Source organism: Methylophilus sp. 42, assembly GCF_000384155.1.
Taxonomy (GTDB): Bacteria; Pseudomonadota; Gammaproteobacteria; order Burkholderiales; family Methylophilaceae; genus Methylophilus.
In genome coordinates this window covers 2,895,475-2,953,145 of record NZ_KB913031.1, presented here as the reverse complement: position 1 = coordinate 2,953,145, position 57,671 = coordinate 2,895,475, and the positions used below count along the sequence as shown (strand labels likewise).

Annotated in this window: 51 protein-coding genes and 1 tRNA gene (2 of these 52 only partly in view); 25 read left to right on the top strand and 27 right to left on the bottom strand. The window is 50.6% G+C overall.

The window, feature by feature from the left end; translation table 11 throughout:
* A protein-coding gene (locus MET42_RS0114215; protein ID WP_029512467.1) for a glutaminyl-peptide cyclotransferase crosses the window boundary here: on the top strand, positions 1-256 show its end. Its footprint begins 866 nt before the window's first position; the window shows 256 of its 1,122 coding nt (coding positions 867-1,122); the start codon falls outside the window, past its left edge; its stop codon occupies positions 254-256.
* 78 nt (positions 257-334) lie between these two features.
* On the opposite strand, the gene MET42_RS0114210 is transcribed toward MET42_RS0114215, so the two are convergent.
* The 3 genes from MET42_RS0114210 to MET42_RS0114200 form a co-directional block, all read right to left on the bottom strand.
* Complete coding sequence (locus tag MET42_RS0114210; protein WP_019883780.1) at positions 335-568, bottom strand: sulfurtransferase TusA family protein; 234 nt, start codon at positions 566-568, stop codon at positions 335-337.
* A gap of 19 nt (positions 569-587) precedes the next feature.
* Entirely contained in the window at positions 588-905 is a 318-nt protein-coding gene (locus MET42_RS0114205) for a rhodanese-like domain-containing protein (RefSeq protein ID WP_033425686.1), read from the bottom strand.
* Between the two features lie 45 nt (positions 906-950).
* Positions 951-1,026 (bottom strand) — tRNA-Phe (locus MET42_RS0114200).
* A gap of 249 nt (positions 1,027-1,275) precedes the next feature.
* Between MET42_RS0114200 and MET42_RS0114195 the strand changes: the two genes are divergently transcribed.
* The 8 genes from MET42_RS0114195 (at position 1,276) to MET42_RS0114160 (ending at position 12,003) form a co-directional block, all read left to right on the top strand.
* Positions 1,276-2,166 carry a PfkB family carbohydrate kinase gene (locus tag MET42_RS0114195; RefSeq protein WP_019883779.1) on the top strand — a complete coding sequence of 297 codons (891 nt, stop codon included), beginning with the start codon at positions 1,276-1,278 and terminating at the stop codon, positions 2,164-2,166.
* A gap of 182 nt (positions 2,167-2,348) precedes the next feature.
* Complete coding sequence (gene rpsO, locus MET42_RS0114190; protein ID WP_019883778.1) at positions 2,349-2,618, top strand: 30S ribosomal protein S15; 270 nt, start codon at positions 2,349-2,351, stop codon at positions 2,616-2,618.
* Positions 2,619-2,920: 302 nt separating this feature from the next.
* Positions 2,921-5,041 (top strand): polyribonucleotide nucleotidyltransferase, encoded by a 2,121-nt coding sequence (gene pnp / locus MET42_RS0114185; protein ID WP_019883777.1) that lies wholly within the window; start codon positions 2,921-2,923, stop codon positions 5,039-5,041.
* 178 nt (positions 5,042-5,219) lie between these two features.
* Positions 5,220-7,265 carry a TonB-dependent receptor gene (locus MET42_RS0114180; protein ID WP_019883776.1) on the top strand — a complete coding sequence of 682 codons (2,046 nt, stop codon included), beginning with the start codon at positions 5,220-5,222 and terminating at the stop codon, positions 7,263-7,265.
* A 14-nt stretch (positions 7,266-7,279) separates the two neighbouring features.
* Positions 7,280-7,684 carry a nickel-responsive transcriptional regulator NikR gene (nikR, locus tag MET42_RS0114175; protein WP_019883774.1) on the top strand — a complete coding sequence of 135 codons (405 nt, stop codon included), beginning with the start codon at positions 7,280-7,282 and terminating at the stop codon, positions 7,682-7,684.
* A 147-nt stretch (positions 7,685-7,831) separates the two neighbouring features.
* A complete protein-coding gene (locus MET42_RS0114170; protein WP_019883773.1) occupies positions 7,832-9,478 on the top strand; it encodes an ATP-dependent endonuclease in 1,647 nt (548 codons plus the stop codon).
* A complete protein-coding gene (locus MET42_RS0114165; RefSeq protein ID WP_019883772.1) occupies positions 9,468-10,595 on the top strand; it encodes a UvrD-helicase domain-containing protein in 1,128 nt (375 codons plus the stop codon). The genes MET42_RS0114170 and MET42_RS0114165 overlap by 11 nt, the downstream gene beginning before the upstream one ends.
* Before the next feature lie 19 nt (positions 10,596-10,614).
* Positions 10,615-12,003 carry a DUF2130 domain-containing protein gene (locus MET42_RS0114160; RefSeq protein ID WP_019883771.1) on the top strand — a complete coding sequence of 463 codons (1,389 nt, stop codon included), beginning with the start codon at positions 10,615-10,617 and terminating at the stop codon, positions 12,001-12,003.
* A 52-nt stretch (positions 12,004-12,055) separates the two neighbouring features.
* On the opposite strand, the gene MET42_RS0114155 is transcribed toward MET42_RS0114160, so the two are convergent.
* From MET42_RS0114155 to MET42_RS0114120, 7 genes are all read right to left on the bottom strand, one after another.
* Positions 12,056-12,394, bottom strand: coding sequence for a tRNA-binding protein (locus MET42_RS0114155; RefSeq protein ID WP_019883770.1), 339 nt, complete (start codon positions 12,392-12,394; stop codon positions 12,056-12,058).
* A 205-nt stretch (positions 12,395-12,599) separates the two neighbouring features.
* Positions 12,600-13,154, bottom strand: coding sequence for an isochorismatase family protein (locus tag MET42_RS0114145; protein WP_019883767.1), 555 nt, complete (start codon positions 13,152-13,154; stop codon positions 12,600-12,602).
* 2 nt (positions 13,155-13,156) lie between these two features.
* A complete protein-coding gene (locus tag MET42_RS0114140) occupies positions 13,157-14,503 on the bottom strand; it encodes a TolC family outer membrane protein (protein WP_019883765.1) in 1,347 nt (448 codons plus the stop codon).
* A gap of 29 nt (positions 14,504-14,532) precedes the next feature.
* The gene (locus tag MET42_RS0114135; RefSeq protein ID WP_019883764.1) at positions 14,533-15,189 is read right to left on the bottom strand and encodes a protein-L-isoaspartate O-methyltransferase; all 657 of its coding nucleotides are present in this window, start codon (positions 15,187-15,189) and stop codon (positions 14,533-14,535) included.
* Positions 15,190-15,370: 181 nt separating this feature from the next.
* Positions 15,371-18,508: an efflux RND transporter permease subunit gene (locus tag MET42_RS0114130; RefSeq protein WP_019883763.1), complete on the bottom strand. Its 3,138-nt coding sequence runs from the start codon at positions 18,506-18,508 to the stop codon at positions 15,371-15,373.
* Positions 18,508-19,593: an efflux RND transporter periplasmic adaptor subunit gene (locus MET42_RS0114125; protein ID WP_019883762.1), complete on the bottom strand. Its 1,086-nt coding sequence runs from the start codon at positions 19,591-19,593 to the stop codon at positions 18,508-18,510. The genes MET42_RS0114130 and MET42_RS0114125 overlap by 1 nt, the downstream gene beginning before the upstream one ends.
* The gene (locus MET42_RS0114120; protein WP_019883761.1) at positions 19,586-20,224 is read right to left on the bottom strand and encodes a TetR/AcrR family transcriptional regulator; all 639 of its coding nucleotides are present in this window, start codon (positions 20,222-20,224) and stop codon (positions 19,586-19,588) included. The genes MET42_RS0114125 and MET42_RS0114120 overlap by 8 nt, the downstream gene beginning before the upstream one ends.
* Before the next feature lie 249 nt (positions 20,225-20,473).
* On the opposite strand from MET42_RS0114120, the gene MET42_RS0114110 reads away from it, so the two are divergent.
* A complete protein-coding gene (locus MET42_RS0114110) occupies positions 20,474-20,878 on the top strand; it encodes a DoxX family protein (protein WP_019883760.1) in 405 nt (134 codons plus the stop codon).
* Between the two features lie 27 nt (positions 20,879-20,905).
* Here MET42_RS0114110 and MET42_RS0114105 read toward each other — a convergent pair whose 3' ends face one another.
* Entirely contained in the window at positions 20,906-21,787 is an 882-nt protein-coding gene (locus MET42_RS0114105) for a LysR family transcriptional regulator (protein ID WP_029512465.1), read from the bottom strand.
* A 172-nt stretch (positions 21,788-21,959) separates the two neighbouring features.
* On the opposite strand from MET42_RS0114105, the gene MET42_RS0114100 reads away from it, so the two are divergent.
* Positions 21,960-22,349: a DoxX family protein gene (locus MET42_RS0114100; protein WP_024930945.1), complete on the top strand. Its 390-nt coding sequence runs from the start codon at positions 21,960-21,962 to the stop codon at positions 22,347-22,349.
* A gap of 20 nt (positions 22,350-22,369) precedes the next feature.
* Complete coding sequence (locus MET42_RS0114095) at positions 22,370-23,170, top strand: class III extradiol ring-cleavage dioxygenase (protein ID WP_019883757.1); 801 nt, start codon at positions 22,370-22,372, stop codon at positions 23,168-23,170.
* On the opposite strand, the gene MET42_RS0114090 is transcribed toward MET42_RS0114095, so the two are convergent.
* Complete coding sequence (locus MET42_RS0114090) at positions 23,162-24,520, bottom strand: sigma-54 dependent transcriptional regulator (protein WP_019883755.1); 1,359 nt, start codon at positions 24,518-24,520, stop codon at positions 23,162-23,164. The two genes, MET42_RS0114095 and MET42_RS0114090, sit on opposite strands and share 9 nt — an antisense overlap.
* Before the next feature lie 2 nt (positions 24,521-24,522).
* A complete protein-coding gene (locus MET42_RS0114085; protein ID WP_019883754.1) occupies positions 24,523-26,151 on the bottom strand; it encodes a sensor histidine kinase in 1,629 nt (542 codons plus the stop codon).
* A 94-nt stretch (positions 26,152-26,245) separates the two neighbouring features.
* Between MET42_RS0114085 and MET42_RS0114080 the strand changes: the two genes are divergently transcribed.
* Complete coding sequence (locus MET42_RS0114080) at positions 26,246-27,268, top strand: hypothetical protein (protein WP_019883753.1); 1,023 nt, start codon at positions 26,246-26,248, stop codon at positions 27,266-27,268.
* Positions 27,268-27,753 (top strand): hypothetical protein, encoded by a 486-nt coding sequence (locus MET42_RS0114075; protein ID WP_019883752.1) that lies wholly within the window; start codon positions 27,268-27,270, stop codon positions 27,751-27,753. Before MET42_RS0114080 ends, MET42_RS0114075 begins: the two co-directional genes overlap by 1 nt.
* Here the strand turns inward: MET42_RS0114075 and MET42_RS0114070 are convergent.
* Genes MET42_RS0114070 through cptA form a run of 3 tightly spaced genes read right to left on the bottom strand, consistent with a single transcriptional unit; the run spans position 27,750 to position 31,794 of the window.
* Positions 27,750-29,429, bottom strand: coding sequence for a phosphoethanolamine transferase (locus tag MET42_RS0114070; protein ID WP_019883751.1), 1,680 nt, complete (start codon positions 29,427-29,429; stop codon positions 27,750-27,752). The genes MET42_RS0114075 and MET42_RS0114070 overlap by 4 nt on opposite strands.
* Positions 29,426-30,121 carry a phosphatase PAP2 family protein gene (locus tag MET42_RS0114065; protein WP_019883750.1) on the bottom strand — a complete coding sequence of 232 codons (696 nt, stop codon included), beginning with the start codon at positions 30,119-30,121 and terminating at the stop codon, positions 29,426-29,428. The genes MET42_RS0114070 and MET42_RS0114065 overlap by 4 nt, the downstream gene beginning before the upstream one ends.
* Positions 30,091-31,794 carry a phosphoethanolamine transferase CptA gene (gene cptA / locus MET42_RS0114060; protein WP_019883749.1) on the bottom strand — a complete coding sequence of 568 codons (1,704 nt, stop codon included), beginning with the start codon at positions 31,792-31,794 and terminating at the stop codon, positions 30,091-30,093. Before cptA ends, MET42_RS0114065 begins: the two co-directional genes overlap by 31 nt.
* Positions 31,795-32,228: 434 nt before the next feature.
* On the opposite strand from cptA, the gene MET42_RS0114055 reads away from it, so the two are divergent.
* The 4 genes from MET42_RS0114055 to MET42_RS0114040 are packed head-to-tail and all read left to right on the top strand — an operon-like array spanning position 32,229 to position 35,774.
* The gene (locus MET42_RS0114055) at positions 32,229-32,783 is read left to right on the top strand and encodes a thermostable hemolysin (protein ID WP_232411637.1); all 555 of its coding nucleotides are present in this window, start codon (positions 32,229-32,231) and stop codon (positions 32,781-32,783) included.
* A gap of 12 nt (positions 32,784-32,795) precedes the next feature.
* Positions 32,796-34,286, top strand: coding sequence for an AMP-binding protein (locus MET42_RS0114050; RefSeq protein WP_019883747.1), 1,491 nt, complete (start codon positions 32,796-32,798; stop codon positions 34,284-34,286).
* A complete protein-coding gene (locus MET42_RS0114045) occupies positions 34,287-34,973 on the top strand; it encodes a TenA family transcriptional regulator (protein ID WP_019883746.1) in 687 nt (228 codons plus the stop codon).
* 9 nt (positions 34,974-34,982) lie between these two features.
* Positions 34,983-35,774 carry an SDR family oxidoreductase gene (locus MET42_RS0114040; RefSeq protein ID WP_019883745.1) on the top strand — a complete coding sequence of 264 codons (792 nt, stop codon included), beginning with the start codon at positions 34,983-34,985 and terminating at the stop codon, positions 35,772-35,774.
* Here MET42_RS0114040 and MET42_RS0114035 read toward each other — a convergent pair.
* From MET42_RS0114035 to MET42_RS0114015, 5 genes are all read right to left on the bottom strand, one after another.
* Positions 35,769-36,287, bottom strand: a complete 519-nt coding sequence (locus MET42_RS0114035) for a M23 family metallopeptidase (RefSeq protein WP_019883743.1) — start codon at positions 36,285-36,287, stop codon at positions 35,769-35,771. The genes MET42_RS0114040 and MET42_RS0114035 overlap by 6 nt on opposite strands.
* A 42-nt stretch (positions 36,288-36,329) precedes the next feature.
* Positions 36,330-37,658, bottom strand: coding sequence for a cell envelope integrity protein CreD (gene creD / locus MET42_RS0114030; RefSeq protein WP_029512464.1), 1,329 nt, complete (start codon positions 37,656-37,658; stop codon positions 36,330-36,332).
* Positions 37,659-37,753: 95 nt separating this feature from the next.
* Positions 37,754-39,193, bottom strand: coding sequence for a two-component system sensor histidine kinase CreC (gene creC, locus MET42_RS0114025; RefSeq protein WP_019883741.1), 1,440 nt, complete (start codon positions 39,191-39,193; stop codon positions 37,754-37,756).
* A gap of 9 nt (positions 39,194-39,202) precedes the next feature.
* A complete protein-coding gene (creB, locus tag MET42_RS0114020; RefSeq protein WP_019883740.1) occupies positions 39,203-39,886 on the bottom strand; it encodes a two-component system response regulator CreB in 684 nt (227 codons plus the stop codon).
* 120 nt (positions 39,887-40,006) lie between these two features.
* A complete protein-coding gene (locus MET42_RS0114015; RefSeq protein ID WP_051089057.1) occupies positions 40,007-40,936 on the bottom strand; it encodes a quinoprotein relay system zinc metallohydrolase 2 in 930 nt (309 codons plus the stop codon).
* 91 nt (positions 40,937-41,027) lie between these two features.
* Here MET42_RS0114015 and MET42_RS0114010 point away from each other — a divergent pair, with 91 nt between their 5' ends.
* Positions 41,028-41,624, top strand: a complete 597-nt coding sequence (locus MET42_RS0114010; protein ID WP_019883737.1) for a cytochrome b — start codon at positions 41,028-41,030, stop codon at positions 41,622-41,624.
* 65 nt (positions 41,625-41,689) lie between these two features.
* On the opposite strand, the gene hemE is transcribed toward MET42_RS0114010, so the two are convergent.
* The 5 genes from hemE to MET42_RS0113985 form a co-directional block, all read right to left on the bottom strand.
* Complete coding sequence (hemE, locus tag MET42_RS0114005) at positions 41,690-42,754, bottom strand: uroporphyrinogen decarboxylase (protein ID WP_019883736.1); 1,065 nt, start codon at positions 42,752-42,754, stop codon at positions 41,690-41,692.
* A gap of 169 nt (positions 42,755-42,923) precedes the next feature.
* On the bottom strand, positions 42,924-44,351 hold the full coding sequence (locus tag MET42_RS0114000) for a glutamate synthase subunit beta (protein ID WP_019883735.1): 1,428 nt from the start codon (positions 44,349-44,351) through the stop codon (positions 42,924-42,926).
* Between the two features lie 87 nt (positions 44,352-44,438).
* The gene (gene gltB, locus MET42_RS0113995; protein ID WP_369751527.1) at positions 44,439-49,088 is read right to left on the bottom strand and encodes a glutamate synthase large subunit; all 4,650 of its coding nucleotides are present in this window, start codon (positions 49,086-49,088) and stop codon (positions 44,439-44,441) included.
* 418 nt (positions 49,089-49,506) lie between these two features.
* Positions 49,507-50,787 (bottom strand): glutamate-1-semialdehyde 2,1-aminomutase, encoded by a 1,281-nt coding sequence (hemL, locus tag MET42_RS0113990; protein WP_019883733.1) that lies wholly within the window; start codon positions 50,785-50,787, stop codon positions 49,507-49,509.
* A 100-nt stretch (positions 50,788-50,887) separates the two neighbouring features.
* On the bottom strand, positions 50,888-51,904 hold the full coding sequence (locus MET42_RS0113985) for a serine protease (protein WP_232411635.1): 1,017 nt from the start codon (positions 51,902-51,904) through the stop codon (positions 50,888-50,890).
* Positions 51,905-52,057: 153 nt separating this feature from the next.
* Here MET42_RS0113985 and MET42_RS0113980 point away from each other — a divergent pair, with 153 nt between their 5' ends.
* Both MET42_RS0113980 and gndA read left to right on the top strand, forming a co-directional pair.
* The gene (locus tag MET42_RS0113980) at positions 52,058-52,798 is read left to right on the top strand and encodes a dienelactone hydrolase family protein (protein WP_019883731.1); all 741 of its coding nucleotides are present in this window, start codon (positions 52,058-52,060) and stop codon (positions 52,796-52,798) included.
* A gap of 170 nt (positions 52,799-52,968) precedes the next feature.
* Positions 52,969-54,483 (top strand): NADP-dependent phosphogluconate dehydrogenase, encoded by a 1,515-nt coding sequence (gene gndA / locus MET42_RS0113975; RefSeq protein ID WP_019883730.1) that lies wholly within the window; start codon positions 52,969-52,971, stop codon positions 54,481-54,483.
* A 288-nt stretch (positions 54,484-54,771) separates the two neighbouring features.
* Here gndA and MET42_RS0113965 read toward each other — a convergent pair whose 3' ends face one another.
* Positions 54,772-54,960: a hypothetical protein gene (locus MET42_RS0113965; RefSeq protein ID WP_019883729.1), complete on the bottom strand. Its 189-nt coding sequence runs from the start codon at positions 54,958-54,960 to the stop codon at positions 54,772-54,774.
* Positions 54,961-55,295: 335 nt separating this feature from the next.
* Between MET42_RS0113965 and thiS the strand changes: the two genes are divergently transcribed.
* The 4 genes from thiS to MET42_RS0113940 all read left to right on the top strand — a co-directional run.
* Positions 55,296-55,499 (top strand): sulfur carrier protein ThiS, encoded by a 204-nt coding sequence (thiS, locus tag MET42_RS0113960; protein WP_019883728.1) that lies wholly within the window; start codon positions 55,296-55,298, stop codon positions 55,497-55,499.
* Between the two features lie 58 nt (positions 55,500-55,557).
* Entirely contained in the window at positions 55,558-56,340 is a 783-nt protein-coding gene (locus MET42_RS0113955; protein ID WP_029512462.1) for a thiazole synthase, read from the top strand.
* 2 nt (positions 56,341-56,342) lie between these two features.
* Entirely contained in the window at positions 56,343-56,726 is a 384-nt protein-coding gene (apaG, locus tag MET42_RS0113950; RefSeq protein WP_019883725.1) for a Co2+/Mg2+ efflux protein ApaG, read from the top strand.
* Positions 56,727-56,851: 125 nt separating this feature from the next.
* A protein-coding gene (locus tag MET42_RS0113940; RefSeq protein ID WP_019883724.1) for a murein transglycosylase A crosses the window boundary here: on the top strand, positions 56,852-57,671 show its 5' portion. Its footprint extends 380 nt past the window's final position; 820 of the gene's 1,200 nt are visible here — the first part of the coding sequence; the start codon lies at positions 56,852-56,854; its stop codon lies off the right edge, out of view.

Here is a 57,671-nt window from a genome sequence, read left to right as displayed (position 1 = left end):
TAAAGCCAAATTGCTGCAAGTGTTTGATGCCAAAACCTTTGAGAAGGTAAAAGAGGTGCCGACCGGTAACCGCTGCTGGCATTTCAGCTTCACGCCAGACAACAAAAATATCCTGTTAGCGTGTGGCAAGTCTGACGCCGTATTTGTGATTGATGCGGACAAGCTGGAAGTAACTAAGCAAGTGGAAGTGAAAAACATGCCCTGGGGCGTGGTCACTTTCCCGAAAGCGATGGGTAGCCTTGAGCAAGCCAAATAAGCTAATCGCTTTGCCGTGAAAAAGCCCGCAATTGCGGGCTTTTTATTTAAACGTTTTGATTTTAAGCGAGGCGCTGGCTTAAGCGCTGCGTTTACGGATCCAGAAGGTGAACACGCCTTCGGCTTCTTGTGTGTCCAGCAAGGTATGGCCAGTTTGGCGGCAAAAGGCGTCAAAGTCTTTTTTTGAGCCAGGATCTGTGGCAGTAATTTTGAGTACCTGTTCAGCGGTCAACTCATTCAGGGCCTTTTTGCAGCGCAGGATGGGCAATGGGCAGTTCAAGTTGCGGGCATCAAGATCTTTATCAAATTGCATGAGCGTTCCTGAAAATAAATTAAGCCGCTTGTATGGGTAGGCCTGCACGCGCCCAAGCCAGAATGCCGCCTGCAAGATGTGAAACATCGGTGCGGCCTTGTGCCAGCGCAAATTCGCCTGCGGACACCGAGCGCACGCCGCTACGGCAATAAAACACAATTTTTTTGTCTTGGGGAAACTGGTCGAATACTGCCGTCAGATTGCCTAAAGGTACATGCAGTGCGCCGGGCAAAATACCGGAAACCAGCTCGTGATCATTGCGGATATCAACAAGCAGCAATGATGGATCGTTCAGTAATGGGTGTAACTCATCCGGTGTTAAGTGTTTTAATGACATCAACAAACCCAGAAAAAGAAGTGCGCCGAGAGGCAGGTAAGGAAGTGGTGGCCAGAGGCAGAATCGAACTGCCGACACGAGGATTTTCAATCCTCTGCTCTACCGACTGAGCTATCTGGCCAACAGCAATTTGGGCATGTCCCGAATCGCAAGACGCGCATTATAGCAAAGATCGCCAAGAATGCACACAAAAGATAAAAAAAATCCTGATATGCTGCACATAGGTTATTTTATGCCGCTTGCGAGCCGGTTGAATCATGCTCAGTGTGACCGGTTTGGCAGTTTATTGAAACAATCTGCGTCAGTGCGAGTCACAAAAGTGAGGGTTAGTTAATGGTATTGGGTGGGTGTGGAAAATAGGATGGAGCGTATGTCGAATGCCATCATGATTTTGGGTGAAGTGTTGGGAGATGTGTTTCCCGAGCAAACCATTATTGGCGGCGCGCCTTATAACGTCGCCAGGCATTGCCATGCCTTTGGGCTGGAGGTGCATTTGCTGACGGCGGTGGGCAAAGATGCGCTCGGCGAGCGTATTGTTGCTGAGATGCAGGATTGCGGCTTGTCGATTGCAGGCGTGCAACAGTCTGATACTTTGCCCAGCGGGCAGGTCATGGTGCATTTGGACGCACACGGTCACCGCTTTGAAATTCTCGATCAGCAAGCCTACGATGACTTGCAGTGGCCGCCGGTACAAGTCTTAACCAAGCAGCATCCGCCACGCCTGGTGTATATCGGCTCACTGGCATTGCGGCATGCGCCCATGCAGGCGCTGGCTGACCAATGGCTAAAAATGTGTACAGCCACGGTTTTTTGCGACATTAACTTGCGTGCGCCATGGTATGACGCGCACAGCCTGCGCCAGGTATTGCAGGCCGCAGATATCCTGAAGATTAATCATGAAGAGTTACCGGAGGTATGCGCGCTGGTGGGCTTGCCTGTGTCGTCAGATATTAACGACCTGGCGCGGCAGTTGCTAATGGTGTTCGGTTTGAGTGAGGTGTTTGTTACCTGTGGCGAGCAGGGCAGTTTCTGGCTGGATGCTTATGGCAATGGTTTTAGAGCGCCACCGATGAAATTGCAATCGCCTTTTGTCGATAGCGTGGGGGCGGGGGATGCGTATACGGCAGTGGTTATTCGCGGGTTGCTGGCTGGCTGGTCGCGGCAAACCATGCTGACACGTGCTGCCTGGTTTGCTGCCTCAATTTGCGGCATTCGTGGCGCGGTGCCAGCCCAGGCAGGTTTTTATGATGATTTCTTATAGCTTGTATCTAGGCCATGAGTCGGAAATTAATTCATAAAAACAGAAGCTTAATCCTATAAAAGACTATGCAAGGCAGGGACTTGCCGATATAATGCGCGGTTCGTGTAATTTGAATGTCGGCGTGGTAAGGCAAATAGGTTGCTTGGCTGCCGCGACATTGACGCTAACTCAAAGGAAAAAAGATGGCTGTTACCGCAGAACAATCCGCAAAAATCATTAAAGAATACCAACGCAGTGAAGGTGATACCGCAAGCCCGGAAGTACAAGTGGCTTTGTTGACTAACCGTATCACTTACCTGACTGAGCACTTCAAATCCAACAAAAAAGACAACCACTCACGTCGTGGTCTGTTGGCCATGGTTAGCCAGCGTCGTCGTTTGCTGGACTACCTCAAAGGTAAAGACGTTAGCCGCTATCAAACGCTGATCGAGCGCTTGAACCTGCGTAAATAATTTGGTTGAAGTGTGACACTTAACACTGTTCACTTTTAACGAAATAAAAGCCGATGGCATGGTGATTGCCTCGGCTTTTTTGCTTTAAAAAATCACCAAAACGCGGTGGCTTCTGTGAGTGCGTTGCAACTGGATAAGCAGGTGCAGCGTGTTGATGGAAGTCACCACAAATCGGGAAATACAGCCGTCGCGCGTCGGGCAACCCAATGAAGAGCGCCCAAACGCAGTAAGCGAATGCTGTATTTTCATTATTGAGATTGGCTATTAGGTAGTGAATAGCCATGGTAGAGAAAAGGAAAAATATGTTTGAAATTACTAAAAGAAGCATCCCGTTTGGTGCGCATACCCTGACATTGGAAACAGGTGAAATTGCACGCCAATCTGATGCGGCAGTGATCGTCAGCTACGGGGATACCGTTGTGCTGGTGGCTGTGACTGCCAAGCGAGAAGTGAAAGAGGGTCAGGATTTCTTTCCATTGACCGTGGATTACCAAGAGAAGACCTATGCGGCTGGCCGTATTCCTGGTGGTTTCTTCAAGCGCGAAGGCCGTCCTTCTGAAAAAGAAACGCTGACTGCACGTTTGATCGACCGTCCATTGCGTCCGCTGTTCCCAGATGCCTTCTATAACGAAGTGCAGGTCGTGGCCACTGTATTGTCACTGGATCCGGAAATTGATTCCGATATCCCTGCGGTGATTGGTGCTTCTGCTGCGCTGGCATTGTCTGGTATTCCATTCTACGGCCCATTAGGTGCGGCACGAGTGGGTTATATCAATGGCGAATATGTATTGAACCCTGATGTTTCATTGCTGAAAGACTCTGCATTGGATCTGGTGGTTGGTGCAACTGAATCTGCGGTGATGATGGTTGAATCTGAAGCCAAAGAGCTGTCTGAAGAAGTGATGTTGGGCGCCGTTGTATTTGGTCACGAGCAAATGCAACCAGTGATCAAAGCGATCAACGAAATGGCTGCAGAAGCCGGTAAAGATGCCTGGGATTGGACACCGCCAGAGCCAGACACTGCGTTGATCGAAAAAGTGGCTGCGATTGCTGCCGACGACATCAATGCTGCGTTCAAGATCAAATCTAAAGGTGAGCGCTCTTCCACACTGGATGAAATCATGTCACGTGTCATGGGCACCTTGATTACGGAAGAAACTTCTACACTGGAAGCCAACAAGATTAAAGACGAGTTCTTTAAACTGGAAGCCAAAACCGTACGTAGCCAGATCCTGAACGGCGAGCCACGCATTGACGGCCGCGACACACGCACTGTGCGCCCGATCACCATTCGCTCAGGCGTATTGCCACGTACACACGGTTCTGCCCTGTTTACACGCGGTGAAACACAAGCGCTGGTAGTTGCTACATTGGGCACTGGCCGCGATGAGCAAATCATTGACGCACTGTCTGGTGAGTACACTGACCGCTTTATGTTGCACTACAACATGCCTCCGTATGCGACTGGTGAAACAGGCCGTGTGGGTACGCCTAAGCGCCGCGAAATCGGCCACGGTAACCTGGCTAAACGTGCTTTGAAAGCAGTACTGCCTAAAAAAGAAGACTTTGACTACACCATGCGTGTGGTGTCAGAGATCACTGAGTCTAACGGTTCCAGCTCCATGGCGTCTGTCTGTGGTGGTTGCTTGTCCCTGCTGGATGCTGGTGTGCCATTGACTGCACACGTCGCTGGCGTGGCAATGGGCCTGATCAAAGAAGGCAACCGCGTGGCTGTACTGACCGACATTCTGGGTGACGAAGACCACCTGGGTGATATGGACTTTAAAGTAGCCGGTACCGACAAAGGCGTGACCGCCCTGCAAATGGATATCAAAATCACCGGTATCACAGCACAAATCATGCAAGTGGCACTGGCACAAGCCAAAGAAGGTCGCGCGCACATCCTGGGCCTGATGAAAGAAGCTGTGTCAGGTGTTAACACCGAAATGTCACAGTTTGCACCACGCATCATCAGCATGAAGATCAATCCGGACAAAATCCGTGACGTGATCGGTAAAGGTGGCGCAGTGATTCAGGCACTGACCAAAGAAACCAACACCAGCATCGACATCGAAGATGACGGTACCGTGAAAATTGCATGTACCAATGCGGATGAAGGTGCTGAAGCCCAACGTCGTATTGCACAGATCACCGCTGAAGTTGAAGTCGGCCAGATCTACGAAGGCCCAGTGGTCAAGATTCTTGATTTCGGTGCTGTCGTGACTTTGTTGCCAGGTAAAGATGGCCTGGTACACATTTCACAAATCGCCCACGAGCGCGTCAAAGCAGTGAGCGATTACCTCAAAGAAGGTGACATCGTGAAAGTGAAAGTGGTTGAGCTGGATGACAAAGGTAAAGTGCGTTTGAGCATGAAAGCGTTGATCGATCCACCTGCAAGAGAAGAAGCGCCAGCGGCTGAATAAGGCGTCTGTTGTTAAAAAAAGCCCGCGTCAGCGGGCTTTTTTGTGCCTGTCTCTCATGAAGTAGCGGGTAAAAGTATGTTTGCGTCAATATACGTATAGGTCATTGTGGCCTACTGCTTCATAATGCCGTCGTATGAATAATAAAAAAAAGATCATACGATAGAGGGTAAGTACACCGATGACAAAATATTCAAAGATTGCCATGGCGCTGGCAGGGTTGTTTGCCAGCGTACCCACACTGGCTAATGAGTCTATAGACTTGGAGGAAATCCAGGTGCGCGCGCATTACGACAACGCTGTTGGTTCATCAGATGCGGCCAGTGAAGGTAAAGTCAACGCTAGCCTGATTAAGAACCGGCCAATTGCGCGTATTGGCGAGATACTTGAATTCGTGCCCGGCATGATCGTGACCCAGCATAGCGGCAGCGGTAAAGCCAACCAGTTTTACCTGCGTGGTTTTAACCTCGACCACGGCACAGACTTTGCCACCTATGTGGACGAAATGCCGGTCAATATGCGCACCCATGCGCACGGCCAGGGCTATACCGATTTGAATTTCCTGATCCCCGAGCTGGTCAGCCATTTGCATTACAAAAAAGGCCCTTACTCGGCAGAAGAGGGCGACTTTTCATCGGCGGGCGCGGCGCATTTGCATTTGCTGAATCAGTTGCCACAGGGCATCGCCAGCCTGACGGTGGGGAGCTACGATTACCAGCGCATGCTGCTGGCAAACTCTGTGGCTTTGCAACAAGGCCATTTACTCTATGCGCTGGATGTCAATCACTATGATGGCCCCTGGCAGGTGGCAGAAGGCGTCAGGAAATACAATGGTTTGCTGCGTTACCGCGAAGGTGATGCACGCGATGGCATGACGCTGACTGCAATGGCGTATAAGAACCGCTGGAATTCGACCGACCAGATTCCATTGCGTGCTGTACGCAGCGGTCAAATCGGGCGTTTTGACGCGATTGACCCGAGTGATGGCGGCGACTCGTCACGTTACAGCCTGTCGTTTGCCAAGCACCACCGTGATCAGCATGGTGGCTGGCAAATCAATGCCTATGCCGTCCGCTCCAAGCTCGATTTATTCGGCAACTTTACCTATTTTCTAAGTGATCCCGTCAATGGTGACCAGACTGACCAAAGTGAGCAACGCATCATGCTGGGCCTCAATCTCAGCAAGTCGTGGCTAGGTGAAATTGCCGGCATGGTGATGGACAATAAAGTGGGCTTGCAAACACGGTATGACAAGTTGTCACCAGTGGCGCTCTACAAGACAGCGCAAACGCAGCGCTTGTCACAAATACGGTCAGATAAGGTAGAGGAAAGCAGTGCCGGTGTTTATGCTGAAAACACGCTATGGTGGCATGAGAAGCTACGCACGGTGGCAGGCTTACGTTATGATCGCTACCAGTTCGATGTCAAAAGCAGCCTGGCAGGTAACGCTGGCCATGTCGGCGATGGCATTACCTCACCCAAGTTTTCGGTCATTTTTGGGCCGTGGGCGAATACTGAGTTTTTCTACAATATTGGCAAAGGCTTTCATAGCAACGATGCACGCGCTGCCACACAAACCCGCCTGCTAGATGGTTCTGCTGCTTTGCCTGTTACCCCCTTGGTGAGCACTCGCGGCAGCGAGATCGGCGTCAGAAGCGAGTGGGTGCCTGGTTTGCAAAGCTCTTTGGCCATCTGGCAACTGGATATGGACTCCGAGCTGTTATTTGTTGGTGATGCCGGTGAAACCGAACCCAGCCACGCCAGCCGCCGCTATGGTGTTGAGTGGAATAACCATTATGTCGTCAACGACTGGCTATTGCTCGATATGGATATTGCACTCTCCAAAGCCCGCTTCAGAGACCACGACCCAGCAGGACAATACATCCCCGGCGCAATCAACAAAGTGGCCTCCCTGGGGGCAACGGTGACAAATTGGGGCAACTGGTTTGGCAGCATGCAGTTACGCTACTTTGGCCCCAGGGCGCTGATAGAAGATAATTCTGTGCGCTCAAACGCCACGTTCCTTACCTATGCCCGCATCGGCTACCGGTATAATCAACGCACCAGCCTGACACTGGATGTGTTTAACCTGTTTGACCGCAAGGCCAGCGATATCGACTATTACTATGAGTCGCAACTCAAAGGCGAGGCTGCACCGGTCAACGATATTCACTTTCACCCGGTAGAGCCGAGAGCTGCACGACTCACATTGACCTATCAGTTTTAGCGAGGACTTAGCCCATGCGACGCATCACGATTTCAGTTGAGGACGACCTGGCCGACGCCTTTGACCAACTGGTGGCCGTCAAAGCCTACGTGAATCGCTCAGAAGCCTTTCGTGACCTGGTGCGCAAAGCCCTTGATGAGGACGTGATGCAAAACAATAATCACACCCAGGCCGATTGCGTCGCGTCGCTCAGTTATGTTTACAACCATCACGAGCGGCAACTCGCCAGCCGCGTGAACCAGTTACAGCATGCACACCACCATGTGATTATTACCGCACAGCATGTGCATTTAGACCATGATAACTGTATGGAAACGGTGATACTGAAAGGCAAGATCGCCGAAGTGGAGGAGTGCGTGAATGCTATCTCGTCACAAACAGGTGTGACGCATGCGAAGGTGCATATTATTCCGAGGTAGTTGAGATGCGCCACTTATTAAGTCAACCGAGTCTGACCTATGATTTTACGTGATGCAAAACGGTAGAGCTTGAACTCCGATATGTGCTACATAACTTTATCAATCAGACATTGAGTACAAGTGAAATTTAATTTAAAGGACTAAACCTTGTTAATTGAAAAGATTGTCATTGAGAATTTTAAGTGCTTTAAAGATCGTTTTACATTATCCCTCAACAGCGGTCTAAACATAATCGTAGGAGATAACGCGGCTGGTAAATCAACGATTCTTGAGGCGATAAACTTGGCACTTACAGGCCTGTACAATGGCCGTTATTTACACAATGAGTTAACTCAGTATTTGTTCAATGATATTGCGGTAAAAGAATATTTAGACAGTCTACAAAATCAGGACAAGCTGCCTCCTCCATCGATTTTGATTGAATTATATTTTGACAAAGAAGAAAGGCCTTTTTTAAAAGGCAATAAAAACACATCCGGGGAGGATTATAGTGGTGTTTTTCTGAAGGTTGAGTTTGACGACGCATACCAGTCTGTTTATCAAGAACTTATACAATCTGGCAATTTAAGAACCATTCCGATTGAGTATTACCATGTTGTTTGGAAAGGGTTTTCAAGAGATACGATTACGGCAAGAAATATACCATTGAAATCGGCGCTTATTGATTCATCAAATACGCGGTTTTCTAATGGCTCTGATTTGTATATTAGTCGAATCGTAAAAGAATTATTGACTACTGAAGAAGTTATCAATATTTCTCAATCGCATCGAGAAATGAAAGAGTCTTTTATTGGTAATGAGTCAATACAAAAAATCAATGAAAAGTTAACCTCCGCCGCAAAGGTTACAGAAAAAAGGGTGTCGATTTCAGTTGAGCTATCATCAAAGAATGCGTGGGAAAGTAGTTTGACGACCTATGTGGACAATATACCTTTTCATAATATAGGAAAGGGTGAGCAAAGCGTCATTAAAACTAACCTTGCCTTAGCACACAATAAAGCTCAAGAGGCCAATGTCGTTTTGGTAGAAGAACCTGAAAATCATCTCTCACATACTAAATTGAATGAGTTAATCAAGGCTATCAAAGGTAGTTGTGAGGGTAAACAAATCATCATCACTACTCATAGTAGCTTTGTTGCAAATAAGCTTGGACTAGACTCACTGATTTTATTGAACGACAGAAAATCAACCAAAATGAGTGGGCTGTCTCCTGATACAAAAGCCTTTTTTGAAAAATTACAAGGATATGACACGCTAAGACTTATATTGTGTGACAGAGCAATTTTAGTTGAGGGTGACTCAGACGAGTTGGTCGTTCAAAAAGCATACATGTCGGCTAATCAGGGCAGGCTTCCGATTGAAGATCGGATAGATGTTATTTCTGTTGGAGTTTCGTTTTTGAGATTTCTTGAGATAGCAGAGAGGATTTCTCAACGTGTTAGCGTCATTACTGACAACGATGGCGATATTGAAGCACTAGGAAAGAAGTATCAAAACTATTTAGGCGAAAATGCGAGGCCAAACATCAAGATTTATTTTGACCAAGAAGTTGATGTAGGAGGCTTGGTGATCGGTGAAAGTAAATTTAATTACAATACGCTGGAGCCAAAATTTCTTAAAGCGAATGGGTTTGATAAAACCAAAAAAATTCTTGGCGTCCAATATGATGACATCGATAACCTACATAAATATATGAGAGCCAATAAAACAGAATGCGCCTTAAAAATATTTGAATTTGATGAAGAGATTATCTTTCCATCCTACATCTCAGATGCAATTAGTAATGTCGAATAATTTAATCATTGCTGCTGCTGGCTCTGGTAAGACAACTGAGCTTATCAAGCGAGCAATTAATAAAGCAGAACACGGTGAAACCGTTTTAATTACAACCTTCACCGAAGCTTGTGAAGAGGAAATAAAGACAAAGTTATTAATGGAGTCTAAAGGTGTAGTTAATAACCTTATCACTGTTCAAACATGGTTTTCATTTTTAATCAAACATGGCGCCAAGCCATATCAGAGCTGTGTTGTTGATATTGAAATTAATGGCTTAATACTCGAAAGTGGACGGTCGGGTATCAAATATCAAACGAAAGCAGGTCAGCCAGTTTATTGGGGTGAAGAAGAGAATATTGAAAAGTTTTACTTCTCAAGTGAAGGTAAGGTTTACTCAGATAAGTTAGCGAAATTTGTAATGCGCTGTAATGAGAAGTCGCACGGCAAAGTTATAAAGCGCATTTCAGAATGCTTCGATAATATTTTTATTGATGAAGTACAAGATTTAGCTGGTTACGACTTAGAGTTTCTTAAGCTGCTCTTTGATAGTCCATCGAATGTACTACTTGTTGGTGATCCAAGACAAGCAACATACTCTACTAACAACGCAGCAAAAAATAAGAGGTTTCAAAAGTCAGAAATTCTTAATTTTTTTTCTGACAGATCAATCAATATAAATATTGATGACCTGTCACTAAATGTGAATTATCGTTGCTTATCAGACATATGTGACTTTTCAAATACCTTGTATCCGAACTTTTCTGGTACTACATCTGGTAACAGCGAGTCTACAAATCATGATGGTGTCTTTCTTGTTGAAGAATGTTTGCGCGATAATTATCTCTATGAATATAAGCCCATGCAGCTGAGGTATTCGGTAAGGACGATGGTTAATAACAATTATTACGTACTGACATTCGGTAAGTCCAAAGGACTAACATTTAACAGAGTGCTTATTTACCCCACTGGGCCAATGGTAGATTGGCTTATTAATAGACAAAGTGAATTGAAACCAGAACCAAAAGCAAAGTTTTATGTAGCACTCACGAGAGCAAAATATAGTGTTGGAATCGTTTTAAAAAGAGAGATTTTAAAAAAATTAGATGGATTTAATATATATGAACCAGCTATTTGAGCATGAATTGGAAAAGTAAATGCATGAAATCATCTGCCCCCATTGCAGCAAGGCCTTTAAGATTGATGAGGCTGGCTATGCTGACATCCTCAAACAAGTCCGCGATAGTGACTTTGAGCATCAACTTCATGAGCGTCTTGAGTTGGCTGAAAAAGAAAAGCAAAGTGCAATTGAGTTAGCTACCACTAAAGTGGCCAGTGACTTGCAGCAAGCTGCCGCGGCCAAAGATAGTGAGATTAAAGAGCTTAAGTCTAAGCTAGAGTCTGAGGCCGTGGCTAGGCAGTTGGCTGTAACTCAGGCGTTGAGTCAGGTTGAAAAAGAGCGCGATGCTTTGGTGAACCAACTTGCTCAAGCAAAACAAGAGGTTGCTAATGTGGCTAATTTGGCAGAAGCAAAGCTCTCGCATGAGATTCAAAAAACAGCTTCGACGAAAGACAGTGAAATCCAAGGCTTAAAAGCAAAGTTGGACGCCATTGAAACCGAAAAGAAACTGGCGATTAATCAAGCGGTGGGCCAGGTGGAAAAAGAGCGTGATGAACTTAAGGGTAGCTTGGTACGCGCGGCCCTTGAGAAAGAGTTGGCTGAGAAGTCACTTAAAGATAAATACGAAACGCAGATTAAAGACCGCGATGATGCTATTGAGCGTTTGAAGGACTTGAAGGCTAAGCTTTCGACAAAGATGATCGGCGAAACGCTAGAGCAGCATTGCGAAACCGAGTTTAACCGTATTCGTGCCACTGCATTTCCTAAAGCGTATTTCGAGAAAGACAACGATGCACGCTCGGGCAGTAAAGGCGACTATATCTTTAAAGACCAGGATGACGGTGGCACTGAAATCGTCTCAATTATGTTTGAGATGAAAAACGAAAATGACACTACCGCTACTAAAAGCAAAAATGAGGACTTTTTAAAAGAGCTGGATAAAGACCGCAATGAAAAGGGTTGCGAGTATGCGGTGCTGGTTTCACTATTAGAGCCTGAAAGTGAGCTTTATAACACTGGCATCGTCGATGTGTTCCACCGCTATCCCAAAATGTATGTGGTACGCCCGCAGTTTTTTATCCCTATGATTACGCTGCTGCGTAATGCAGCTTTAAACTCGATGAAATATAAAACTGAGTTGGCTACCGTAAGAGCACAAAATATAGATATCACGAATTTTGAGAGCGAGCTAGATGCCTTTAAAAACGCGTTTTCACGTAACTATGAACTCGCCTCGAATCACTTTCAAAAAGCAATAGATGAGATTGATAAGTCTATCGATCATCTGCAAAAAACCAAAGATGCATTGCTCAGTACCAGCCGCAACCTTCGTTTAGCCAATGACAAGGCACAAGATGTGACTATTAAGAAGCTGACTAAGGGTAATCCGACGATGGCTGATAAGTTTGAAGAGCTAAAGCGATAATGAACAGTCGCTTTAACTTGATGAATTATATTACTTTCTAATCGGTGAGTATTTAGAGTAGTTTTGTACCAAGTGGTACTTCATGCTCGGGTACGCACAGGGTGACGCGCCCTTCGGTATCATGAAAACCGGTGACCAGGCATTCTGACATCAAGGGCCCGATTTGTTTGGGCGGGAAATTCACCACGGCGACCACTTGTTTGCCGATTAAACTTTCCGGACTGTAAAGCGCTGTGATTTGAGCACTGGATTTGCGTACGCCAATCTCTGGGCCAAAGTCGATCTGCAGTTTGTAAGCGGGTTTGCGAGCCTCGGCAAATACTTCGGCCGCAATCACTCGCCCAACGCGCAACTCCACTTTGGTGAAGTCGTTCCATTCGATTTGAGTCATATCACCATATCCTTAAAGATCATCTGGCGATGATCTCCGAAGTTTTAAATCAACGTTAATGATCATACTCTGCAAGTATTTATCCAAAGGTCAGGGCAATAGCGCGCAGAGTGCTAAAAGAGGTGTCTATCATTACCGCATTTTTTGCGGTGATTGAAAGGGCTTATTACCGCACGTTGAAGCATTTAGTAATCAATGGCGCGCATTAACGAATCAGCGCAGAGAGCGCTTTGAATTGTGCATGTGTGGCGGCCTGCATGGGTTCAAACAGCATGGATTCAGTATTGGTGATGATGCAACCGGCCGCGCGCAGGCGTTCGATGGCATTGTTGCGATTGGCGATATCGCGTGAAATAACGGCATCTTCAACAATAAACACCTGTTTGCCAGCAGCCAGGGCATCGAGTGCGGTTTGTAGCACGCAAATGTGTGCTTCCAGGCCAAATAATACGACTTGTGGCGCAACGCTGATGGAGGATTCCTGCAAGGCGGGTTCATGCCAGGCGGAGAAGGCGAGTTTAGCTGTGCGCGGGGTGTATTCAGGCAGTAATGATTGCAGCTCTGGCAAGGTCTCGCCAAGTTTTTCCGGGTATTGCTCGGTGACCCACAGCGGAATATTGAGTAATTGCGCTGCTTGCAGCAAGCGTTGAATATTCTTGATCACCGTTGCCATGGCGGCTTCTGGCATCACAGAGCATAGCCGCGTTTGTACATCAATCAACATCCAAACAGCATCTGTGCTGGCTATGGCAGATTTCATGGCTATCTCTTGGTGAGTTGCTGGTCTATGTCCTGCAGGTCGGCTTCTGACACAATCCCGCTCGCGGTTTTCAGGCGGATAATATTGACCAGGTAGTTATAGCGGGCCTGTAGTAAATCGCGTTTGGCGCTAAAGTGTTGTTGTCTGGCATTAAGTAGGTCTACGCTGGTGCGGATGCCGACTTCATAGCCGAGCTTGGTGGCGTCTAACTGGCTTTGGCTGCTTTGCAAGGCCTGCTCCAGTGCCTTGATTTGTGCAATGCTGCTACTCAAGCCCAGGTAAGCACGTTGTGTTTCCAAGATGGTCTGGCGGTGGACGTTTTCGAGGTCATCTTGTGCTTTCTGCTTGTTGTAAGCCGCCTGCCTGATGCGAGAGTCTACCGCGCCACCCAGATAAATCGGCACGTTGAGCTCTACGCCGATCACTGCATTTTGCAGGTCTGTCCCAAAACGGTTCTGGCTACCGTTGTAGTGGCTATCGGTGTAGCTGGCGACCGCATCCAGGGTCGGATAGTGTCCGGATTGGGCGATGCTGATATTGCGGTCACTGATTTCAATCTGTGCCTGCTGGATCTGAATATTCAGGTTGCTGGCGGCAGTTACTGTTTGCCAGTCTTGCATGGGCTTGATGGCAGGTGTGATTTGCAGGTCGTCACGCACTTTTGCCAGCGTTTGTGGCGGGCTGCCTATGATGGCTTGCAGGCTATGCTGCGCTACAGCTTGCTCATTTTCTGCCGCAATTTCCTGGGCCACGATCAGATCGTAGCGTGCCTGCGCTTCGTGTAGGTCAGTGACGGTCGTGATCCCGGCCTCAAAGCTGGCTTTGGCCTGTTGCAGCTGTTGCTGGATGGCCTGTTTTTGCGCGGCCAGCAATTCTATGCGGTCCTGTGCCTGCAGCACATCAAAATAGGCCTGTGTGGTGCGCAGCATCAGTTGTTGCTGGGTCAGGTGTAGCTGCTTGTCGGTGACGCTGACCTGCACCTTGCTTAAGTCTATGCGCTCAAGATTTTCTTTTCGGTAGATGGGCTGTCGCGCTTCCACTTTGGCGGCATAGCCTTCAAAACGGTTGACGCCTGCTGGCAGCGGTACATTGGCGGTGTTGTACTTTAGGTCGGTGTGATTGGCAGAGGTGCTGGCACTGAGCGCCACGTTGGGGCGGTAGCCTGCCTTGGCTTGCTCAATCAGCTCTTGTGCCGCCAGGTTGCCATGACCAGCCGCAGCCAGTTGCGGGTCGTTTTGCTTGGCTTGCAGATAAACATCAAATAGGCTTTGCGGGGCTGCTGCTGCCCATGGCCCCAGCCAAAGGCTGCTTAGGAGCAATATCCAGTGAGCAGGGCGGCTGAAGGTCATCGGCGTCTTGGGTGTAATGGCTAAGCGGTTTAAAAGCTGAATGCCTGTGCCTGTGGCGCATTTTGCATTTCTGCCAGGCTGGTTTCAAACAGCACATCCTGTTTGTAACTATGCTCTGCCAGGCGCTGAATCAGGGTGGCTTGCATCACTGGTGCCTGACCCAATACGATCAGCAAGCGGCCGCCGATGCTGAGCTGGTAGCGTACACCTTCTGGCTCGACCGGGCTGGACGCCGTAAACACAATCGCGTCGTAAGGGGCTTGTGATTCGTAACCGTTGTGGCCGTCTAACTCAATCACCTGCGCGTTTTGAATGCCTTGTTTGGTCAGTGATTGCGTCGCTTGCGCGCACAACTCGGGAAAGATCTCCAGCGCAGTCACTTGTGCGCAATGTTGCGCCATCAAGGCAGCCAAGTAGCCGCTGCCGGCGCCTACCAGCAAGACTTTATCTTTGGCTTGCAGTTGTAGCGCCTGCAAAAAGCGGCCTTCTACTTTGGGGCTGAGCATTTGCTGGCCATGTGCCAATGGGATCTCGATATCGGCAAACGCCAGTCCGCGATAGGCTTCCGGGACAAAGGCTTCGCGCGGCATATTGTTTAACGTCGCCAATACTTGCGGGTCCAGCACCTCCCAGGTGCGAATCTGTTGCTCAATCATGTTAAAACGTGCGGTTGCCTGATCTGTCATGTCTTGAATCCCAATGTCGATTATTGATAAGCCGTATTATAGGGCACTTCTATAAATTCAATTTGCGTCGCGATACTGCGTTGCTCATAAAAAATTCTTCCTTACATATAAGCCATATGCGGCGTCATCATTTTTTAATCGCGCCTGGTCTGGCTTAGCCACTTGAGTTTATAAAAATGCCCTAGCGTTTATTGCGCCGTGATTGCATGGTTCTTGCCGTGAATCCAGCCCAGAATGTATACAGTGCGGGCACAAACAAAATGGTCAGGATGGTCGCTGCTGCCAGCCCGCCCATAATCGCTACCGCCATCGGGCCAAAAAATACGCTGCGTGTGAGTGGAATCATGGCCAGGATAGCCGCGGCTGCCGTCAGTACAATCGGCCGGAAGCGCCGCACGGTGGATTGCACTACCGCTTGTTCCAGCGAGGCGCCTTCGGCAATATCCTGCTTGATCTGGTCGACCAGGATCACCGAGTTACGCATGATCATGCCAGACAGCGCAATGCTGCCCAGCATAGCGACAAAGCCAAACGGCATATTGAAAATGAGCAGGGCAAAAGTGATGCCTATCATGCCCAGCGGCGCTGTGAGCACCACCAGGATGACGTTAGAAATACTGCGAAGTTGCAACATGAGCAGGGTAAACACCACCGCCAGAAACAGCGGTGCGCCTTTCGCCACCGATGTGGCGCCCTTGGCCGCCTCTTCAATCGCACCACCAGTTTCAACCGTGACCCCGGGAGGAAGCTTTTGCAGAATGGGGGCAATCGCTTGTTGAATTTGAGTAGACACCACCGGCGCCTGCATATTGCCGCGTAAATGCGCACGTACGGTGAGCGAGGGCACACGGTTGCGTCGCCAGATCACGCCCTCTTCAAAACCATGGTGAATATTAGCCACTTGCGCCAACGGTACGCGCTCGCCACGTTGGCTTAACACCGTTAATTGCGCCAGTTGTGATAGCTGGGCATGCTGTTCATTGCTGCTGCGCATGACCAGGTCTATGCGCTCGTTGCCTTCCCTGAACTCGCTGACCACTTGTTCGAAATATTGCGTATTCAGCAATTGCGCAATGTCTGTTGAACTGACGCCTAACAACCTGGCTTTGTGCTGGTCGATATCGACATGAATCACTTTGCTCGGCTCTTCCCAGCCCAGTTGCACGTTACGCAAATGCGGGTTGGCGCGCATGGCATCGGCAATCTTGTGTGCAACGTCGCGGATGGCTGGCAGGTTTTGCCCATCCACCCGGAACTGTACCGGGAAGCCCACCGGCGGACCATTTTCCAGGCGTAGCACAGAGCCGCGCAATTGCGGAAAATCGCGTTCAAACAGTGCCAGCAGGTCGTTGCGCAGGGCTTCGCGCTGCGCCAGGCTATTGGTCAGAATCACCAGTTGGGCAAAGGCACGATGTGGTAATTGCACATCCAGCGGCAGGTAGTAGCGTGGCGCGCCTGAGCCCACATAAGACACCACGTTTTGCAGTGCGCCATGCTGTTTCTGCCAGTTTTGCAGCCATTGTTCCAGTTGGCTGACGGCAGCATCAGTAGACTGGTCGCTGGCGTTTTCGGCCAGGCGTAAATCAACCACAACCTCAAGCCGGGTGGAGTCTGGAAAGAACTGTTGCTGCACCTTGCCGAAGCTCAACATGGCCACCACAAACAGGGCAATGGTGGCCAGAATGACGCTGCCTTTGTGCTGCACGCACCAGGCGACGATGCTTTGTAGTCGCAGGTAGAACCTTGTTTCATAGAGTGATGCCGGATGGTGAGCACTTGCTTCGCTGGTGGCATGCTTGGCCTTGGGTAGCAAGTGATAGCCCAAAAAGGGAATCACAATCACCGCGGCGATCCAGGACAGTGTCAGTGCAATAGCCGAGACTTGGAAAATAGAACGGGTGTATTCGCCCGTTGACGATACGGCGGTGGCAATCGGCAAGAAGCCCGCCACCGTGACCAGTGTGCCGGTCAGCATGGGCATGGCCGTGGACGTATAGGCAAACGAGGCCGCTTGCATGCGGTCCCAGCCTTGTTCCATTTTGGCGGCCATCATTTCAACCGCAATAATCGCGTCATCCACCAGCAGGCCCAGTGCCAGAATCAGCGCGCCCAGCGAGATTTTGTGTAGGCCGATGTCCAGCCAGTCCATGAGCAGGAAAGTGCCTGCCAGCACAATGGGAATCGCCACTGCGACCACAATGCCGGTACGCCATCCCAGTGAGAGCAGGCTGACAGCCAGCACGATAATCAGCGCTTCGCTGAGCGAGCGTACAAAGTCATGTACCGAGTGTTGCACGATGTCTGGCTGCGAGGTGACCAGTTGCAATTGCACGCCGACAGGCAATTGCTTTTGTACGCTGGTGATGGTTTGCTGCATGGCTTTGCCCAGGGCGATGACGTCGCCGCCCTGTTGCATGCTGACGCCAATCAGCAAGGCGGAGGTGCCGTTAAAGTGGATACGCTGCGCAGGCGGATTGGCATAACCATGCTTGATGGTAGCGATATCGCCCAGGGTCAGGTTCTGGTTGCCTGCCCGGATCGGGAATTGGCGCAGGTCTTCCAGGCTTTGTAAGCGGCCACTCACATCCAGACGGATTCTTTCTGGGCCTGTATCGAAGGTGCCTGCGCCTGTGACTGCGTTTTGCTGCAGCAGCAGTTGCGCTAATTGCGCCGGACTGATACCCAGGGAGGTCAGTTTCTGGTTGGAGATTTCAATGATGATTTTTTGTGGCTGTTCGCCAAATAAATCGACTTTCTCCACGTCGGGTAATTTGAGCAGGCGCGCCCGTACCCATTCCGCTTGTCGTTTTAATTGTTGTGGATTGAGACCGTCAGCGGTGATGGCGTACATGGTGCCGTAGACATCACTGAATTCGTCATTAAAGGTCAGGCTTTGCAAGTCTTTGGGGAAAGTGTGGCGGATATCACCGATTTTCTTGCGTACCTGATACCACAAGTCCGGGATTTTCTCCGAAAACGTATTGTCACGAATAACGATAAACACCACTGATTCGCCGGGCCGTGAATAGCTGCTGGTGTAGTCGATAGAAGGGATTTCTTGCAGCTTTTTCTCAATTTTGTCCGTGACTTGCTGCTCGACTTCCTGGGCTGAGGCGCCAGGCCAGCTGCTGCGAATTAGCATGACTTTAAACGTAAACGGTGGATCTTCCGACTGGCCAAGGTGTGTGTAGGCGAAAATACCGCCTAACAAGGTCAGTACAATAAAGTACAGTACCAGCGCCTGGTTTTTAAGCGCCCAGGTCGACAGGTTAAAGCCTTGCCTGGCTTGCGCTTCGTCACTGTGGTATGGCGTGCTCATTAACGCAATACCTCTTGGCGGGGCGTGACAGCCTGCACCAGCATGCCTTCGGTCAGCGTGTGGATGCCGATGGTGGCGATGGTTTCCTGTGCCTGCAAGCCGCTGGTAATCTCGATGCCGTTTTCTGTGAGTGTGCCTGTGGTCACCTGGCGCAGACGGGCCTGGTGCTTGGCGTCAATCACCCACACACTGGCCTGCTCGCCATGGCGGGTGACGGCGGTGCTAGGGACGATCAACGTATGTGCAGAAGTAGCTTGCTCAAAGCGCACTTGTGCCGTCATGCCCAGTTTGATGCGCTGATCGCTATTGAGTAATTGAATACGCAGGTCAAACGCGTGGGTTTGGCTATTGGCCGCAGGGGAGATTTCACGGATGCGCCCTTGGTACGTTTGCGGCTCATCATTCAGGCTGACGCGCGCGTTGTCGCCCACATGCAGGCGGTCTATCAGTGTTTCAGGTACTGCAATCAGGATTTCCAGCGTCTGCAAATCATAAATTTGCGCAATCGTTTGCCCAGCCGCCACTACTTGGCCTGGCTCGGCCTGAATCATGCCGATGACGCCAGAGCGGTCGGCTAGCAGTTGCGTGTAGCCAGTCTGGTGCTGGCTGACTGCGGCTTGCGACTGGGTTTGTGCCAGGCGTGCCTGGGCTGTCTTCACCTGGGTTTCGTAACTATCCAGTGCAGATTTTGAAATAAAGGTTTGACTATATAACTGCTGGCGTCGTGCCAGTTCAGCTTGTGCCAATGCCAGGTTGGCCTGAGCGGTCTGCACTTCGGCATTGGCCGCCTGTGCATTTAAACGGCTGTCGTTCGGGTCTAGTTGCGCGATCAATTGGCCTTTTTTTACCAGCTCCCCGACGTTGACTGCGCGGGCAGTAATCTTGCCTGCAATGCGAAAGCCAATGTTGGACTCGTAGCGTGACTTGACTTCACCGGTATAACTGGCCGCTGCGTGCGTGTCGCTGTTGCCGACGGACATGACCCAGACCGGGCGCGGTGCTGCGGCTTCTTCAGGTGCCTGATGGCAGGCGCTTACCAGTAAGGCAAGGCAGGTGCTGCTGACAATAATGAATGATTTATGCATGCGGAGATTCTTTCATTAATCCATGCAGGCACATCTCCAACATGGCTTGCATACGAGACTCAAGGGGGCGCCAATTGATCCAGGCATCATCTGCCAGATTGATTTGCAGTGCGCATAAGCCATGCATGGCTGCCCATACCGTTTGTGCGATCAGTGCCGGGTCGGTCAGGGTGGGCTTGAACACACCTGCATGCCAGGCGCTGGTCACCACGCCTATCAGTTGCGAATACGCATCCTGCTCAGGGTTGTTTTGTTCAATACTGGAAAATGCAGGATCGCAAGGAGGATGCTGGGTCATCATCATCATGCGGTAATGGTTGGGGTTGGTCAGCGCAAATTGCACATAATGCTGCCCGAATTGCACAAAGCGCTGTTGCGGGTCGCTGATGCTGAGCGTGGATTTTAAGGCCTGCGCCAGTTTGATCACATCCGCATCCACCACCGCTCTTAGTAGCTGCTCTTTATCGCTAAAATAAAGGTAAAGGCTGGTGGCTGAATAGCCCACACGTTGTGCCACGGCACGCATGGTAACGGCTTCTACACCCTGGTGAATAAACAGTTCTCTCGCCGCATCCATAATGGCGATGCGCACGGTCTGTTTTTCAGCGTCAGTTTTAACCTTGGGAGGCATTCAGCGGTTTTATTTATAAAGATAACATCGTTAACTTAACACTGTTATTTTTAAATGTCAAATCATGCTGGTGTTTCTGCGCGGAATGGTGCAGAGTAACATATGTGATACACCGGTAGCCAGGATAGTGGCTGAGTCGCTGGGTAAATCAATGCGGCAGCAGTTTGTCACCGGCATGCATCATACCGATGCCTGTAGCGTCCATCGGGCGATAGGCAACGCGTTCAAACATGACAAGGAGCGATCAGTATGAATGTACGGCAGCGTTGGGTCAGTTTTGCAGGGCGGGTTTTGTTGTCTCTGATTTTTATTATTAGTGGCATTGCCAAGATCATGGATCCGGCAGGCACCATTGCTTATATAGAAAGTGCGCACCTGCCCTTACCGCAAGTGGCTTATGTGGTGGCACTGATAGTCGAGTTAGGCTTGGGCATTGCTTTACTGGTTGGTTTTAAAGCGCAATTGGCCGCCTCCGGGATTGCCATTTTCACTTTTATCACCGCATTGATATTTCACAGCAATATGGCTGATCCGGTGCAGGTCATTATGTTTCTGAAAAACACCACCATTATTGGCGGTTTGTTGGTGATCATCGCATTTGGCCCTGGTGGTTACAGTGTGGATGGCGGCAAGCACGTGGTGTTAATGGAATAAGGGGTTCTCATTGCGGCTGCCAGCGACTCAGGCGGACGTTGCTTGAAACCAGTGGCGCAAATGCTCGATCAAGGCCAGTGCATTCGCCGACACCTGCTTGTGGTAGGGATACATGGCATAAATGCCCGCGCGCTGCATGCGATATTCTGCTAACACCTCAACCAGGCGCCCCTGTTGCAAATCTTCCAGTACATAAAAGGCCGGTAAGCCGGTAATGCCAAGTCCGGCGACGGCGGCATCGCGCAACACTTCCCCGTGATTGGACTTTAAGCGGGCCTGAATCGGGATGCGGTGTATCTGGTCGTTTTCAGTAAATAACCACTCACTTGCCCTATGTGTGAGGCAGGCATGCTTGGAAAGTGCTTGCGGGGAGCTTGGTACGCCATAGCGTGCGATGTAGTCTGGGCTGCAGCAATAGCACATTGCCGCATCTTCCAGTTTACGTGCCACCATGCCCTCTTCGGGCTGGTCGGTGACGCGTATCACCATATCATAGCCTTCGCTAATCATATCCACATGCCGGTTATCTGCATCCAGCCAGACATCCACCAGGGGATGTTGTTGCATAAACGCAGTGAGGGCAGGCGCCAGCCGCAAGTTGGCATAAGACAGTGGCACAGACATTTTAAGCAGTCCACGCAACTCGTCCGAGCGATTACTGATTTCGAGTTCAGCATCGTGAATAGCTTGCAGTATTTGTTGCGCGCGCTGGAAAAACACTTTGCCGGTTTCTGTTGGCGACAGTTTGCGGGTCGTGCGTAACAACAAGCGCACACCCAGTCTGGCCTCCAGCGCGATGATGCGGCGGCTGACCAACTGCTTTGAGATGCCAAGCGCGTGCGCCGCACTGGTGAAATTGCCGTGTTTGACCACCTCCACAAAAAACTGCATTTCCTCTAATGAAGCCATTGATTGTCAACCTATATGAGACAGTTTTACTATTATGCGTGGGATTATCATTTTTTTGTTTCAGGAATACAATGCCATTCATCAGCCAAATAAGGGCAGTACACATTTTCTCAGGGAAATGTGCGATGAGCGGCTGATCATCGCATCGCACAACCACAACAAGGAGTACAACATGAACGCAATCCAATCCGCAGCCAGTGTGGCTGGTCGTATTTTGTTATCACAGATTTTTATTATCAGTGGCTTGAGTAAGGCAGCGAATCCGGCTGGCACCATTGGCTATATTCAAAGTGTAGGCGCGCCATTGCCTGAGGTAGCGTATGCGATTGCCTTGTTTGTCGAGCTGGTACTTGGTATTGCTTTGCTGGTGGGTTACAAGACGCGTTTGGCCGCGGCCGGCATTGCCGTGTTTACTGTCGCCACGGCATTTATGTTCCACAATAACCTGGCCGATCAAATGCAGCAGATCATGTTCCTGAAAAACCTGACCATTGTTGGTGGCTTACTGATGGTGGTGGCATTTGGCGCGGGTGCGTTTAGCCTGGATAACCGTCGCCGTTAATATAGGCGGAGTGTATTCATATGACGACCTTGTTTGTGTCACATGGTGCACCAACGCTGGCGATCGAACCGGGTAAGACCGGCGAGATGCTGGCCGAGGTGGCCACCGCTTTGCCCAGGCCGGATGCCATCCTGGTCGTCTCTGCCCACTGGGATACGCGCGTACCGACAGTCAGCCTGGCGAACCAGCCGGAAACCATTCATGATTTTGCCGGCTTTCCGCCAGCGTTGTATACAAAGCAATACCCGGCACCGGGCGCACCAGCATTGGCACAACAGGTAGCAGCATTGTTGCAAGCACAGGATATTGCGGTGCAAGCGCATCCACAGCGTGGGCTGGATCATGGGGCGTGGGTGCCGCTGATGCTGATGTACCCGGAGGCAGATATCCCAGTGACGCAGTTGTCGATCCAAAGTCGCAGCACGCCAACTGAACAGTTTGCGCTGGGCAGGGCGTTGCAGGGCCTGCATGAGCAAAACGTGCTGATTCTGGCCTCAGGCGCCATTACGCATAATTTGTCAGATTTTTTTACGGCTGACAGGGATGCCGCTCCTTTGCCGTATGTGTTGCCTTTTGCCGGCTGGATGGCTGAACGTATTCAAACGCAACAATGGCAACACATGTTCAATTACCGTGTTGAGTGTCCGCAAGGGATGCAAGCGCATCCGAGTGAAGACCACTTGATGCCATTGTTTGTCGCGGCGGGCAGCGCCATTGGTGAGGCCATACGTTTTACCCCGGAAAACACTTACGGTATTTTGGCCATGGATGCTTACCTTTGGGCGACTAACGGGGTCGGTATCAATAAGCCGCTAGCGTAAACTGTATTGGTTTAATTTGTTCCAAAGTGAGCGCTCGCTGATCTCTAATAGCTTGGCTGCCTTGGTTTTGTTGCCCTGACAATCATCAAGGGCTTGCAGGATCAAGCGACGTTCAATTGCCTCCGTCGCACGTGGAATAGACAGGTCATGACTGTCAGCGGCCAATGGACTGGACTCCGTGTTTACCGGTATCAGCTGTTGAGCAATATCGGCGGGCAAGTGTTGCTGTTGTATCGTCTGGTTGCCAGCCAGAATCGCGGCGCGTTCCAGAATATTTTCCAGTTCGCGTACATTGCCTGGCCATTGATATTGCTGCAAGCTCAAGCGCGCACTTTCGCTAAGCTGGCTTTGGCGTTTGCCCAGAAAGTAGTCAGCCAGCAGGCTGACATCTTCGCCACGCTCACGTAGCGGCGGAATCTGCAGTTGAATCACATTCAGACGGTAATAGACATCTTCGCGTAGCTTGCCCTCTTTGACCGCTTGCAAGGGGTCACGGTTGGTGGCGGCGACGACGCGCACGTCCAGCGCAATCTGCCGGTTACCCCCTAGTTTTTCGACGATATTTTCCTGCAGCACGCGCAAAAGTTTGGACTGCAACTGGATAGGCATCTCGGTGATTTCATCCAGGAACAGGGTGCCGCCATTGGCGAGCTCGAATTTACCGACCCGCTCTTTCACTGCGCCGGTAAATGCGCCTTTCTCGTGCCCGAACAATTCAGACTCCAGAATATCGACCGGGATCGCCGCACAGTTCACCGCGACGAATAATTCTGATTTGCGCGGGGAGGCGTCGTGCAATGCCTTGGCCACCAGTTCTTTACCGGTGCCAGTTTCACCAACAATAAATACCGTCGCCCGTTCTGGCGCCACTTGCTGAATCATCTGCTTGAGCGATTGCATGGGTGCACTATTGCCAATGAGGCCGGTGACAGGCGGTTGGCTGCTTTCCTTTAGAAACGTGTTTTCGATCTGGATACGATTCACCGCCAGCGCTTTCTGAATAGCGATTTCCAGTGTTTCGAGTTCAAACGGTCGCAGAATATAATCGCTGGCGCCCAGCTTCATGGCTTCGACAGCCGTTTTGATTTCACCTTGCGCCGTCACCATGATAAATGGCAGTCGTTCATATTGTTTGCGGATGGCGCTCAGCAATTGCAAACCACTCATGCCAGGCATGTGCAGGTCGCTCACCACCAGGTCAATTTGCTGTTGCTGTATGAGTTCCAGCGCTTCGCGGCCATTGCCCGCAGACAGCGCGCGGTAGCCCGCCTGGCGCAGGCTGATTTCCAGCAGTCTGCGCATATGCGGTTCGTCATCGACAGCCAAAATAGTGTGTTGCGGGGTGGACATGGTTATGCAGTCGCTAACGGAAGTGATAAGTTAAATTGGGCCCCTTGCCAGGGGCTGGTGCTATAGCTGATTGTACCATCGTGCGCTTCGATGATTTGCTTCACCACGGCTAGCCCGAGGCCAACCCCGCCAGCGCGTTGGGTAAAAAAGGCTTCAAATAAATGCCCTTGCTGTGCAGGCGGGACACCAGGGCCATCATCGGCGACCGCAATATGGGCACATTTTGCATCTGCTGATAGTTGCAGCTGAATGTTTCCACCGTCCGGCAAAATCTGAATCGCATTCATGAGCAAGTTGACCAGCACTTGTGTCATCTGGTCCTGGTCTGCCTCAATGATGACCGGCTGCGCGGCTTGTAGTGTGAGGGTAATTTGCTTTGCCTGCGCCGGTTTTTGTAGCATGGCGACGACATGCTGCAAGTGCGCTTGCAGGTCCAGCGGGATTTTATTCGGCAGCCGCGGGCGGGCAGCGTCAATCAGCGCACTGACCAGTTTATTCAGGCGTTCGGTTTCTGAAATAATAAACCCGAGTACCTCGCGACCATCTTCACTCAGTTGCGCTTCCCTAAGCAGCACATCAGCCGACGAGCGCATGATGCCCAGCGGAGTCCTCACTTCATGGCTCATGGCAGCGGCCATTTCTCCTACCACGGCTAATTTGGCAGCGCGGGTCAGTTGCTGCTCTGACTCCGCTAGGTCTGCAGCCATTTTGGTATAAGTCTGATGAAGGGCCTGCACTTCGGCCGGACCACTGAGTGGGGGAATCACCACATTGGGTTGCCGCAACTGCTTTACGAAACGGATAAGATCTTCGAGTGGCTGTGTAATCCGTTTGGCTATCGGCCTGACCAGAATCAGTGAGAAAAACAGGATGGTCACTAATAGCGTCAAGAAAATAAGTCCCAGCCGATGTACGGGTGCGACGGCAACATCATGTTCTTTATTGAGTTTTATCGCCCAGCCATGGATAGGTAATGTACTTTGTATCGGCACGTGGGTATGCAGGCCAAGCCGTTGTTGTGTCCAGTTCTTGGATTGGGCCAAGAAGCGTTGATTTTCGTCCATGAGTGCCAGTGTCGTCGCATGTTGGGCGGCATGGTCCAGCAAGTCCTGTATCACTGACCAGCTAAATGTGGCAATAAGATGGCCGATCGGTTGTCGTGTGATATTGGAAAAAACCGGCGTAGATATCATCAGTTGATCATTCTGCAAATGGTAGATGGTGATGGGGTGGCCGTCATCTGTGAACGAAAACCAGACCGGTGGGCTGAAAAGCGGCTGGCTGATGCGTTGCGGGTTGCTGGATGAGATGATGGTTGATTGCAGGTCCACCACGTCAATGGATACATATTGTGCAGCATAACTTTTACGTGTTTCTGCCAGAAAAATAGACAGGCGCTTGTCGATGTCGCCAATTTGCATATCTTGCATGATGGCCAGCTGGCTCCAGCTGCGCACGTTTTGCACGCGTTCAAACAGCACCCTGTCAATGTGCTCGCCAACGGCTTTACCTGTGGTTTGCAGGTCATGTTTGATCTCTGTGCGTAAGGCCGTGCGAGCCTGGTAGAAACTCAGCACACTGACCAGCAGCGCGGGCAGTAGCCCGGCCAGCAAAAATGCGATCAGTAGCATTTTTCGTATGGTGAGAGGTGCGTGTTCAGGCATGGAGTATGAGAAAATAACGACTTAATTATAGGCGTTGTACTAGCTTAATCGGAAAGTGCTTATGTTCACTATTTTATTGCGCTGTGCAGTCAGTGTAATCAGCCTCTGCTTGATGTGCAAGCCGGTGTTTGCGGAGGAGGAGTCTTCGCTCTGGGAGGGCTTCCGCATAGGCGGCTACACCAGCGTTGATTTGCATGTTCCACGTACAGAGCCAACCCGGCTGAACTGGAATGAGTTAAGCATGATCGTGACGTGGGACAAAAATACGCGTATCAAGTTTTTCGGGGAGTTGGACCTGGAAAATGTTGCCAGTTATACCCATGCACAAGGCCTTGATTTCCGGGAAGCCTATATCAACCCGGAGCGCTTATATTTTGACGTGAATTTGCATGAAAAAGCGAATTTACGGATTGGTCGCTTTTTAACGCCATTGGGCCGCTGGAATCAGCTGCATGCCTCACCACTGGTGTGGACAGCGAGCCGGCCATTAGCAACAACTGAATTGTTTCCGAGCTTCACCAGTGGTTTGCAATTATTCGGTAATCTGCCTTTTAAGGAGCGTTCGTTAGACTATCAGGTCTATACGGCGATGATGAATTCACAACCAGAAAGCCGCGGTGAAACACAATATAAAGACGCACATGGCGCTCGTATTGCTATCAATAATATTCTTAACCTGAGCGATGAAAACGCCGGATTGAATACCGTAGGCTTGAATGTTTCCAGCTATCGGGATGAAAAACCCAACGGACTCAGGTATCGCCTGGTGGGGTTGGATTTTTTATTGGAGTTTGATCGCTGGGAGTTGAGTGGCGAAACCTATACGCGCAAAGCCGAGCATGGTCAAAATGGAGGTAGCGGTTCATATTTACAAAGTGCGTTTTTAATCAAGAATGATTGGTACTGGATTACCCGCCTGGAAAGTTTGCATCAACCAGACTCCCGGGATGCTGAGCGTTGGGTGCTTGGTGTCACGAAGCGGCTGAAACCCAACCAGCTGCTGAAATTTGAAATCGTGGGCGGTAGTGGCGAATATGAAGACGTGCCGCGCGGATTTGCGACTTCATTTGCGATGATGTATTGATGCGTTTAAACGTGCTTAAGTACTGGATTGTGTTGGCTGGTTGCCTGCCCTCATTCGTGATGGCAGAAGAGCCTGTGATCGCGGTGATTGTATCGGCGCAAGCGGCTTATAGTGTGCCCGTGACGGTCAATGATCTTGCCCCAATTTATTGGCGTAAGAAACTATATGGTAATCAGGGGCGGCCATTGCATCCAGCTAATTTATCGACGGAGCACCCCTTGCGTCTGCGTTTCTCGCAGCAGGTATTGCATAGTAGCCCCAAGGCGCAACTTGGTTACTGGAATGGGCTTTACTTCCAGGGTATTCAACCGCCCTATACTGTGGAGTCACAAGAAGCCATGATTCGCTATGTGGCTTACACGGAAAGCGCCATTGGCTATATCGAGGCTTGTAAATTGGACGAACGTGTACGTGCTTTAGTGTGGCTCACCGCTAATAAGATACAGAGTGAGCCACCAGTTTTACACTGTGATACTGGTAATTAGTGCGCGTTAACTGGTTTGGGGAGTAGGTGTTTGCGCTGCTCTTCCTGTAACTCCCTGTTTTGCCCCAACCAGCCAAATTCGGCATGGCAGACTTCAGACTTTAATTCATAGGCCGTCAGCAGTGTACAAAACACATCGTCATGGCTGAGTGGATAGTTCGCATATTGGGAAATTTGCGGCAATTGATAGTCAAAGTGCTGGCCTACCCACACAATCGCTGGCACATGTGTCTGTTCTTGCGGGGCGATCATGTACGGCGCGGCGTGCAGGTAGATACCATGTTCACCGAGCGACTCGCCATGGTCTGAGACATACAGCATGGCTGTTTCACGGTGGCTATCATATTTCTTCAGAAACTGAATCACTTCCGACAAGAAGTAGTCGGTATACAAAATAGCGTTGTCATATGAGTTGTCAATTTCCTGTTGCGAGCACTCTGACAAACGACCGGTTTTGCAAATCGGCGTGAATTTTTTGAATTCATCCGGATAGCGACGATAGTATTCCGGACCATGGTTGCCCATCTGGTGCAAGACGATCAGGATGTCATGGTCTTTGTTTTTTTCAACAAACTTGTCCAGTCCGCTCAGCATGCCAATATCGCGGCATTCATTGTCGTCACACGCCGGATTGTGTGCCGGGGACTTGAAATCTTCATAAGGGACACGTAGGGCGACACCCTTGGAATCAGAGTTGTTATCTCGCCACAATACCTTGATACCTTGGCGGCTGAGTACATCCAGTGCATTTTCCATATGCAAAGCCTTTTCTTCATCGTAATGCTTTCTGCTCAGCATTGAAAACATGCATGGGACAGACACGCCGGTCGATGTGCCACAAGACGTTACTTGTTTGAAACTCACCACATTTTCTTTCGCCAACCTTGGGTTGGTATTGCGGGGATAACCATTCAATGAAAAGCGATCAAAACGCGCGGTTTCGCCAACCACCATGATAATCAGTTCATGGTGCTGGCCTTGTTCAACATTGCGCACATCTAATGCCGTTTTTTGTAAGCCGGTGATGTGGTGCGTGAACAGTTTTTGAGAAGTCCACTTAATCAGCGAGTAGTGAAAAAAAGTCGGGTTTGCATACATACGCACCATTTTATGCTCACGAATAAAGGTCGCGTAATCTGCAGAACATGGCATGATCACCAGTACCATGCCCAGCATCAGCAGGCTAATTTGTTTCAGCCTGACGCTGATGGCATCACGCTGGAAAAAGCGGTCCGGCGTTTTCTTGATCAATATCAATGCGGGAATCACACCCAGCAATAACATTTTGATCACGAAGCCCCATGACAACAGCCCCATCACTTCGCGCGTGTCAGTTTTGGCCGCATTGTCCAGCATGATATGGTCAATAATCACGCCAAACTCATCCATGTAGAAGGCCGCCCATGCCGCAGAAACCATGACCGCAGATAACACCCATCGTGCTGACTTCCCGTGACTTAAGAGCATTAACCACAGCGTAATACTAAAGGTAAAAAACAGGCCGATGCTGACGATAAATCCTGCGTTATGCGCGTTCCATGGATAAATGTTGAGCAGGTGCTCAAATAAGGCATGGTTGCTGGTGAGCATCAGCCAGAGACTGACGCCCCAGATCAGGCAAATTTGTGGGGTAAATAAAGCACGCGAAATACGCGCGAGTGCTGAAGAAAGACTCATGAACGACGACTCTTGGAAAAAGTGAATACCATTAATAACCAGCCGCACATTAACCAAAGCGAGGTCAGTGTGTGCGACAAAAAGTGGGCACCCCTTAATTGTTGTGCCCAGCCTAACATAAACCCAACAGTCAGCCCGGCAATGGCTACCAGTAATGCCTTGCGCGGGGCCTGCGGCAACCACAGCAAGCAGAGAGCTGACAACCATACGCCACTGGTGGCATGCCCGGCCGGAAAGCAATGGCCTGCCTGCATGGCAGGGTGGCTACTGAATGTAGGTACCCAGGGTGAGGCACCACCGTAGCGTGCAATGTCCCATGGACAAGCATGAGGCATTTGATGCTTGAGGCACGAAATCACGACTGCGTTCACTAAGGCGAGCACGGTGATCCAGCGCAATGCGTATATCGTGGATGCTGAAAAGTGCACAGGCAATTTTTCAGATGGCACATAAGCCAGCAGCAATAGCAATATCCAAAAGATGGTCAATATGGTTTTGGCATAGGAATGCATGACCGTTTCCAGCAAGACATTGTGTTTGAGTGTAAATGCATGCTGATTGACATCGAAGGCGCTGTCTGCAAACCGGATATCCAGTGACGTGCTATTTGCCAGCCACACAATGATGACCGCTGCGCACAGCCATAGCCACCACAGCCTGATTAATGTTCTGCCAGAGACCCAGGGTTCCATAAAGCTAACTTGTTTGCGTTAAATTGTTGTGTGCCTGGCAAAGGTTTCAATTTGCCAATAAAAGGATCACCGACCAGAATGTTGTCTTGCAAGAAGGCCGTATTGACCAGGCTTTCATCGGCCTTGAAGCCATCGAATGAAAGGCCAACCATGTCGGCAAACGTGTAAATAAAATCTGCGTTGTCATACTGGCGATGGCCTTGTATTCCGGCAAATACCGTATTGCGGTTAAACCAGTCGGTGGAGTGCCAGACCATGAAAGGAATGCTGTACATGGGCAGTGTAGGCGTGGCCTCATTCCTACCTTGAAAGTTGTAGGGTGCACTGTCATACACATCTTCCCCGTGATCCGAGAAGTAGACTAGCAGGCTATGCTGACGCTTGGCTTTCAGGGTTGAAATTAACTGCGACAATATCCAGTCGTTGTAGCGGACTGCATTGTCATAACTGTTAATCTGATCCACCTGCTTGTCATCCATATGAGGGTTAGGCAGGCCCTGGTTAGACTTGAATATTGCAAAGGTTTTTGGGTAGCGATGGTCATACTTCATATGCGTACCTAGCAGATGCACCACGATCAATTTCTTCTGATGCGGATCCTCCAGGCTTTTGGCAAATGGGGTAAGTACCTTATCATCAAAACTGAACGCATTTTGCTGGCGTTCATTATTGAGAAAGTATTGCCGATCTGCCTGCTTGGCGAAGGTGGTCAGCATGGTGTTGCGACCGGTTAAACTTTGCTGGTTGGTGATCCAGATCGTGAAATACCCCGCCTGCTTCATCATGGCAATCAATGACGGTTTATTTTTATAGTCGTCGGGATGCAGCTGGTCTGCAAATGTCAGGACTTGTTGCAAGCTTTCAATGGTGTTCGGCCGTGGTGAATAAACGTTGTCAAACAACACCAGCTCATCTTTGATTTTGCTAAGCTCGGGATTGGTATCTCTCGGGTAGCCATAAAGGCTCATGTGCAAGCGGGATGTCGATTCGCCAATGACCAGTACCAGCGTGGTTTGCTCTGGTTTGGCTTGTTCGCTAAGGTTTTTTAATGGCGGTATCTTACGCAGGCTCAGGAGAATATTCTCGACTTCAGCCAGTTGCTTTTGATAGTTGACGTAACCTAATATCAACTGAAATGGCGCCGTTGCACCAAAGTGTCGGTCTATGCTTTTCGAGGCGAGATGCCAATGCCCATGGAGGGCGTGCTTTACCGGGGATGTCAGGGCCAGCATGATGGCAATGATTGAATAGCTCAGTGCTTTGGTGCGACTGAGCTGGGCTGGTTGCAAGGTGCGCCAGATTTGATAGGGCACCAACAGATACACCAGAAAAACAGCAGCAAACCACCACACAAAGTAATTCTTGAGATACTCCTGTGATTCTGTCTGGTTAGACTCAAACAAAATCATCATTAAACTTTGTGTGAGCTCCTGGCGATAGACCAGAAAATAGGCCAGCCCTGGTAAAGCCAGGCAGGCAATGCCTATTCCAATGAAGGCGCTCAGCGAGCGCATCTGGACAGGTTTCCACCACAAAGGAATCAGCCACAAGGTTGTGATCAGCGCTGCATCTTTAAATCCCTCACCGGTGACGGCGCCAGATATCCATAATAGCAATGGAGTGAGGCCGCTCAATATCAGGAATAGGCCGTAGGCTTTTAAAAATTGATACATAACTTTCTGGGCTCTTAGTTTATAAAACGGCGACGTTTTGAAAATATGGACGGAGCAATGCAATTCATATGCCGTTTCTATAGTGATCGAGAGTTGTGTTAACTAACTATTTGAATACAATGGTGAAATTATTTTTATGATAGGCTGGGCAAGCATTGTGAAGAGCCGCTTCGACAACACATTATGCAAAAAATGCAGGCTTCATTATGTTGAGGGCGTAAGGTCTCTGCAAAAAATGCAGAGATGCACGCTTGTTTTTTATCTAAGTGAATGATTTTAATGAGAAATATATTTGGCATGCTGTTTGCAATTAGCTTGACAAGATTGTTGTCAGTGAAAGAAATGGCATGCTGCATTCAGAGTCAAATACACCGTTTTACCATGCATCATCTGCTTATGAATTGAGGAACTTTGCCCAAGCGAAAAGGTATCAAGTGAATGAGATTACAGGTCATTTGGTTGAGCGGGGTGCACCATGCCGCCAGGAGGTGGAAGCCTTTATTGCGGCGGTATTTAAGCAGGTGTACGGCGCGCGGGTGAGTCACTTTATGCCACAACTGGTGGCCTTGCGTGATGCCAACGGCGTTTTAATGGCCGCGTTTGGCTTGCGTAATGCGGCACAAGCGCGTTTGTTTCTGGAGCAATATCTGGATGAGCCGATTGAGCAACTGATGTCGCGCCAACTCGGCAGAAATATACGCCGCGAAGAAATTACCTGCATAGGCAATCTGGCGGTGGCGAATCCGCGCAATGCCGGTGTGCTGATTGCGCATGTGATTCAACATAGTTTAAGCATGAATTTGCCGTGGGGCGTGGCGACCGCGCATCATAGCCTGCAAAATGGCCTGATTAAAGGCGGTGTCGATTTGTTTCCGTTGGCCATGGCGAACCCTGAACGCTTGAGCGCAGAGGAGCGCGCAAAATGGGGCAGTTATTACAAGCATACACCGCAGATTGTGGCGATTCGTGGCGTGGCTGATCCTTTATAGGCGCCAACCATCATGATATTGCAACAGATTTATGCCCAGGCAACACAAAATCCGAACCGGATTGCACTGGAAGGGCCATCTGCGCAACTGACTTACAGTGAACTAGCGGCTGAGATTACGCGTGTGTCTGGCGACTTGCGGGCCGTGACCAACCAGGCCTGTGTGGCATTGGCGCTGGATAATAGTCCGGCCTGGATTGTATTGGATTTAGCAGTGTTGGCTGCTGGCTGGAGCAACGTGCCACTGCCGGCGTTCTTTTCTGCGACACAAAAACAACATGCGATTAAGGATGCTGGTGTTAGCCTGATCTTGACTGATATGCCAGCTTCCTGGCAGCAACTATACCCTGACAGTGTTGTGGTCGCTGAATGGCAGGTGGCAGGTAAAGCGGTGACAGTCTTGCGTATTCATGCCCATGATCGCGCCGCCGCTGCCGATAAAATCACCTATACCTCCGGTACAACGGGTGCGCCTAAAGGGGTTTGCCTGTCTGCACACACGATGGGGCAGGTCGCCAGTTCTATTGCCAGTCTGATCGTGCCGGGCGCAGCTGATCGCCATTTCTGCGTGTTGCCGCTGGCCACGTTGCTGGAAAACGTGGCGGGCGTCTATGCCAGCCTGATTTCTGGCGCAACGGTGGTGGTATATCCGTGCCACGCAGTTGGCTTTACTGGTAGTCAGTTCGATATCAGCCGCTTGTATCAAGGCCTGCAAGATAGTCGGGCGACGACTGCGATCCTGATTCCTGAGTTGCTGCGTGCGCTGGTGATGTATGTGCAAGCAGGCCAGGCGCCACTGGCATCATTGCGTTTTGTCGCAGTCGGTGGCGCCAAGGTGGTGCCGGCGTTGATCCTACAGGCCCACGCGCTAAGATTGCCGGTGTTTGAGGGCTATGGCTTGTCAGAGTGTGCGTCGGTTGTTGCACTCAATACGCCACAATCACACAAGCCAGGCAGCATAGGCAAGCCCTTGCCGCATGTGCAGCTACGGGTGGATCTGACAGGCGAGCTTTGGGTGAAAGGCGCTTTGTATGATGGATACACTCAGCCCGAGGGTGGTATTGCTGCGCCAGTGCTGGACGAAGAAGGTTATCTGGCCACTGGCGATCTGGCTTATCAGGATGCTGAGGGTTATGTGTATCTATCAGGCCGCAAAAAGAATATGTTTATTACCTCATTTGGGCGCAATGTTTCGCCTGAGTGGGTGGAGAGCACATTAATACACCAGCCAGCATTGCAGCAGGTGTGTGTATTTGGAGAAGCGAGGCCGTTTAATGTGGCGATTGTGGTGCCACAGCCGCCGTTTACCACAGAACAGGTGGCGCAGGCGATTGCAGAGGCGAATCAACAGCTGCCTGATTATGCACAGGTGGGAGATGTGGTGTTTGCTCACCAGCCATTTAGCCCGCATAACGGACAACTCACGGCTAATGGCCGTTTAAAACGCGATGCGATTGCCGCTGCTTATGTGGCTGAAATCCATGCGATTTACGAAGGAATTTAAATGACTTTTTATCAGCAATTATTAAGCGCGACCGAGCAGGAGCGTAACACCTTGATGACGTTGCCGCTGATTGTGCAAGGTGCGCAAGGTAATATCACTCTGGACATCTACCGTGCATTCCTCACCCAGGCTTATCACCATGTCAAACATACGACCCCATTGCTCATGGCCTGTGGTGGCCGACTTAGTGGAGAATACGAGTGGTTGCGTACCGCGATTGGCGAATATATCGAAGAAGAAATGGGCCATCAGGAGTGGGTGCTCAATGATATTGCTGCTTGCGGCGGTGATAAAGAGTCTGTGCGCCATAGCGCGACGGCTGCCGATGCCGCCAGTCATGAAACAGAGATGATGGTGGCTTATGCTTATGACATGATCAATCGCGTGAATCCCTTAGGCTTCTTTGGCATGGTGTTGGTGCTGGAAGGCACCAGCACCGCCGTGGCCACCCAAGCCGGTGAAAAAATCATGCAGGCCCTCAATCTGCCGAAAAAAGCCTTTAGCTACCTGCTTTCACATGGCTCGCTAGATCTCAGCCACGTGACCTTTTATGAGGGGCTGATGAACCAGGTGACCAGGCCTGAGGATCAGCAAATCATTATTCATGCGGCGAAACGCTTTTACCGCTTGTATGGTGATATTTTTAAGCATGTGGCTGCCAGTCAACCGCTGGTGGCAGCAGCTTAGGAGCCCGTGATGGAATTACGTAACCTGCATGTGGTGTTGACTGGCGCAACCGGCGGCTTGGGTGCCACGCTTTCCCTCGCACTTGCTGCGCAAGGTGCTGTCGTCGGACTGGTCGGACGGGATCCGGTCAAGTTGCATGCGCTGCAAAAAAGAGTCGCGGCGCAGGGTGGCAAGTCACATATTATTGTCACCGATCTGGCTCAACCCAATATGGCCAGTCAGGTATTAAAACAGTCTTTGCGCGAGATGGGGCATGTGGATTTGCTGATTAACAATGCCGGTATTATTGAGTTCACCGAGTTTGCAGAGCAAACCGAGGTGAGCATCGATAATATGGTGCATACCAATGTCACGGCCACCCTGGTTTTAAGCCGTGAATTTGTGGCCTACTTTTTGCAACGTGGCCGAGGCCATTTGGCGTTCGTCGGCTCTATTTTTGGCTCGCTGGGCTTCCCACATTTTGCCACCTATTGTGCGAGTAAATTTGCCATTCATGGGTTTAGTCAGGCATTACGACGGGAATTGGTGGACACCAATATTGGCATCACTTACATTGCACCGCGCGCCATTGCCACCCCCATGAATGATGACCGCACCAACGCCATGTGGCAGGCCTCTGGCCAGGCTGTTGATAGCCCGCAAGACGTAGCAGATAAAATTGTGCAGGCATTGCAGAAAGATAAGCAGGAGCTGTTTATCGGCCAACCGCAAAGCTTGTTTGCCTGGCTGAATGGACTGGCCCCCAGGCTGGTGAATATGGGCCTCAAACGACAGGTCGCGCTGGCGAAGAAGTATTTATAAATGTGATTGCTCTGAAGTGAGCAATAGGTGCGGGTTCATGTAGAACATTCTTTTCCATCCTTGCTTTTCCAATGTGATCTCTGCCGGGTTGGGCATGAGCCTGAGAATGCTGTAATGCAGATGGGGAGCCTTGCCTCTGGCGTTACCGCTATTACCTACCGTGCCGATCAGGCTTTTCTGCGTGACCAGGGTCAATGGCTGCGTTGCCACCGACTCTAAATGTGCGTAGTAGTGAATACGTCCTTTGGGCGAAAGGATTGCGACGACATTTCCGCCTCTTTCAATGTTTCCTGTGAATATGACTAATCCGTTACTTGCTGAAAGCACAGGGGTTTTCTTGCGGGCAAAAATATCTATACCTTTGTGTACACCCGACTTTCCCCAAGGGGCAAACCAGTAACTGTCTTGGTTCCAGTCTTTAGCTGTCGCCGCTTGCACCGGAATGACCGTGTTTTCGGGCATCATGCTTGCCAATACTGTGCAAATGATCAATCCGTAAAAAATCTTTTTCATCGCTTGCCTCATAATGCGGGCGGCAAGTGCCGCCCTGAAGTTTTATGGATGACTAAGTGCGTACCAGTTCACTTTTCTGGTCACTATCATGGTGAAGGTCAATAGGCTGAATACCAGCAAGGAGCCCATGAGCAATGCATTGTCTTCGGAAATCAGAATGCCATATAAGGTGCCATACAACAGGCTCAGCTTGCAGGAAAATACGATGCCATAGCGCCTGTTCTGCAGGATGTTCGCCAGATAGTAACCAATCAGGCCGATGCAGGCTGCGCTGGCAATCAGATAGGCATAGCTAAAACCAATATGCTCTGCCAAAGAAATCAGCAATAAATAAAATATTGCCATGGCTAAGCCAACCAATGTGTATTGTGCGGGGTGAATGCGCAGTTGTTTCATCACCTCAAAGATAAAAAAGCCCGCAAAGGTTAGCCCTATAAACAATAAACCATATTTTGTGGCCCGATCTGACAGGCTGTAGATGTTGACTGGTTCAACAAAGCCGACTGTGATCGCTTCGAGGGGCAGGTTCGCAGATGTGCGGTTTAAACTGGAGAGCAGTCTTTCCTGAATATTGCTGGCGAGTGATGAGACCTCCCATTGGGCATCGAAGCCTTTGTCACTAATACGTTGGCTGTTAGCATCAGGTAAAAAGTTACCGTCAAAATGTGGGTGTTGCCAGCTGGAGTGTAAGCGCACGCTATTCTTGTCTGCCAGCGGGATCAGATTAAATTGCTGCATCCCTCGCAGGTGTAGATTCAGCTTGAACGATACCAAGCCTTGTTCTGGTTGCAAGTGGCCCAGGTCCGCATGGATGCCTGCACCCAGCAAAGGTAATTGCGTGCCTTGTTTCAGGCCTAATGTTTGGGTGCCCCAATGCAATACCGGTTGACCATCTATACCCCGTGTGTCACTGAGCCCAATCACAAGTGAGGCCTCACCAAAACGGATGCTGCCGTTTGTATGCTGAGCTTGCACCTTGATTTGATTTAAATTGAAGCCGCCCGCAATATCCCCATTAAAGCGATACATGAGGGCTTTGAAAATGCCGCGTTGTTTATAGTTGTGCGCAAAGTCGCCCGTGACCGTCAGTGTACTTGGCAGCAGGTAGAGATGCCCCTCATCCTTACGTTCAACTATCTTGCTATCCTTATCTCTGCCTACCGTTTCGGTGTAGTGTTCGGTATAGGGAATCACCAATATGGGGCCGGTAAATGTTTGTGCCTCGGTGGAGGATTTTGCGATATTGCTTTCTACGTTAGCTTGCCTGGTCTGGCGTTCGAGAATCAGGTCATTCACATAGCCCAAGGCCAGCGACATCAGCAATATCAGCGCCAATATGCCAAGGGATTTATATAAAAATGGTTTTTGCATTGCAAACTCCTCAATGAAAGAGTTTGCAGCATAAAACTGGCAGGTGAAGCCTTGTTGTGTTGAATGTGAGGCGAGTGTGAAGTGCGCTTGAGTATTTAGCCCGGCCAGCACAAACTGGCAATTGCCCCATTGGGATGTACATTGGTAATGGATACATCGCCATGATGCAAAGCCATGATTTGCTGCACAAAGTTTAGGCCAAGCCCCGTGCTTTTTTGGCCGGCATGTGGTGTATTGGCCGGCCTAGGTAAAGAGTAGAATTTGTCTTTGATTTTATCCAGGGCGTATAGCGGGATCCCGCTGCCCTCGTCTTGAATGCTTAACTGGATGCTAATGTCAGTCTTGCATAATACGATATGAATGTGGCTGTTGTTTGCACTGAAATCCAGCGCATTTTCCAGCAAGTTACTGATGGCCTGACCACAGAGGAAAGCATCTCCTGCTATGGATAAGGAGGTGTCTAGGGTTGTTAGCAGCTGGATATTTCGCTGTGTGGCGCGGTCTTGAATGAGCCGGAGTTGTTGTTCTACCAAGTCAGACAAGGCAATGTGTACGGGGTGTACCAATACTTGTTGTTGTTCCAGCGCGGCCAGTCCCAGTATGTTTTGTATCATATGTTGCAAGCGCTTGGTCTGTATCTTGATGCTGTTTAGAAAGTGTGTCCGGTCTTGCTCGGGCATTTCCGGGGTAATCAGTTCGGTCGCCGCTTGTATGGCCGTCATCGGGCTTTTTAACTCATGGGTGAGTTGGTGTATGGCCTCCTGAATATGCTGATGGCCATCCAGTTCATCGCGCATGGTTTTCATGGCTTGTGCCAGCTCTGCCAATTCGTCGTTGCTTGAATCTGGCGCGACGGCTTTATGGCCTTGCGTGACCGCTATGGCGTAATCTCTTAAGCGGTGAATGGCGCGAGTGAAGCGCCATGTAAATAAAATACCCAAGCATAAAGAGAGCGCTAGCAACAGTATGCCCCAGCGCATGATCTTTGCCTGGGCATGCAGGATAAATGGTTGCATGGTGCTATTAGGTTTCGCCACCGTCAGCACGCCGATCATTTGATCATTGTCCATGACCGGCGCCGCGACATACATCACTGTCTCGCCGTCTGGTCTGGTTGGGTCTACGGGGGTGGTTCTTGCACCATATCGGCTTTTCAATGTCAGGTAGACATCATTCCAGCGGGAATAGTCTTGCCCGACTGCCTGATGATCAGAATCAAATACAACCATGCCGGTGCTGTCGGTGATATATACTCGATAATCTGCAGATCGTTTGGGCACTCCCCAAATGTTGGCTGTCCCCGACTTGTGCTGATAGTCATGCAAGCTACGCGCAAATTGACCGTTTTGGATGCTGCCTTGCTTCAGGTCATCTTTGGCCAGTTCGGCCAATAAATTGGCGGTATCCACCAAGGTGTCCTCCATTGCTTGACGTACACCAGGTTTGACTTCGTCTACAAATACCGCTAATACAAACCATGCGGCAAGCCCCACCAGTAAAAAGTATCCCAGGAAAATTTTAAGGCTGATTTTCATGCAGTCAGATTATGGGAGCAAGCTGTAACCCATACCTCTATGCGTCACAATTAACGTTGTTGCCGGTAGTTGATGTGCGAGTGAAACTTCGCGTAGTTTGCTGCGCAAGGTTTTTACATGCGTATCGACAGTACGCTCCATGGAGTCTTCTGCCGATTGCCAAACGGTATCCATCAGGCTGGCACGCGAAAATACACGATGCGGTTGCAATATCAGTGTTTTGAGTAACAAAAATTCATAACGGGTGAGCGGCAACAGCTGTTGCTGATAATAGATACGACTGGCATGTTCATCCAGTTGAAATCCTGTGGCAGCGTGGTCAATTTCAGGATGTAAGCGTCGTTGAATAGCCTTGATTCTGGCGACAATTTCCCTGGGACTGAACGGTTTGGTGACATAGTCATCAGCACCTATTTCCAGTCCTAAAACTCTGTCTACTTCGTGATTGCGTGCTGTCAGAAATAAAACCGGTGTATTACAAAAGCGCCGCAGTTGTTTGCAAACATCAAATCCGGTCATATCAGGCAACCCGATATCCAGAATAATCATGTCGAACGATTGTTTTTTTAGCACATCCAATGCTTGTTGGCCGAGGACGACGTGGTGGGCCTGCATTTGCTCAGCTTGACAAGCATAGATGATGGTTTCGGCAATCGAGGGTTCATCCTCGATGATGAGAACGGAGAGAGACATGGCTGCATTGTAGAACAGAATGATCTACAGATACCAGTCAGCGGTATGGCTGATCTAGGTGGAGCATCACTGGCTCGCTGTTGTCGACAACCGTGCACAATGAACAGCAAAGCTAAGTGCCTATTCCCACTCCAGCTGCGGATAGATCACATTCACATTGCGTCGGTTGGCAATATCGAACAATTGCCATTTGTCGTGTTCAGAGGCTGCTGCGGAGTCCATAGTTTGTTCCATGCTGATGCCCTTTTTGATGCTGTGACGGACGTCAGTCAGCAGCAAGTTGAGGTAGCGTAACTCATTGCCAATAATGGTTGGCTGATCTGCGCTTTCCAGGCCATGCCCAGGGACTATGAGTGCATAATGTGACTGGTTCATACGTTCAAGTGCCGTAATCAGGCCTTTGATATCCCCTTCAACGACAGGGGTGCGTTGCGCGAATAGCAAGTCGCCGGTAAACAAGGTGTTGGTTTTGCTGTCGAGTATGGTTAAGTCGGTATGCGTGTGCGCAACCGTTTGTGCCTGTAGCTGCAATGTGCGCCCGCCCAGATCCAGCGTTAATTGATCATGCACGGCAGTATCCGGCGTGACAGTGGTGCTGGCTTTGCCTGCCTCACCCAGCAGGCGGGCATTGAGTTTTTCGTATTGCTCTTTGCGTAACAGCATGGTGTTAGCCAGCTTGTCATGGCCGACAAAATGCGTTGTGCCATTTTGGAAAGCGGCATTGCCATACGTATGGTCGGGGTGCCCATGGGTATTGATGACATAACGTATCGGCAGCGGACTGATCGTTTTGATGGCTTGCAGTAATTGTTCACCTGTATGCTTGCTGCCACCGCTATCAATCACAGCAATGGCATCGCGACCAATCACGACCCCCAGGTTACAAATGTCACCCTGGTAGCCGTCGTCAATATCCAGATGTTTGCCGTGATGAACATAGATGCCGTCAGCAATCTGCTTCAGTTCAAAGTCGTCAGCCCATGCCTGGCTACATAACGTTACAAATGCGCACATAAGACTGACGCAAAACCAGTTGATTTTTGATAACATGCTGACTGAACCCATGAATGTTTCATGCATCATAATCAATTCATTCATCATTACAAAGTAACTGTCGTCACAAGTCTTTCAAGGAGAACACATGAGTTCAACGCAACGGTATACCAAGGTTGCCATTATTTTGCATTGGCTGATTGCGCTGGCTATCATTGCCATGTTTGCGCTGGGCTGGTACATGGGTGGGTTGCCTAAAGATGGTCCTAAGCAAACCGCTTTTGATCTGTTTGACTTCGGCATCTACACTTGGCAAATGGATGAGCCTGCCAGCGCCAGAACCTTATATTTTAACCTGCATAAATCGTTGGGTTTTAGCTTGTTTTGGCTGATCTTGTTCCGTGTTTACTGGCGGATTAGCCATACACCACCTGCCATGCTGGCTAGCTACTCTGCGTTAGAGCGCAAAGTGGCTACAGGTGCGCATCACCTGTTGTACCTGCTGATGGTGGCGATGCCGTTGAGCGGTGTGTTAATGACGCTTTACAGCAAATTTGGCTTGAAATGGTTTGGGTTGGCGGTGTTTGGCGGCCTGGATAATGCTGATTTGCGCGATGCCTTCAAAGAGTCACATGAATTGTTTGCCGACATCTTGCTGGCGGTATTTATTGTGCATGTACTCGGTGCACTCAAACATCGTTTTGTGGATAAAGATGAGACCTTATCTCGTATGTCTTTAAAGTAGTCAGTTATTCCGCATATAAAAAAACCGCCAGCTAATGATTGGCGGTTTTTTTATTGGCCCCTACGTTACAGGTGATACTGCGGGCTGAGCTTGCGCAGGGTTTCCAGCATGCATGCGGCATGTTCAGGCGGTGTCCACTGCGTAATGCCGTGGCCCAGGTTGAAGACGTGGCCATGACCATTACCATAGCTTGCCAGGATGCGGGCGACTTCTTTTTCGATCGCGGCTGGTGAGCTCAGCAGAATAGCTGGATCCATATTGCCTTGCAGCGCAACCTGGTTGCCAACACGTTGGCGTGCTTGCGCGAGATCGACGGTCCAGTCCAGGCCTAATGCATCTGCGCCAATGGCCGCTTGTTGCTCCAGCCACAAACCGCCGCCTTTGGTAAAGACGATGCTGGGCACCGTTTTACCTTCCGCTGTTTTGTTCAGGCCGGCGACGATTTTCTGCATGTAGTTAAGCGAGAATTCGATATAGGCATCATGTGACAGCGAGCCGCCCCAGGAGTCAAAAATCATCACGGCTTGAGCGCCTGCGGCAATTTGTGCGTTCAGGTATTGAATCACGGTTTGTGCCGTGATTTCCAGAATACGATGCAACAGTTCCGGTCTGGCATAGCCCATCTTTTTGGTATTGAGGAAATCGGTGCCGCCTTTGCCTTCGACCATATAAGTCGCCAGGGTCCAAGGGCTGCCGGAAAAGCCGATCAGTGGAACACGGCCATTGAGTGCTTTGCGGATGCTGCTGACCGCGTCAAACACATATTGCAGTTTGGACATATCCGGCACTTCCAGCTTGAGGATATCTTCCTCCGCTTGTAAAGTGCGCTCAAATTTCGGGCCTTCACCCTCTTCAAAATACAAGCCCAATCCCATGGCATCCGGCACGGTCAGGATGTCACTAAACAGGATGGCCGCATCCAGCTGTGGGTAACGGTCCAGCGGTTGCAGTGTGACTTCAGTGGCAAATGCCGGGCTTTGGCACAGCTGCATAAAGCTGCCTGCGGTTTTCCGGCTCTCACGGTACTCCGGCAAATAGCGCCCGGCCTGACGCATCATCCAGACCGGTGTGTATTCTGTGGGTTGGCGCATCAGTGCGCGTAAAAAAGTATCGTTTTGGAGTTGAGTCATTGGATAGCAATTGCCTCATCTGTGATGAGGCCGGTCAACAATATGTAAAAGCATGATTATAAAGGCCAAGCTGCTATTTCACCCGAAAGAATGGTGTTTTTTTGCGATATGACAAATAAAAAACGCCGATGACATTCATCGGCGTTTTTGAGGGGGCCATTTTGCTGAGTTAACGTGGCAACGTCGAGCTACCCATCAAGAAAGCATCGACTTCGCGTGCACATTGACGGCCTTCGCGGATAGCCCATACCACCAGTGACTGGCCGCGACGGATATCGCCAGCAGCAAACACTTTGGCTTTGCTGGTTTTGTAACAGCCTTCGCCATCGGTGGTGGCTTTGGCATTACCACGATTGTCTTTTTCGACACCAAAGGCGTCCAGTACTTTTTGTACTGGTGAGACAAAGCCCATGGCCAAAAATACCAAGTCCGCTGGAATGGTGAATTCAGAGCCTGGTACGTCGACCATTTTGCCGTCTTTCCACTCTACGCGTGCGCCTTTGAGCGCGGTCAGTTTGCCATTTTCACCAATCAGTTCTTTGGTGGTGATAGACCAGTCGCGGTCTGCGCCTTCTTCGTGTGAACTGGAGGTGCGCATTTTGAGTGGCCAGTTTGGCCACACCAGTGATTTGTTTTCTTTTTCTGGTGGTTGTGGCATCAATTCGAACTGGGTGACGCTGGCGGCGCCATGACGGTTGGAGGTACCTACGCAGTCAGAGCCGGTATCACCGCCGCCGATGACGACGACATGTTTACCGGTGGCTTTGATCTGGTTGGGCACAGTATCACCGGCGACCATTTTGTTGTTTGGTGTCAAAAAGTCCATGGCGAAATGCACGCCATCCAGTTCGCGGCCTGGGACTGGCAGGTCACGTGGCAATTCAGCACCACCGGCCAGAATCACGGCGTCGAAGTCACGCTCGAGATCCGCTGCGCTGACGTTTTCGCCTACGTTCTGGTTCACCTTAAAGGTCACGCCTTCGGCTTCCATTTGCGCAACGCGACGGTCAATGTTGGATTTATCCAGTTTGAAGTCTGGGATGCCGTAACGCAGCAAGCCGCCGATACGGTCATTTTTCTCCAGCACGGTCACGCTGTGGCCCGCACGAGCCAGTTGCTGTGCTGCTGCCAGACCTGCAGGGCCTGAACCTACCACAGCAATTGTTTTGCCGGTTTTGTTGGGGTTGATTTGCGGAGTGACCCAGCCGTTTTCCCAGGCTTTATCAATAATCGCGTGCTCGATAGATTTAATGCCTACGGCGTCATTATTGATGTTTAAGGTACAGGCTGCTTCACAAGGTGCCGGACAAATACGGCCTGTAAAATCAGGGAAGTTGTTGGTGGAGTGCAATACATCAATCGCACTGCGCCAGTCCTGGTGATAGACCAGGTCATTCCAGTCTGGAATGATGTTGTTGATTGGACAGCCGGTGGTACAGAAAGGAATGCCGCAATCCATGCAGCGAGCACCCTGCTGTTTGGCCTGGTCGTCTGTCAAATGCAGGACGAACTCTTTGTAGTTTTTGACGCGATCTTTGACCGGCAGATTCTCTTCTGCCAGGCGGTCAAATTCCATGAAACCTGTGACTTTACCCATGTGAAATCATCTCTTCCCTGTTGCTTTGTACAGACGCAACCTTAACAAGGCCCCGCGCGAGGCGGGGCATACAATTAACAAAAACGATTAAGCGGCTTGTTTGGCAGAAGCTGCAGCCATCTCGGTCAGTGCGCGTTTGTATTCGTTAGGGAATACTTTGACGAATTTCGCACGTGAGGCTGGCCAGTCAGCCAGAAGTTCTTTTGCCCGCGGACTACCGGTCAGCGCCAGGTGCTGCTCGATCAAGCCTTTCAGAATCACTTCATCAGGCTGGCCCAGGTGCTGCACTTTACCGACATCGGCTTCAGCGGCTTCCACTTTGTCCAATGACACCATGCTCATATTGCAACGTTGGGCAAATTTGCCATCAATGTCGTAAACATAGGCAATACCGCCGCTCATCCCCGCTGCAAAGTTCTGGCCGGTTGGACCCAGGACCAGCACAGTACCGCCAGTCATGTATTCACAGCCGTGGTTACCCACGCCCTCAACCACTGCCGTTGCGCCGGAGTTACGGACGCAGAAGCGCTCGCCTGCGACGCCACTCAAGAAGCTCTGGCCGGTGGTTGCGCCGTACATGACGGTATTACCGACAATAATGTTCTCGTAAGACAAACCGCGGAAGGTCGCTGGTGGTTTGATGATGATGCGACCACCACACAAGCCTTTACCCACGTAGTCGTTGCCTTCGCCGGTCAGCTCAAACGTAATGCCCTGTGCCAGGAACGCCGCAAAACTCTGGCCGGAGGTGCCGGTGAATTTGACGCTGATGGTGTCGTCAGGCAAGCCTGCATGACCATAACGGCTGGCGACTTCGTGTGACAGCATGGTGCCCACGGTACGGTTGGTGTTGACGATAGGCAACGCGATGCTGACTTTTTCGCCTTTTTCCAATGCTGGTTTTGCCAGTTCAATCAGTTGATTATCCAGGGCTTTGACCAGGCCATGATCTTGCACGTCATTGTTTTTGCGCGACACGCTGGCTGGCATTTCTGGCAAGTGGAATACCTTGCTGAAGTCCAGGCCATTGATTTTCCAGTGCTCAATACCGGCTTTCATATCCAGTAAGTCAGCACGGCCAATCAGGTCTTCAAACTTGGCAATACCGATGCTGGCCATCAGTTCACGTAACTCTTCTGCAACGAAGAAGAAGTAGTTCACCACGTGTTCTGGTTGACCGGTAAATTTCTTACGCAGTTCAGGGTCTTGTGTTGCCACGCCAACCGGGCAAGTATTCAGGTGACACTTACGCATCATGATACAGCCTTCAACCACCAGTGGTGCGGTAGCAAAACCAAACTCATCTGCACCCAGCAAGGCGCCGATCAGTACGTCACGGCCGGTTTTCATCTGGCCATCGACTTGCAGCACGACACGGCCACGCAACTGGTTCAATACCAGAGTCTGCTGGGTTTCGGCCAGGCCGAGTTCCCATGGCGTACCGGCATGTTTGATCGACGAAATAGGGGAAGCACCGGTACCACCGTCATGGCCTGCGACCACAATGTGGTCGGACTTGGCTTTGGCTACACCGGCAGCCACGGTACCGATACCGGTTTCAGACACCAGTTTCACAGAAATAGACGCTTTTGGATTGGCGTTTTTCAGGTCGTGAATCAGCTGTGCCAAATCTTCGATCGAATAAATATCGTGGTGAGGCGGTGGGGAAATTAAGCCTACGCCAGGCACTGAGAAACGCAGTTTCGCAATGTACGGCGATACTTTATGGCCTGGTAATTGGCCGCCTTCACCTGGTTTGGCGCCTTGTGCCATCTTGATCTGGATCTGGTCGGCGCTGCTCAGGTATTCAGCAGTCACGCCAAAACGGCCAGAAGCCACTTGCTTGATGCGTGAGCGCATGGAGTCGCCCGCTTTCAAGGCCACATCGGCTTCAATCAGGTCGCTACCCAGCACTTTGGCAATGCTGGAATCTATTTGTACTGGAATAAAGCGTTTAACGTCTTCGCCACCTTCGCCAGTGTTGGACTTACCGCCAATACGGTTCATTGCCACTGCCAGTGTGGCATGTGCTTCGGTTGAGATTGAGCCCAGTGACATGGCGCCAGTCGCAAAGCGTTTGACAATTTCTTTGGCAGGTTCAACCTGATCTAATGGAATCGCTTTGCCAGCGGATTTGATTTCAAACAGGCCGCGCAAGGTCATGTGACGGCGGGTCTGGTCGTTAATCAGCGCAGCATATTCTTTATAAGTGTCGTATTGGCCGGTGCGGGTAGCATTTTGCAGCTTGCTGATGGACTGCGGCGTCCACAAGTGCTCTTCACCGCGCACACGGAAGGCGTATTCGCCGCCTGCTTCCAGGGCGTTGGACAATACCGGGTCAGTACCAAAGGCCTGGCTATGCAAGCGTACGGTTTCTTCGGCAACCTGTTCCAGACCGATACCTTCAATCTGGCTCACGGTGCCGGTGAAATAGTCATTGACGAACTGGCTGTTCAAGCCGATTGCTTCGAAAATCTGTGCGCCGCAGTAAGACTGGTAGGTCGAGATGCCCATTTTGGACATGACTTTGTACAAGCCTTTGCCGATCGCTTTGACGAAGTTTTTGCCTGCTTTTTCAACATCGCTGGTCATGGTCTTCATGGTTTCATACACCAACCATGGGCAAACCGCTTCGGCGCCGTAACCTGCCAACAGGGCAAAGTGGTGTACTTCACGTGCTGAGCCAGTGTCAATCACCAGGCCTGTGCTGGTGCGCAAGCCTGCTTTAACCAGGAACTCGTGTGTGGCCGAACAGGCCAGCAACGCCGGAATAGCAATGCGGCTGGCAGATACACTGCGGTCAGACAGGATCAGTACGTTGTAGCCGTCATGCACGGCTTTTTCGGCCTGGTCATGCAAGATGTCCAGGGCCTGCTTCATGCCTGCTTTACCAAGGGCTGCATCGTAAGTCAGGTCCAGCACGATGGACTTGAACTGGCCTTTGGTCAGGGACTCGATCTGTTTGAGTTTTTCCAGGCCATCCAGGCTCAATACCGGTTGGCCACTTTCCAGGCGCAATGGTGGGTTGGTTTCGTCAACCGCCAACAGATTCGGTTTAGGGCCGATAAATGTCACCAGCGACATCACCAACTCTTCACGAATCGGGTCGATTGGCGGGTTGGTCACTTGTGCGAACAACTGCTTGAAGTAGTTGTACAAGGTTTTGGCCTTGTTGGACAACACTGGCAGCGCCGCGTCGTTACCCATGGAGCCTGAGCCCTCTTCACCGTTGTCCAGCATCGGCTGCAGCACAAACTTCAGGTCTTCCTGCGAATAACCGAAGGCTTGTTGTGTATCCAGCAAATCCGCATTCAGGCTGACTTCTCCGCTACCTACATTTGGCAGCTCGGTCAGGTGGAAGCGCGTTTGCTCAATCCATTGACGGTAAGGCTTTGCTTGCGCCAATTCAGTTTTCACTTCTTCGTCGTCAATGATGCGACCTTGCTCCATGTCGATGAGCAACATTTTGCCCGGCTGCAAGCGCCATTTTTTAACGATTTTTTCTTGCGGGAAAGTGATCACGCCCATTTCAGACGCCATCATCACGATGTCGTCTTCAGTCACCAGGTAGCGCGCCGGACGCAAACCGTTACGGTCCAGGGTCGCACCAATCATTTTGCCATCGGTGAACGCCACGGCAGCCGGGCCATCCCATGGCTCCATCAGCGCAGCGTGGTATTCGTAGAAGGCGCGACGGTCTTCATCCATCAATGGATTGCCAGCCCAGGCTTCCGGGATCAGCATCATCATGGCATGCGGCAGGCTGTAACCACCCGCGACCAGCAACTCCAGACAGTTGTCAAAACAGGCGGAGTCAGACTGGCCTTCGGCAATCAGTGGCCACAGTTTTTCCAGGTCTTCGCCCAAGACGGCGGATTTCATGGTTTCGTGGCGTGCCGCCATCCAGTTGACGTTGCCTTGTACGGTGTTGATTTCACCGTTGTGCGCAATCATGCGGAATGGGTGGGCCAAATCCCAGGCCGGGAACGTGTTGGTAGAGAAACGCTGGTGCACCAGGGCCAAAGCCGAGACCACGCGCGCATCTTTCAGATCGGTATAGTAGATACCTACTTCGTTTGCCAGCAGCATGCCTTTATAGACAATGGTGCGGGAAGAGAACGAAGGCATGTAAAACTGTGCTTTGTCTTGCAGGTTGAGCGCGCGAATCGCATGCTCAATACGTTTGCGGATGACAAAACATTTGCGTTCAAAGGCAGTGCTGTCTGCGGTGGTGCTGGCAATAAATACCTGACGCATCACTGGCTCAACGGCGCGCGCTGCATCAGCGATATTGCTGTTGTCGACAGGCACATCGCGCCAGCCCAGCAGTGTTTGGTTTTCTTCAGCGATGATTTGCGCAAAAATGGCTTCGCACTTGGCGCGGTTATCTGCATTTTGTGGCAAGAAAGCCTGGCCCACGGCGTATTGGCCTGTGGCTGGCAGGGTCATGCCTAATTTAGCGGCTTCTTCACGCATGAAGGTGTCAGGCATTTGCATCAGCAAACCAGCGCCGTCACCCAGTTTCGGGTCGTAACCTGTTGCGCCGCGGTGCGTCAGGTTGTCCAGTAATTGCAGGCCCTTGGCGACGATATCGTGGCTTTTCTGCCCTTTGATATGGGCAACAAAGCCCACGCCACAGCTATCCTTTTCGTGGCGTCTGTCGTATAAACCCTGAGATTGGGGAGCTAAACCAAACTGGTCGTCCAGAGCGGTTGCGGTATCTTGAGAAGCACTCATCACGTTGTTGTCAGACTGCATGTCCATTGCCAGATTCTTCACTTACAAAACATTTGGAGGAACCTTCAATGATACCGTTAAAGTTTAGCAATTTCAATTGTTTAGCCTGCGTTAAATAACGGATAAATCTATTTTTTTATCTTAATTGAGAATGGTTTTTATTTACCTGTGAAAAATGGCAGCAGAGACAGAAGTTTGGCGGTTTTTACGGCGGCAGTTGCGCACGCCGTGTATGAGATGTGCGCTGTTTTAATTGAGGAAAGTGGGTTTTTGCGGATTGATGCCTTGAAATAAGGCGCGCATTCGAATTGTCTTATTTAAGCGCCCAATGTGGGGTTTGTTCTTTTATGTGGTCAGTTGATTTTATTTGCATCATGCGGCACACCGGCGGATGGGCATGCCGCATGATCATGAGGCATTACAGGCTTGCGAAAGCGATCGCCGCCGCCTGTACTGTTTGCGCGATATCTGCATCGGTATGCGCTGCTGAAACAAAACCTGCTTCAAAGGCGGATGGGCCGAGGTAAATGCCGCTGTCCAGCATGCTGTGAAAGAATTTGTTAAAGGCGTTTTTATCTGCCTGCATCATCTCTGCATAGCTGCTTGGGTGGCTGGCACTGAAGTACAGGCCAAACATACCGCCGACACTCTGTGCGCTAAACGTCACGCCAGCGGCCTGCGCTGCCTGGGTCAGGCCTGTGGTGAGCTTGGTTGTTTGTGCGGTCAGTTTTTCATAAAAATCAGGGGCTTGAACCAGTTTTAAAGTGGTCAGGCCTGCTGTGACCGCCACCGGATTGCCCGAGAGCGTGCCTGCCTGATAGACCGGGCCGAGTGGTGCCAATACACCCATAATGTCTTTGCGGCCACCAAACGCACCGACGGGTAGGCCGCCGCCGATGACTTTGCCTAAGGTGGTCATGTCAGGCGTGATGCGATACAAGGCTTGGGCGCCACCGAGGGCCACGCGAAAACCGGTCATCACTTCGTCAAAAATCAACACGGTGCCGTGCTGGGTGCACAGTTCACGCAGGGTTTGCAAGAATTCCTGATGTGGCACGATCAGGTTCATGTTGCCAACGACAGGCTCCAGAATGACGCATGCGATTTCATCGCCGATGCTGGCGAAGGTGTCTTTGAGCATTTGCGTGTTGTTGTAATCCAGCGTCAAGGTGTGGGCAGCCACTTCTGCGGGTACGCCAGCCGAGCTGGGTTCGCCAAAGGTCAGCAAGCCAGAGCCAGCTTTGACTAATAAAGCATCGGCGTGGCCGTGATAACAGCCTTCAAATTTGATGATTTTGCTGCGTTTGGTAAAGCCGCGCGCAACGCGGATGGCACTCATGGTGGCTTCGGTGCCGCTGCTGACCAGGCGCACTTGTTCCATGCTAGGCACCAGCGCGTTGAGCAGCTCGGCCATTTCCAGCTCAAGGCCGGTGGGTGCGCCAAAGCTCAGGCTGTTGGCAGCCGCTTGCTGCACGGCGGCGATGACTTCAGGATGCGCATGCCCCAGGATCATGGGGCCCCAGGAGTTGATGTAGTCGATATATTCCTTGCCATCGACATCCCACAGTTTGGAGCCCAGGCCTTTTTTAAAAAAGATGGGCGTGCCGCCCACGCTGCGAAACGCGCGTACTGGCGAGTTGACACCGCCTGGAATCAGTTGCTGGGATTTTTCAAACAATTGCTGGTTGCGAGAGGTCATGGATTATGCAATCTGGTAAACATCAAAAAAACGTATTCTATCAGAGCGAGCAGGCTTGATCATGCTGGTGTAGATCGCTAGTGCAAATCGCTGCAAATCATTAGTGAAGCTGTTGCAGGCGCTGTTGAATGTCCGGCCAGGCCTGGCTGTCCAGTTGCTGGATATGCTGCTCGGCATTGCTTAATAGTGTGGGTTGTTGCGTTTGTTGCGCCAAGATAGCTAGACCGCTCCAGGCATCAATGTGGGCGGGCTGTAAACTCACCGCACGTTCATAGGCTTGTTGCGCAGCGGCAGCCTGGCCTTGGCCATGCAGTGCACTGCCCAGGTAAAAGCTGGCTTCTGCCGATTGCGGCTCTTGTGCTAGCCAGGCGCGCGCAATGCCTTCTAGTATTTTCCAATCCCCAGTTTGATAAGGCTGCACCACTTGCATCAAATAAGGGCGTGCATCCGCAGGCAAATCCCAAAAGGCGGTGGCATCCGGCACGGTGGTGGTTGCGGCGCGCTGGTGCATCAGGTTTTTTATCCACTCTACAGGCACACTGTAAAAATAAGCATCCTTACCCGGGCTTTTAAACGTGCTCAGAGATACCAGCTCGCCCGCCTGGTTGAAGGTTGGGCTGCCACTGGAGCCCATAATAAAAGCAGCATCCGTGCGTACAATGAGGCTGCCGTCGTAAGGGTATAAGGCACGCACCTTGCCTGCGATGGTTTGTGGTTTCGGTGGGCCGCCTGGAAAGCCAATCGAAAACACGTCATCCCCATAATGCAGCGAGGCGGCTGAAGCGAGTTTGACTGCTGGTAATTCAAGATATTTGAATTTCAGCAGGCAAATATCATGTCGCCAGTCGGCAATCATCTCGACCGGACTCATGCTGTCGCCAAACTTCGAAATGCTAATGCCGTTGCTATTCGCGACCACATGGCAGTTGGTGGCGACCGTATCTTTATCAACCACGACGCCACTGCCGACGCCATGGCCACCGCTATTGGTCAAGGCGTGCACTTTCACCACTGAGGCTTTCAGGTGGTAAACCAGGTCCAGGTCAGGCTGGGCATGCGCTGTCTGTGCCAGCAGCCAGCAGGTCATTAAGATAAAGAGGTGAGGCAATAAGCGCATATGAACTCCCGGTATTAGGATGACGGGTCGTGATTACAATCTGTTTTTGATTCAAAAATGCAAAAAATTCTCATTCCGGCCCATAAACCCAGTGAAAAGCCGTGCAAACAGCGCTAGAATAGCCGATATTTTTGATTGTCTTAAGGATTTACCATGCTGATTACAAGCGAAATCGTCGATTTGAACACTCCAACCGGAGTGATGCGTACTTATGTGCATCGTCCAAAACACGATGGCAAGGTGCCTGCGGTTTTGTTTTACTCTGAAATCTTTCAGCAAACCGGCCCGATTGAACGTGCTGCACGCTTTTTAGCTGGCCATGGTTATGCCGTGCTGGTGCCAGAAGTGTTTCATGAATTAAACCCGATTGGTACCGTGCTGGGCTATGACGACGCTGGCCGCGATAAAGGCAATGCTGACAAGATGGCTAAAGACGTACAAGCCTATGACACTGACAACCGTGCCATGATTGATTACCTGAACGCACAAGCCTGGTATGACGGCAATTTGGGTGCTGCTGGTTTCTGTATCGGTGGCCACCTGGCTTTCCGTGCCGCGTTGCAGCCAGAAGTCAAAGCCACCGCCTGCTTCTATGCCACCGACTTGCATACCAATATTATTCCAAACAAACCAGGCCAGCACAGCATGGAGCGCGTCAACGAGATCAAGGGCGAATTGCTCATGATCTGGGGCAAGCAAGATCCGCACATCCCAGGCGACAAGCGTGCCGAGCTGTATAACCGCTTTGCGGCTTTGCCAGGTTTGCATTACACCTGGCATGAATTTAATGGCCAACATGCCTTTATGCGCGATGAAGGTGAACGTTATGATGCGCAGTTGGTCAACCTCGGGTATCAGTTGACCTTGCAAATGTTCGGAAACGTACTCAAGTAAGTGATTGCTAGCAAACTTGAGTGAAAGAAAACTATGGTGCTGAATATGTCATGCCAGTTGCGAATTTCAAAACAACGAGCATGCGGTATTCAATACATACCCTAGTCCAAGCACAGGTCAAAAGCCTGTGCTTTTTTTTCAACTAAATTAACCATTTATTAGAGATAACTATGACTATAAAAAATGCGGATATTGGATTGGTGGGATTGGCAGTGATGGGCCAAAACCTGGCGCTTAACATTGCGGATCACGGCTATACCATTGCGGTCTATAACCGTGACCCCAAGAAAATGCTGAACTTCATCGAGGAATGCAAAAAGAATGAGCCTTCGCACGAGCGCGTGGTGGGTCATGCCGATCTGGCTTCTTTTGTATTAAGCATCAAACGTCCTCGTAAAATTGTGCTGCTGGTGAAGGCCGGTAGTGCGACGGACGTAACGATTAACGCCTTACTGCCTTTCCTGGAGCAGGGTGACATTATTATTGACGGTGGCAATGCCTTGTGGACGGACACTATCCGTCGCGAAAAAGAGCTGGCTGCCAAAGGCATCGAGTTTATTGGTTCTGGTGTTTCCGGTGGCGAAACCGGCGCCCGTTTTGGTCCTTCCCTGATGCCGTCCGGCACACGCAAGGCCTGGTCTAGCCTGGAGCCGATCTGGCGTGATATCGCTGCTAAAGTCGACCCTGTGACTGGTGCTCCATTAGAAGGTGGCGCACCAGGCAAACCGGTGGTGGGTGGCTTCTCTTGTGCCGAGTATATCGGCCCGGACGGCGCTGGTCATTATGTGAAAATGGTGCACAACGGCATTGAATACATTGATATGCAGTTGATTTGCGAAGCTTACTGGCTGATGAAGAACCTGCTGGGCATGCCAGCAGACGAAATCGGTAAAGTGTTTGCCGAGTGGAACAAAGGGGAGTTGTCCAGCTTCCTGATTGAAATCACTGCTGATATCCTGCAACAAAAAGATCCTGCCGGTAAAGGCTTCCTGGTTGACCAGATCCTGGATACGGCAGGCCAGAAAGGCACTGGTCAATGGACCGCCGCCAACGCACTGGAATTGGGTGCACCTGCGAATGCGATTGCCGCAGCGGTATATGCGCGAGCCTTGTCCAGCCTGAAAGAAGAGCGCGTCGAAGCGAGCAAGATTCTCAAAGGCCCGGCGATTGTGCAAGAGAAAGACAAAGCAGCCATTATTGAGGCGATCAAGAATGCCTTGTATTGCTCCAAAATTTGCGCCTATGCACAAGGCTTCCAGCTCATCGACAAGGCACAGGTGGCTTACAACTGGAAACTCAACTTCGGTGAAATTGCCCAGATCTGGCGTGGCGGTTGTATCATCCGCGCGCGTTTCCTGCAAAAAATCACTGATGCCTATGCATTGAATTCACGCTTGAAAAACCTGATGCTGGATCCATACTTCACCAATGCGATGAATGAAGGCCAGGCTGGCTGGCGTAAAGTGATTGCGCTGGCAGTGACCAATGGTATCCCGGCGCAAGGCTTTGCGGCCGCGTTGGCTTATTATGATGGTTACAGAAGTGCAGATTTGCCGGCAAACCTGTTGCAAGGTCAGCGTGACTACTTTGGCGCGCATACCTATGAGCGTAAAGACCAGCCGCGTGGTCAGTTCTTCCATCTGGATTGGCCTGAGGCCGGTCGTCCGCAACTGGCTATTGAGTAGGTGCTTTGCCGGGCGCCAGTCATGGTGCCCGTAGCATGCATAGATAAGTCGGATGCACAAACAAAAAGATGGCGCTGGTCGCCATCTTTTTGTTTGTGCTGTCTTTACTATTTGTCTGGGTTAGGATTGGCGGTTTGCCAATCACCCTTGCCTAAAGCCCTGATTTGGAGGGAGCAAGGGCCGCTACAGGCTGAATTAAGATCAGTGTATGGCACTCAATGCATGTTTCTGCATTGAGCCAGAAATCGTGACCCGCTACCGGGTCTTGCGCCAGCGAGTGATGCGTAGTTAAACGCAGTCGCAGCTGGATTCCAGAAAGCGGTGTAACTCGTTAATTGCTTTCGTGTGTTGCTGTGCTTCAATAGCCGCTTTTGCATCTGCCAGATTGGCGGCGGAGGTATTCAAGCTTGGTGCATAAATTTCGTCCACTAAAAAAATTTTGGACGGACTTGCCTGGTGTGACTGTGCGATTTGCATTTCAATATTCCTTTTGGGATTTCCAATATTCGGGGCACAAAACGACGAATTGTGTTCGTCGTGCATGTGGCGCCAAAATTAACAAAAAGTTCCTTGTACAGCAATGTGATATCCGCCGTGATGACCAAACTTGTCAATTTCTTACGACATATTTGTATTGCTACAACATACAAGCAAACATGGTGCCATGTTTAATGACCTTAACGCATACCAATCCTGTTAGGATGACAGGGCTTCAATTGCGCCTGAAAAAAGACCGCACATGAAAAACTGAAAGCCAAATGTGCTGATTTTTCGTAAAATATCGGCTTGATCAATCAAAAATGAAGAGCGGCATGCAAATTTTTGTCAACGGTAAGGCTACGCCACTGCCTGCAGAGGCCATGAGTGTGCTGGCGCTGGTAGAGCATATGCAGCTCACTGGCAAGCGCATTGCCATCGAGCGTAATGGCGATATTGTGCCGCGTAGCCAATTTGCCGAGGTGCAATTGCAGGCAGACGATAAACTGGAAATCGTGGGTGCCGTTGGCGGTGGCTAGTCACCGACTGCTGATATAGATGATTGAGTTAAACGCATTGAATAGAGAGTTTTTGAATATGAATGACGCTTTGGTAATCGCCGGTAAGTCTTATCAGTCCCGCCTGTTGGTGGGCACCGGAAAATACAAGGACTTCACGCAGACGCGTGCAGCCATTGATGCCAGTGGTGCAGAAATTGTCACCGTGGCCATTCGCCGGACCAATATTGGCCAAAATGCTAACGAACCCTCTTTGCTGGATTATTTGCCGCCCAGTGAGTTTACCTATTTGCCTAATACGGCCGGTTGCTACAGCGCTGATGATGCCGTACGTACATTACGCCTGGCGCGCGAGTTGCTGGATGACCATAGACTGGTCAAGCTGGAGGTGCTGGGTGACCCGAATACCTTGTATCCCAATGTGACCGAAACGATTGCCGCTGCCAAAACCCTGGTGAAAGAAGGTTTTGAGGTGATGGTGTATACCTCGGATGACCCGATTATTGCGAAGCAACTGGAAGACATCGGCTGTGTGGCGGTGATGCCATTGGCTTCATTGATTGGTTCCGGAATGGGGATTTTAAACCCGTGGAACCTGCAGATTATTATTGAGAGCGCCAAGATCCCGGTGCTGGTCGATGCCGGTGTCGGTTGTGCCTCTGATGCTGCGATTGCCATGGAGCTGGGCTGTGCCGGGGTGCTGATGAATACGGCGATTGCTGCGGCGCGTGACCCTGTACTGATGGCCAGTGCCATGAAAAAAGCGGTTGAAGCCGGTCGCGAGTCATTCCTGGCTGGCCGTATGGCGAAAAAGCTGTATTCTGCCAGCCCGAGCTCACCAACCACGGGCATGATAGGTTAATCATGACGGATACTGGCTTATATGCATGCGAAGTCTCGGTGGTGACCGAGTATTTGACTGCACAATCGTCGCCCGGGGCGGGGCAATATGTGTATGCCTACACCATTACCATCCGCAATACCGGCAAGACGCCGGTGCAACTCATTAGCCGCCATTGGGTCATTACTGATGCCATGCAGCAAGTGCGCGAAGTGAAAGGCCTGGGTGTGGTGGGCGACCAGCCGCTGCTGGCGCCTGAGGCTGAGTACAGCTATACCAGTAGTGTCATGTTCAGCACGCCTAGCGGTGAAATGTTTGGCACGTATCAAATGGTCGCGGTAGATGGTCACTGGTTTGAAGTGGATATCCCAACCTTTTGGCTACATCAGGCGGCCGGTTTGCACTAAGTGTATTGATACCGCTTGCTGAGTCCGGCGCATTCCTGCGTCACATATCGAAACTGCCAAAGATAAACATTGCAAAAAGCAAAACAGTGATAGCCACCAACCATACTTTTAAATTATGCCAGGCCATGTTGCTGGCCTCCCTGTTTTTTCTGGCGGGTTGTCAAAGCGTGCCGCCCGCGACCAAGCCGCCAGTCATTAAGCCAACCACGCCAGGCAAACCCGCTGTGGCACCTGCGCCTGAAAAGCCGGCGGCGACCAATGTGCCGACGCAGCCTTATGCTTTGTTAAAGGCCGCCAGTTGGACGGATTTGCCCGGGCTGGCCAAAGAGGACTGGGTCACCAGCTGGCGTGCCTGGCTGCAAGGCTGCCAGGGGCTCAGAAACAAAGCTGACTGGCAAGCCGTCTGTGCCGTGGCTTTGCTGGTCAAGGCCGACGACACTGCGGCCATACAGGCCTACTGGCAACAGTATTTCAATGTCTATCAGACACAGCAACCTGAAGGTGCACCGCAAGGCTTGATGACAGGGTATTACCAGCCGGTATTAAAAGGGGCCCGCACGGCCAGCGCACGCTATCCGGTGCCGCTGTATAAAACACCTGCCGACCTGGTGACGGTGAACTTGTCCGGCTTGTTTCCTGAGCTCAAATACAAGCGTGTGCGTGGCCGCCTGCAAGGACAGTCACTCATCCCTTATTACACGCGCGCAGACATCGAACAAGCGCAATCGCCGTTGGCTGGCAGCGAGTTGTTATGGGTGAATGATGCAGTCGAAGCGTTTTTCTTGCAGGTGCAAGGATCGGGGATTGTCGAGCTTGAAAACGGCGAGCGATTGCCGGTGGGCTACGCGGATCAAAACGGGCATCCATATCAATCCATCGGCAAGCTGTTAGTCGAGCGTGGCGAGATGGTGGCAAGTGAAGCCTCCATGCAGGGAATTAAAACCT

Coding starts and splice junctions, on each gene's coding strand:
- creB (WP_019883740.1), bottom strand. CDS start 39,886: ATGTCTCTCTCCGTTCTCATCATCGAGGATGAACCCTCGATTGCCGAA.
- MET42_RS0114095 (WP_019883757.1), top strand. CDS start 22,370: ATGACGACCTTGTTTGTGTCACATGGTGCACCAACGCTGGCGATCGAA.
- MET42_RS0114135 (WP_019883764.1), bottom strand. CDS start 15,189: ATGACAGATCAGGCAACCGCACGTTTTAACATGATTGAGCAACAGATT.
- MET42_RS0114035 (WP_019883743.1), bottom strand. CDS start 36,287: ATGAAAAAGATTTTTTACGGATTGATCATTTGCACAGTATTGGCAAGC.
- cptA (WP_019883749.1), bottom strand. CDS start 31,794: ATGTATCAATTTTTAAAAGCCTACGGCCTATTCCTGATATTGAGCGGC.
- MET42_RS0114105 (WP_029512465.1), bottom strand. CDS start 21,787: ATGGCTTCATTAGAGGAAATGCAGTTTTTTGTGGAGGTGGTCAAACAC.
- MET42_RS0114000 (WP_019883735.1), bottom strand. CDS start 44,351: ATGGGTAAAGTCACAGGTTTCATGGAATTTGACCGCCTGGCAGAAGAG.
- MET42_RS0114155 (WP_019883770.1), bottom strand. CDS start 12,394: ATGACTCAAATCGAATGGAACGACTTCACCAAAGTGGAGTTGCGCGTT.
- MET42_RS0114195 (WP_019883779.1), top strand. CDS start 1,276: ATGTCGAATGCCATCATGATTTTGGGTGAAGTGTTGGGAGATGTGTTT.
- MET42_RS0114090 (WP_019883755.1), bottom strand. CDS start 24,520: ATGTCCACCCCGCAACACACTATTTTGGCTGTCGATGACGAACCGCAT.
- MET42_RS0114100 (WP_024930945.1), top strand. CDS start 21,960: ATGAACGCAATCCAATCCGCAGCCAGTGTGGCTGGTCGTATTTTGTTA.
- MET42_RS0113985 (WP_232411635.1), bottom strand. CDS start 51,904: ATGCGCTTATTGCCTCACCTCTTTATCTTAATGACCTGCTGGCTGCTG.
- MET42_RS0114110 (WP_019883760.1), top strand. CDS start 20,474: ATGAATGTACGGCAGCGTTGGGTCAGTTTTGCAGGGCGGGTTTTGTTG.
- MET42_RS0114120 (WP_019883761.1), bottom strand. CDS start 20,224: ATGCCTCCCAAGGTTAAAACTGACGCTGAAAAACAGACCGTGCGCATC.
- MET42_RS0114015 (WP_051089057.1), bottom strand. CDS start 40,936: ATGTTATCAAAAATCAACTGGTTTTGCGTCAGTCTTATGTGCGCATTT.
- hemE (WP_019883736.1), bottom strand. CDS start 42,754: ATGACTCAACTCCAAAACGATACTTTTTTACGCGCACTGATGCGCCAA.
- MET42_RS0114180 (WP_019883776.1), top strand. CDS start 5,220: ATGACAAAATATTCAAAGATTGCCATGGCGCTGGCAGGGTTGTTTGCC.
- gndA (WP_019883730.1), top strand. CDS start 52,969: ATGACTATAAAAAATGCGGATATTGGATTGGTGGGATTGGCAGTGATG.
- creD (WP_029512464.1), bottom strand. CDS start 37,658: ATGCAAAAACCATTTTTATATAAATCCCTTGGCATATTGGCGCTGATA.
- MET42_RS0114160 (WP_019883771.1), top strand. CDS start 10,615: ATGCATGAAATCATCTGCCCCCATTGCAGCAAGGCCTTTAAGATTGAT.
- MET42_RS0114045 (WP_019883746.1), top strand. CDS start 34,287: ATGACTTTTTATCAGCAATTATTAAGCGCGACCGAGCAGGAGCGTAAC.
- MET42_RS0114050 (WP_019883747.1), top strand. CDS start 32,796: ATGATATTGCAACAGATTTATGCCCAGGCAACACAAAATCCGAACCGG.
- MET42_RS0114085 (WP_019883754.1), bottom strand. CDS start 26,151: ATGCTACTGATCGCATTTTTGCTGGCCGGGCTACTGCCCGCGCTGCTG.
- MET42_RS0113965 (WP_019883729.1), bottom strand. CDS start 54,960: ATGCAAATCGCACAGTCACACCAGGCAAGTCCGTCCAAAATTTTTTTA.
- MET42_RS0114145 (WP_019883767.1), bottom strand. CDS start 13,154: ATGAAATCTGCCATAGCCAGCACAGATGCTGTTTGGATGTTGATTGAT.
- nikR (WP_019883774.1), top strand. CDS start 7,280: ATGCGACGCATCACGATTTCAGTTGAGGACGACCTGGCCGACGCCTTT.
- MET42_RS0114075 (WP_019883752.1), top strand. CDS start 27,268: ATGCGTTTAAACGTGCTTAAGTACTGGATTGTGTTGGCTGGTTGCCTG.
- MET42_RS0114040 (WP_019883745.1), top strand. CDS start 34,983: ATGGAATTACGTAACCTGCATGTGGTGTTGACTGGCGCAACCGGCGGC.
- MET42_RS0114010 (WP_019883737.1), top strand. CDS start 41,028: ATGAGTTCAACGCAACGGTATACCAAGGTTGCCATTATTTTGCATTGG.
- MET42_RS0114210 (WP_019883780.1), bottom strand. CDS start 568: ATGCAATTTGATAAAGATCTTGATGCCCGCAACTTGAACTGCCCATTG.
- hemL (WP_019883733.1), bottom strand. CDS start 50,787: ATGACCTCTCGCAACCAGCAATTGTTTGAAAAATCCCAGCAACTGATT.
- MET42_RS0114125 (WP_019883762.1), bottom strand. CDS start 19,593: ATGCATAAATCATTCATTATTGTCAGCAGCACCTGCCTTGCCTTACTG.
- creC (WP_019883741.1), bottom strand. CDS start 39,193: ATGAAAATCAGCCTTAAAATTTTCCTGGGATACTTTTTACTGGTGGGG.
- MET42_RS0114165 (WP_019883772.1), top strand. CDS start 9,468: ATGTCGAATAATTTAATCATTGCTGCTGCTGGCTCTGGTAAGACAACT.
- rpsO (WP_019883778.1), top strand. CDS start 2,349: ATGGCTGTTACCGCAGAACAATCCGCAAAAATCATTAAAGAATACCAA.
- thiS (WP_019883728.1), top strand. CDS start 55,296: ATGCAAATTTTTGTCAACGGTAAGGCTACGCCACTGCCTGCAGAGGCC.
- MET42_RS0113980 (WP_019883731.1), top strand. CDS start 52,058: ATGCTGATTACAAGCGAAATCGTCGATTTGAACACTCCAACCGGAGTG.
- apaG (WP_019883725.1), top strand. CDS start 56,343: ATGACGGATACTGGCTTATATGCATGCGAAGTCTCGGTGGTGACCGAG.
- pnp (WP_019883777.1), top strand. CDS start 2,921: ATGTTTGAAATTACTAAAAGAAGCATCCCGTTTGGTGCGCATACCCTG.
- gltB (WP_369751527.1), bottom strand. CDS start 49,088: ATGAGTGCTTCTCAAGATACCGCAACCGCTCTGGACGACCAGTTTGGT.
- MET42_RS0114130 (WP_019883763.1), bottom strand. CDS start 18,508: ATGAGCACGCCATACCACAGTGACGAAGCGCAAGCCAGGCAAGGCTTT.
- MET42_RS0114065 (WP_019883750.1), bottom strand. CDS start 30,121: ATGGAACCCTGGGTCTCTGGCAGAACATTAATCAGGCTGTGGTGGCTA.
- MET42_RS0114080 (WP_019883753.1), top strand. CDS start 26,246: ATGTTCACTATTTTATTGCGCTGTGCAGTCAGTGTAATCAGCCTCTGC.
- MET42_RS0114140 (WP_019883765.1), bottom strand. CDS start 14,503: ATGACCTTCAGCCGCCCTGCTCACTGGATATTGCTCCTAAGCAGCCTT.
- MET42_RS0113955 (WP_029512462.1), top strand. CDS start 55,558: ATGAATGACGCTTTGGTAATCGCCGGTAAGTCTTATCAGTCCCGCCTG.
- MET42_RS0114205 (WP_033425686.1), bottom strand. CDS start 905: ATGTCATTAAAACACTTAACACCGGATGAGTTACACCCATTACTGAAC.
- MET42_RS0114070 (WP_019883751.1), bottom strand. CDS start 29,429: ATGAGTCTTTCTTCAGCACTCGCGCGTATTTCGCGTGCTTTATTTACC.